The sequence below is a fragment of the Singulisphaera chitinilytica genome (genome assembly GCF_049331405.1).
Lineage (GTDB): Bacteria > Planctomycetota > Planctomycetia > Isosphaerales > Isosphaeraceae > PoT.
Genome location: NZ_CP186274.1, coordinates 2,529,768 through 2,587,438 on the forward strand (window position 1 = coordinate 2,529,768; position 57,671 = coordinate 2,587,438).

Genomic DNA, 57,671 nt, shown 5'->3' on the forward strand with positions numbered 1-57,671 from the left:
AATTTCGCCGCCCCTCGACCCGATCCCGACCGGGCCGAATGGTTCGAAATGCTCGACCTGGAGATCAGCCGACTCCCCGCTCGCTACAAGGATGTCGTGGTGCTCTGCGACCTCGGGGGCCTCACACACGAGGAGGCGGCTCATCGGCTCGGTTGCGCCGTGGGGACGATCGGCAGTCGGGTCTCCAGGGCCAGAGAGCGGCTCCGAGCCGGCCTGACGCGCCGCGGGTTCACGCTCTCGGCCGGGGCCCTCGCGGCAGGGCTCGAATCCGAGTCCATCGCGGCGATCCCGCCCGCACTCGCGGCCTTGACGGTTCGTACGGCCGTCCTGTCGTCGCAGACTCCCGCAGTCCTGGGCACGTCCGCCGTCGCGAACCTGATGCGAGGCGTCATGACATCCATGTTCATCGCCCGCTTGAAGCCGATCGCCCTGGGATTCCTGATGGTCGTCGTCGCGGCGGGCGTCGGCCAGATCGTCGTCTTCGGCCGGCAAAAACCCCGAGGACAAGCCATCGACCGGGCTATCGGTTCCCAGAGGGGCGTTAGAAAGCCCGAGGCGAGGCCCTCGCTCGCGCGGGCGGATGCCCCCACACAGACCAACGCCAAATCCGATCTCGACCCGAAGGTTCTGGCCGCGACCAACCTGGCCCGCTCGATCCACACCCAGGCCTCGGCCATCGACCGACTGCCTCGCTTCAGCTATCAGGTTCGTTACCGATATGGGCCGGTGGATTCGATGCGAACCGTGGATGGGACACTTGAACAATTCCGCCAGAGCCTCGAAGCCCCGGTGAAGGCCAAGGACTGGTTCGGCGCGTACCTGATGAGCTTCTCCTGGGACGAGGAACGGTTCATGTACGAAATGCTCCCGGGCGAGGCCGACCTCAATTTCGATCAGCGATTCTGGACGAGGAAGGACGGCTGGGAACGCCACGAAGCCCGCGACAAATCGTCGGTGAATTACGTGCGGACGGCCGGCCCATCGCCGCTCTGGAAACATCTGACCTACTTCGAATACAGCTACCTCCGGCTGACCCCGCACACATTCTGGTGGGGACGGAATGCCGAGTGGAATGGACAAACCATGCACCTGATCCCCCCCGAAAGGGTGACCTGGAGGAAACTCGAGGCCAATCATTTCGGGGGCGAGATGTGCGATGTCGTGGATTCGATCCGCAGGAAAGAACGGCTCTGGATCGGTCAAGGATCCAAGCGACTGCGCGCAGTCCTCTCCTATGGCGTCAATCAAGGACCAGCCAAATCCATCAAGTTCTACGAGACCGACGCCATTCGGCGGATCGCCGGCAAGTCATTCGGATCGCAGAGGGATTACAGTAACTGGAGCCTTGGCGAGGCGACCGAACAGCAGTCGATCGACATAGCCCTTGCCTGGGCAGAGTATGAGGGCGACCCGATCGACCCCAAGATCGAACCGAACGAACTGGCGATGTTTGACGATTATCGCGAGGTCGCGCCGGGGGTCTGGCTACCGTTCGAGGAGGTTCGCGTCTTCAGGCACGCCTCGGACGAGGTGCCGCACAAGCATAAGCTGCTACGATCCGAATTGCATGTGGAACAGGTCCGGACCGATCAGGTCCTCGCAGATCGGTTCTCGTCTCTCCTGCCGAAGGACGGGGATCAAATCCAGGACCAGCGGTTCCAGGTCCCGGTCGACTTCGAGTTCCGAGCCGACCGGAGCGACGACGAGATCCGCAAGCGTGCCGAGGCCGAGTACACCAAACGTCTCGAGGGGCAGGAGATCGTCAAGCGGCTGGTGCAGCCGATCCAGGATCTCGTCGGCAAGCCCGCTTCGCCTCTGCCCGCCGAAGGCTGGGTCGGCGAGCCGGCCGATGACCTGGCGGGAAAGCCTTACCTGCTGCACTTCTGGGCGACGTGGTGCGGCCCCTGCAAAAATGACCTGCCGATGCTCAGGTCCTTGCACGAGCGAGGCGTCAAGATCGTCGGCATGCACCCCTCCGGCACGACAGCCGCGGAGGTCGAGAAGGCCATGCGCGACAACCGGTTCATCCACCCGACATTTCTCGAATCGGCCAACGCGGGTGACTCCTTTCGACCCAGGATCGCCGCCTATCCGACGGGCATCTACCCCTATTACATCCTCGTCGATGCCAGGGGGATGGTCGCCGGGCATGGGCATCTGATGGAACTCATGAAGCGGTTCGGCATGGGGAGCCTGATCGGCGAAAAGAGCGAGAAGCCGGCGTCGCGATGAATCCCGACGACTCGGCTCGCGGCCAGGGACAGGAACGAGGTCGGATTGGCGAGAGTTCGCGAGGAATTCGGTTGCCCACTTACACGAGGCGACCGGGGCGGTATCTTCTAAAGGCATGCAAACCCGCCCGCCGGTCCGCCGGTGTTGTCCCTCCTATTAGCCTCGCCGACTCTCAGGAAGCTGCCGTATGCGACCCTACCCGATCCTGCTGACCTCGCTCCTCCTCGCAACTTGGCCTCAACAGGGCAAGGCCGAGGAGCCCGACCTCGCCAAGGAACTGCCGCGGATCAAGGCGACGGAGGTCAATCAGGCACGCGCGACCTTCAAGCTCCACCCCGGCTTCCAGCTCGACCTCATCGGCTCCGAGCCTCTCGTGCGGAGCCCCGTGGCGGCCTGCTACGACGCCGATGGCCGGCTCTACGTCGTCGAGATGCGCGGATACCCCTATCCCGAGGCGCGTCCGACCGGCGGCGTCAGCCGGCTCGAAGACACCGACGGCGACGGCCACTTCGACAAGCGGACCGAGTTCGTCACCGGCCTCTCCTGGCCGACGGGGATCACGGCGTATGACGGCGGCGTCTTCATCACCGAGGCCCCCAATATCTTCTATGCCAAGGACACCGACGGCGACGGCATCGCCGACGTCAACGAGAAGCGGTACACGGGCTTCGGCACCCAGAACGTCCAGGGGCTGCTCAACGGCCTGCTCTGGGGCACCGACGGATGGATCTACGGCTCGGCCGGGACGAACGGCGGGGACATCGAGGATCTCAAGCGGCCCGGCTCGAAGCCCGTCTCGGTCCGGGGCCGCGACTTCCGGTTCAAGCCGGACGGCTCGGCCTTCGAGGCGATCTCGGGGGGTGGTCAGTTCGGCCACACCGTCGACGACTGGGGCCACCGGTTCGTCTGCAGCAACAGCAATCACATCCGCCAGGTCGTCTTGCCCGCGCGTGAGGTCGACCGGAACCCGGCGCTGACCGTCCCGGCCGTGACCACCGACATCGCCGTGGAAGGGGGTGCAGGACCGGTCTTCCGGATCAGCCCCCCCGAACCCTGGCGGATCGTCCGCACGAGGCAGCGCGTGGCCGACCCGGCGTTCGTGAAGCGCTCGGCCCCGTCGGAGTTGCACGCCAGCGGCTTCTTCACGTCGGCCACCGGCGTGACGATCTACCGGGGCACCGCCTATGCCCCCGAATACCGCGGCAACGCCTTCGTCGGCGACGTCGGCGGCAACCTCGTCCATCGCAAGACGGTCGCGGAGCAGGGCTCGATCTTCGTCTCGAAGCGCGCCGACGAGGGGATGGAGTTCCTGGCCTCGAGCGACAACTGGTTCCGCCCCGTCAACTTCGTCAACACGCCCGGCGGGACGCTGCTCATCCTCGACATGTACCGCGAGACCATCGAGCACCCGATCTCGATCCCCGAGCCGATCAAGAAGCACCTCGACCTCACCAGCGGCCGGGACCGGGGCCGACTCTACGAGATCCTGGCCGTCGGTTCCAAACGTCGCGTAGGCAAGCCCGCCCTGAGCAAGGCCACCACCGCCCAGCTCGTCGCGACGCTCGCCGACCCCGACGCCTGGTGGCGAGAGACAGCCCAGCGCCTGCTCATCGAGCGGCGCGACGCGAGTGCGATCCCGCTCCTCAAGGAGGTCGTGAAGACTCGCCCCTCGGCCCTGGGCAGGACGCACGCGCTCTGGACGTTGGATGTCCTCGGTGGGATGGACGAGGCCTCGAGCATCGCCTGCCTTAAGGACGAGGAGCCCCGCGTCCGCGAGCAAGGAGCCAGGCTTGCCGGAGCAATCGCGAAGTCGAGCCCGGCCGTCCTCGAAGCGCTGCTGGTCCTCGCCTCCGACGCCAACCCGATGGTGCGATTCCAGACGGCGTTGACCCTGGGGGATGTCGCGGATTCCAGGGCCATCGATGCCCTCGCCACGATCGCCGCGAGCGACGCATCCGACCGCTGGACCCGGGCCGCCGTGCTCAGCTCCGTCGCCAAGCGAAGCCGATTGCTCATCGAAGCCCTGGGCTCAAAGCCAGGATTCTTCGACGGAGCCAACGGCCGCGAGTGGCTCGCGGAGCTTGCCACGATGGTCGGGGTCGAGAATCAGGCCAACGACATTCAAGCCCTCCTGGATCGGTTCGCGAAGCCAGGGACCGACACGAGCCTCGCCCTCAACATGATCCTGGGCCTGGGCGAAGGCCTGAAGCGTTCGGGAGGCTCCCTCAAGGCCGCCCTGCAAGGCCCGGCCGCCGCGAGGATCGCGCCGCTGTTCGAGAACGCCGCGAAGGTCGCCGAGTCGGCTGAGGCCACGCCGGCCGCCCGCATCGACGCGATCCGACTCCTGGCCCTGGGCTCGTCCGACTCCGCGTTGAAGATCCTGCCGAACTTCCTCGATGCGAGAGAAGAGGCCGCAATCCAGGTCACCTCGATCCAGGCCCTGGCCGATCTCGCCGATCGTGGCGTCGGCGAGGCGATCGTCGGCCGCTGGAAGGCGATGAGCCCGGCCGTCAGGCGCGAGGCGGCCGAGGCCCTCTTCGCCAGGCCCGACCGCGTCGCCGCCCTGCTCGACGCCGTCGAGGCCAGGACCATCGCCGCGACGGAGTTGGATCCGGCGCGTCAGAAGGTGCTCATGACGAGCGGCGACCCGAAGCTCCGCGAACGCGCGATCAAGCTGCTCGGGAACGATTCGAGGCCCAACCGCGCGGCGACGCTCGCGCAGGCTCGCAAGGCGCTCGAACTGGCCGGGAACCGCGAGCAGGGCAAGGCCGTCTTCACCAAGACCTGCGCCACCTGCCACAAGGCCGAGGGGCAGGGGGCCGCCGTCGGCCCCGACCTGGCGACGGTCGCCGGCCGCACGCCCGAGGATCTCATCGTCCACATCCTCGACCCGAACCGGGAAGTCGCGGCCAACTACGTCAATTACGTGGTCGTGACCAGGGATGGCCGGAGCCTGACGGGGATCATCGCCGAGGAGACCGCCGGGGCCGTGATCCTGAAACGCGCCGAGGGGGCCACCGACACCATCGCACGCGGTCAGATCGAGGAGATCAACTCGCTCGGCCTCTCCCTCATGCCCGAGGGGCTCGAGCAGAGCCTCGACCCGAAGGCGCTCGCGGACCTCATCGCCTTCATCCGCTCGCTCCAGCCCACGGCCAACCCGCCGGCCCGTTGATCGTCGCAACCTGATCCAGGTCAACGGTCCCGCCTCCTCGCGATCCGACGCGGAGAGGCGGGGCCTTTCGTTTCGAAGGCCCCCTCCGATCCGCCGGCCCCCTTCCTGACCGACCAGCACCTGCCTATGATTTGGCCATCCGATCGGCGTCGCCCCGGGCCTTCGATCTTCGAGGCCGCCCATGTCCTGGGGGCGATCGCCTGGTATCGAGGTCCGAGGTCTCGCCCATGCTCTCGATCTGCGCCGCGCTTGCCTGCCTCGTGGTCGGGGCCGAGCCGATCATCCCCGAGGACTTGAAGACCGTCGCCGAGAAGAGCCGGTACCGGGCCACGGCTCGTTATGACGATGTTGTCGCGCTGGGCCGAAATCTCGCCGCAAGCTCTCAACTGGTGACGCTCTCCGAGTTGGGGAAGACCTGGGAAAACCGCTCGATCCCCCTCTGGATCGTGGCCGATCCGCCGGTCTCCACGCCCGAGCAGGCGGCGGACTCGAACAGGCTCGTGGTCCTGCTGGTCGGGAACATCCACGCGGGCGAGGTCTGCGGCAAGGAGGCCCTGCCGATGCTCGTGCGCGAACTGACCGCCAGGCCGGGGCATCCTCTATTGAAGGATCTGATCCTGGCCGTCGTGCCGATCTACAACGCCGACGGCAACGAGCGAGTCTCGAAGGACAATCGGCCGGGCCAGCACGGGCCGGAGCAGGGGATGGGCATCCGGACCAATGCCAGGGGGCTCGACCTCAACCGCGACTTCATGAAACTCGAGGCCCCCGAGAGCCGCGCCCTCGTGCAGTTCCTCACGGAGTGGGATCCCGCCCTCGTCGTCGATACGCATACCACCAACGGCTCCTTCCACCGCTTCATCCTGACTTACGAAGGGGCCAAGAACCCGGCCGGCGACGAGAGGCTCATCCGCTTCACGCGCGACGCCATGTTCCCCGAACTGACGAAGGCCTATGAGGCGAAGTCGGGCCTCCGCACCTTCTTCTACGGCAACTTTGAGCACGACCATGCCGAGTGGACGAGCTATCCCGGCGTCCCCCGGTTCGGCACGACCTACGTCGGCCTGAGAAACCGCCTCTCGATCCTCACCGAGGCGTACGCCTATGCCTCTTACGCCGACCGCATCGCGGCGACGCTCGATTTCGTCCGCTGTACGCTCGAATACGCCACCAGGCATCGCGCCGAGATCCAGCCGATGCTCGCGCAGGCCCGTGCGAAGACCATCGCGTCGGGCGAAGATCCCAGGGGGGACGACCTCGTCGCCATCCGCTCCCAGCCTCATGCCTTCCCCGAGTCGGTCATCGTGCCGGGCTTCGTGGAAGAGCAACGGGACGGCAAGGCCTCTCCCACCGCCACGCCTCGCGACTACCGCGTCTCGCTCGTGCAGGACTTCCGGGCTTCCGCGACCGTGCGACGCCCCTACGCCTATCTCATCCCCTCGGCGCACCGGAACGTCATCGACACCCTAAGGGCGCATGGGATCCGACTCGAACGACTCGGCGATGAGGCGGACCTGGAAGTCGAACGCTATCGGGTCGACTCCAGCACCAAGTCGACTCGGCTGTTCGAAGGTCACAACACGATGGACGTCGCCGTTACGGCTCGCGCTCAGGTCGAGCACGTCCCATCAGGGACCATCGTCGTACGGACGGCGCAGCCGCTCGGGAGCCTGGCGGTTTACTTGCTCGAGCCGCACTCCGACGACGGCCTCACGACCTGGAATTTCTTCGACGTTGCTCTGGCCGTCGGGAAGGACTTCCCCGTCCTCCGCATCCCAGCCAAGCGGGAGTTGACGACCCGGCCTTTCGCCCCCGCGGGCTCCTGAGGCTCATCAAAATCGCGTGGTCAGGCCGGACGAACACGAGATCGAATCATGCCCGAATCTCTGCTGGATAATGTGATCTGGTCCGCGCTGACGACCCGGCAAAGCTACATGGCGATCGGCGGCGCGAGGGCGAGACGCTATCCCGCCGACATCGCCCCATTCATGGCCCTGGACGCGAACGCCCCGGACGCCTTCGTCGAGATGGCGAACCTGGCCCAACCTGGCGAGACGCTCTACCTCCTGAACGCGACGCCGCCCATTCCCGGCCCCTGGGAGATCGAGCATGAAACGAGCGTGGTCCAGATGCTCTACACGCACCCCAAGCCGACCGCGGCGACCGATGCGGAAGCTGTCATCCTGGGGGCCGATGACGTCGCGGATATGCTCGAACTGACGGCCATCGCCTTCCCGGAATTCTTCCGCCCCGGGACGATCGAGATGGGGACGTACGCGGGGATCCGCAAGGACGGCAGGCTCGTCGCCATGGCGGGCGAGCGTTTGTATCTGGACGGCTTCCGCGAAATCAGCGGGATCTGCACCCATCCCGACTACCGAGGTCGCGGCTATGCCCAGCAATTGACCTCGTTCATGATCGAAGGAATCCTGCGTCAGGGCCTGACGCCATTCCTCCACGTCGGTGCCGAGAACTATGGGGCGAGGCGTGTCTATGAAAAGCTCGGATTCGTCGAGCGTCAAGCCTCGCCGACGCTTCGCCTCAAGCGGACCTGAGAGGCGTCAGCTCGCCCAGAGAACCGGCCAATGCGTTCCCGCGTGCAGGTCTCATCTATTTATCATGGCATGTTTTACGTGAAACGCTGAGATCGATTCGATTCACCCACATTGGCTCAGGACGCCATCTTGTTGGCTTCGGACGTGGGCCGGGGAGTGGAAGCTGGCAGGCTCGCCTTCGCCTCATCGTCCGAGCGGCCTTCGGTGGCCATCCCGCTGGCCGTGGGCTCTCCAGGCCGCGGGAAGGGCAAGGTCTCGACCCGAGAGGTTCCAGGACGAGTGCAACGCAGCTGGGTTCCGCTTCGCGTAGAACGCCAGGGGATCCAGGAGAGAGACCGCAACGAAGACGTGGTCGTCCCGGAGAGATGAGACCGGGCTATCTCGTCCGATCCGCGATGCACCCTGATGCTGGTAGGGCCGAGGCCACGCACGAGCGCGGCGGGGATGGGGACGAGGACGATGAGGCCCCCCGCGGCATCGAGGATGGCGGGCGCAGACCAGGGGCCGTCGAGGCCTCGGGCGGCGGGCATCCGGGCGACGACCTCGCCCCGCGTCGGGTCGTAGGTGACGGCCACGGCGAGCATCGGGTGGTCGGGAGCCACCTTGCGAGCCTCGGCGCGAGTTCGGAAGAGGCGAGAGCGGGTCATTCTCGGGATCAATGGGGATCCGGGGGACCAGTCCGCGCACGCAACGGCATAGAGCATTCCAGATCGCTCCGAGATGTCGTGGGGGGTGGGGGTCCGAATCGCGAGCCGATTTGACGTCGGGCTGACGCTTCCCACCCTTTCGCAGCATGTATGCCAATCCAACACCAAGGCCGCCGACGAATATAAGGCTCGACGCAGACCCGCTTATTGTGGCCATATTTCCAATAGGCCCGATCAATGGGGATCTACCAATAAAGCAGACAGTCTCTCGCTTGAGTGTGTATTTTCAACGCGTTTCATCTTGCCTAGCTGAAACAAGCCGAGGCCCATCGTGGATTGATTCAGAGAGCAAGCTCGAACGTCCATCCGGGAGAAATTTCAAGGAGTCGCTGGTCCTCTTGGACCTTTCTCCCCGGGATCGGGCCATGGCTTGTAATTCTTACCGACCCCCTTCTTAAAAAAACTGCATATGCCTTTCCTCGGAAGACCTGGGCAAGAGATTTCCCTTGGCTCGACGGCCAGCAAATGTTAAACTTTTCGAGATGAATGGTTGTCAGTCGGCCCGGTTTTGATCCGACCTGGGTCACCGAACCTGGAGACGAGCGATGAACCAACGGGGACGAGACAGGGGAACGGAAGGTCTGCTCAAGCGCCGGTCGTTCCTCCAGGTGGGGTACTCGGGGCTGCTCGGTATGAGCCTGCCGGGGGTACTGGCCGGCAAGGCGGCGGTCGCGGCCTCGCCGACGACGGGTCGGGCCAAGTCGGTCATCGTAATCCTGCTGAGCGGCGGACTCGGGCAGCATGACTCGTTCGACATGAAGCCGGAGGCCCCCGACGGGATCCGGGGCGAGTTCAAGCCCATCGACACGGCCGTCCCCGGGATCCGGTTCTGCGAGCATCTGCCCGGCCTGGCCGCCCGCTCCGATAAGCTGGCGGTCGTGCGGTCGATGTCGCATCCCGAGGGGAACCACCTCGTCGCGGTTCACCATGTCCTGACGGGGCATCCCAGCACCCCTCGAGGCGCCAGCGACCTCGACCGCGTGGCTTCGCGCGATGACTTCCCGTGCTACTCGGCGGTCGTTGACCTCCTGAACCGCCGGCGAGACGGCATCCCCAACGGCGTGGCCCTGCCGACGCGATTGGTGGAAGGGCCGCTCACCTGGCCAGGCCAGGATGCGGGGTTCCTCGGGCCGAGGCACGACCCCTGGCAGCTCCGGCTCGACCCGAATCGCCCCGAGGCCCGCGACGACAGCCTCTCGCTCCCCGAAGGGCTCGACTCGGAACGGCTCCATCGCCGACGCCACCTGATGAGCCAGGCCGCCGTCCCGGTCCCCGGCGACGCGTTCGTGGATCAGCAGGATTCGGCCCTCGCGCTTTTGACAAGCGGGAAGGTCGGCAAGGCCCTCGACCTCGATAAAGAGGATCCGAGGATGCTCGACCGCTATGGTCGTCACCTCTTCGGCCGATCCCTGCTCATGGCCAGGCGGCTGGTCGAGGTCGGCGTCCCGATCGTGCAGGCGGCGATGGGGATCGTGCAGACCTGGGACACGCACGTCGCCAATTTCCCCCGGCTGAAGGACGAGCTGCTCCCGCCTCTCGACCGCGCCGTCTCGGCCTTGCTGGACGACCTGAGCGTCCGCGGGCTCCTCGACGAGACCCTGGTCGTGATGCTGGGCGAGTTCGGCCGCACCCCGAGGATCGCCCCCTTGACCCCGGATGCCGTCCCCGGCCGAGACCACTGGCCGGCCGTCTTCCCCGCCGTGTTTGCGGGGGCGGGGGTCGTGGGAGGCCAGCTCATCGGCAAGTCGGACCGGCTCGGGGCCTACCCGATCTCGAGGACCTTCGGCCCGCCCGACCTCGCCGCGACGATCTACCATGCCCTCGGCATCGACCCCGGCACCGAGATCCGCGACCGCCTGGGCCGACCCCTCACGCTCTGCAAGGGGGAGCTGATGTCCCCGCTCTACACGACCGCCGCGATTTGAGCCTCGAAGACAAGTCGAGCGTCCGACGCAACGCCTCCTGCAACCGCCGGGGGCGTTGTTCGTTTCGCGTCCGGCGATTCTGTGCGCCCCCATGATGAGCGGCTTCTACAATGCGATCCTTGCGTTGCGGAGGAGATGCGTGGTCTGATCCTGGCTCCGTGCGTGCGTATCGTGCCCCCCGTCGCAAAGCCGAATGTCCCGAGGTCGGCGAGGCGCTCGCTCGGGTCCCTTTCGACCCGCCCAGGGATGGGGAAAGGGGGCTTTGGATTTTTTTCTAAGAAGCCGGCGGGTCGAGCGTTGACTGGATGTACTCGACATCGTTCCTCTCCGAGCAAGCCGCATGGCAAGGCTTACGAACTCCGCTGACAACGGTCCGTGGGTCTTGGCGGCCGTTTCCCGGTTCGAGGGGCCGCTGACGCTCTACGCCGCGAAGCTGCTGGGCGATGCCGAGGCTGCGCGTGACGTCGTTCAGGAGACGTTCTTGCGTCTCTGTTCCCAAGATCAGGCGACCATCGAATCCCGGCTGGCCGAATGGCTGTTCACGGTCTGCCGGAACCGGGCGTTCGATGTCTTGAGGAAGGAAAGTCGCATGACCCGGCTGAGCGACGATCAGGTCCTCCACCACACCAGCCCCGATCCTTCCCCGACCGAAGTCGTCGAACGCCGCGACTCCGCCGAGCGGGTCCTCGACCTCCTGGAAACCCTCCCCCCCAACCAGCGTGAAGTGATCCGCCTGAAGTTCCAGAACGGCTTCTCCTACCAGGAGATCAGCCGGATCAGCGGGCACAGCGTCACCAACGTCGGCTACCTGCTCCACGTCGGGCTCAAATCCCTCCGCCAACAACTGCTCGACGGCCGGCCGGCCGAAGCGACCTCGTGAATCGAAGGAGATGCGTGATGACTTTCGACGCCAGTGATCCCCGGCTGACCGCCTACGTGCTGGGCGAGCTCGCCGGAGCCGAGCAGGCGGAAGTCGAAGCGTTGCTCGCCGAAGACGGGGACGCCCGGCAGTTCGTCGACGAGATCCGGGAGACGGTCTCCCTGCTCACCGATCAGCTCAAGCGCGAGCCGAGCCCGGGCCTCTCCCCCTCGCATCGCGAGAGCATCGCCTCGGTCTTCATGCTGCCGACGGTCGAGGCCCCGAGGCCCTCGAGCCGTCGGCCGGGCCGGATCTGGAGGCCGCTCGCCATCGCCGCCAGCCTGCTCGTCGCCGGCACCGCCGCCTGGCTCGCCAGCCCCTTCGGGCGCCTCGGACGGGATGGACAGGAAGCGTCCGGCCGCGTGATGGCCAAGGCGCCCGCTCCGATTCTCGCCAATCGCGATGCAGAGCGGAAGCCCCTCGGATCCATCGAGGAGATGGCGCCCGGCATGCCCGGGCTCGCGGCCAGGGATCGCGTGACCCGCGCCGAGCCGACGCTCCTGGCCCAGGCCCCGGCCCCTTCATCGGCACCGGCGGATGCCGTCAACGAGCCGAGGGTCCTCTACGATCGGAAGCCCGAAGCCGACGCGCAGGAGCCTGTCGTCTTCGCCGAGGCCGAGAAGGGCCCCGATCGCGATGAGCTCTCGGCGCGGCTGCGGTCGAAGAGCTTGGCCGAGACCAAGCTGGTACCGCAGGAAGAGCGGCAGGCCCGCAAGACGCTGGCGATGGACACTCGCAACCTGCCGGTGGGGGGCGACAAGGTCATCCCAACTTACGACGCCAAGGAACCAGCTCCCGGGGATGGTGTTCCGAGGTCACGACAAGCTTACGACCCCGGCTATCCGTATGCGGCGGGCCCCATGCGGGGCATGAGCGCGGGCCAGAAGTCCGAGGAACCGCAGCTCTCGGCCTCGCGTGGAGCCGGACGCGTGTCCAACATGGGAGGCATGAGCGCGGCGGCCGCGCCGGCCGTCAGGATGCGGGGAGGTGACCCCATACCTCCCCCTCCCGCGGAGGCCCCAGCACCGGCTCCGGTGGCGGCTCCCCTCTCCTCGCCCGCGATGGACAGGAGCCATTCCCCCAGCCAGTTCACCGAGATGCGCAAGGCTCCACCCGCGAAATCGGCCCTCGCGCGATCGCAAAAGCCGGGGTCTCAGGACAAGAAGTCGTCGGAGGTTCAAGACAGGGAGGGCGAGAAGAGTTCTGGCGCCATGGCCGACCTCCAGGACGCCGCGAACAGCTCGCAACCCGGCGACAAAGCCCCCGTGCCGACCCAGAAGCAGAAGGGTGATTCAGGGATGTCGGTCCAGAACGCCCGGGCGTTCGCCGGGGGCGAGCAACAACGAGATGGGAAGGCCGAACCCGCGCCAAACGCTCCCAGCTCGGGCTCGAAGAATCAGGCCCAGGACTATCGGCAGCTCGCCCGATTTCAGAGCGGGGAGTCGGCTGGCCAGGATGCGTCCAAGAGCCCGAAGATGTCCATGCCCAGCAACGCCCCCCAGGGGCCGCAGGGCAATACTTCGAATTTTTACAGGAAGGCGAACCCAAAAGCCGGAGAGCAGCCCATCTCCCAGAAGGAGGAGGGAGCCAGGCGTGAACTGGCGGACGAGGCCAAGCAGCAGATTCAGAACATGGGAGCGGAGGCCCTGTCCCAGCTCAACGGGGAGGCCGTCCGCAACAATCAGCAGGAGGTCTTCGCCCCGATCGTCGACAACCCGTTCGTCCCGACGGCGGCCGAGCCCCTCTCCACCTTCTCGATCGACGTCGACACGGCGAGCTACTCGAACATGCGGCGTTACTTGAGCCAGGGGCAGTTGCCCCCGCCCAACGCCGTCAGGATCGAAGAGTTGCTCAATTACTTCCCCTACAACGACCCGCCGCCGACCGGCAACGACCCATTCTCGGTCCGCGTCGAGATCGCCGGCTGCCCCTGGAATGGGGATCACCGGCTGGCCCGCATCGGCCTCCAGGGTCGGCCGATCGCCCAGGACAAGCGCCCCGCCAGCAACCTCGTGTTCCTTGTCGACGTCTCCGGTTCGATGGAGGCGGAGAACAAGCTGCCCTTGCTGAAGGCCTCCTTGCGGAAGCTTGTGGAGAACCTCGGCGAGAATGACCGCGTGGCGATCGTAAAGTACGCCGGGGAGTCGGGCCTGCACCTCCGCTCGACCTCCTGCCTGCACAAGGCCGAGATCCTCTCCTCCATCGACCAGCTCTTTGCGGGGGGCTCGACCAACGGCGGGGCGGGGATCCGACTTGCCTATCAGACGGCCAGGGCGAACTTCATCAAGGGGGGGACGAACCGGGTCATCCTCGCCACCGACGGCGACTTCAACGTCGGCGTCACCGACGACACCGAGCTCACGACCTTGATCCAGAACGAGGCAAAGACGCAGGTCTTCCTCAGCGTCCTCGGCTTCGGCAAGGGGAACCTCAAGGACGCCAAGCTCGAGACGCTGGCGGACAAGGGGAACGGCCACTACGCCTACATCGACGACCTCGCCGAGGCCCAGAAGCAGCTCGTCGAGGAGATGGGGGCGACCCTCGTCACCATCGCCAAGGACGTCAAGATCCAGGTCGAGTTCAACCCGCTCAAGGTCGGGGCCTATCGCCTGATCGGCTATGAGAACCGGATGCTCAACAAGGTCGACTTCAACGACGACGCCAAGGACGCCGGCGACATCGGCGCGGGGCACCACGTCACCGCCCTCTACGAGGTCGTGCCCGCCGGCAAGGAGAACGAGAAGGAGCCCGCCGCCGTCGACAGGCTCGAGCTCCAGAAGGCCCCCGTCCCCGACCCGCTGCGGCAGGAGTCGCTCCTGGTCAAGCTGCGGTACAAGGAGCCGGACGGCGATGTGAGCAAGCTGCTCCGCTTCCCGCTGGTCGACGGGGGCACCGACTACGCCAATGCCTCCGAGGACCTGAAGTTCGCCAGCTCCGTCGCCGGGTTCGGCATGCTGCTGAGGAACTCGCCGTACAAGGGGACCCTGACTTACGCCGGCGTCCTCGAGCTTGCCAACGCCTGCGTCGGCAAGGATCCGTCGGGCTATCGTCGCGAGTTCCTGAACCTGGTCCGTCGGGCGGAAGAACTCGGCCGTCAGTTGATGCGTTGAGAGACGCGGACTGACGGCCGTCGAAGGCTCACTCGCGGATCTGGCCGTCGCCGTAGACGACCCACTTAGTGCTCGTCAGCTCGCGGAGACCGCAAGGGCCTCGGGCGTGGAACTTATCGGTGCTGATGCCGATCTCGGCGCCGAGGCCCAGCTCGAACCCGTCGTTGAAGCGGGTGCTGGCGTTGACCATCACGGCCGAGCTGTCGACCTCCGCCACGAACCGGCGGGCCGACCCGAGGTCACGGGTCAGGATCGCCTCGGTGTGCCCCGACGTGTGCCGGGTGATGTGGGCGACCGCGGCGTCGAGCGAGTCGACGACCCCCACGGCCAGGATCTTGTCGAGGAACTCGGTATCCCAGTCGCTCGCCGTCGCGGGGACCATGCTCGGGACGAGCGCCCGGCTCGGCTCGTCGCCACGAAGCTCGACCCCCAGGCCGTTCAGGGTCTCGGCGGCCTTGGGCAGGAATTCGGCGGCGACCTTGCGATGGACGAGCAAGGTCTCGGCGGCGTTGCAGACGCCCGGGCGCTGGACCTTCGCGTTGACGATGATCTTGATGGCCGCATCCTGGTCGACGTCGGCATCGACGTAGATGTGGCAATTGCCCTGATAGTGCTTCAGGACGGGCATCTGGGCTTCCTGCGCGACCCGGCGGATCAGGCCTTCGCCCCCGCGGGGGATCGCCAGGTCGATGCGCTCGGGCATCCGGAGCAGGTGGCCGACGGCCTCGCGGTCGGTCGTCTGGACGAGCTGCACGGCGTCGGCGGGGAGCCCCGCGCGCTCGAGCTCATCGGCCAGGATCCGATGCAGGATGCGGTTGGAGTGGATCGCCTCCTTGCCGCCTCGGAGGATGGCCGCGTTGCCGCTCTTGACGCAGAGCGCGGCGGCGTCGAGCGTGACGTTGGGGCGGCTCTCGTAGATCATGAAGACCACGCCGAGCGGGACCCGGATCTGAGTCACCTCGAGGCCGTTGGGGCGGCGGCTCGACTGGAGCACCTCGCCCAGGGGATCCGGCAGGGCCGCGACTTCCAGCAACCCGGCGCCCATCTGGGCGATCCGCTTGGGATTCAGAGTGAGCCGGTCGATGGCGGCGGCGTTCAGGCCGAGGCCCGGGGCGGCCTCGACGTCGAGGGCGTTGGCCTCGAGGATCTCGGCGGCCCGCTCCTCGAGCGCCCGGGCCGAACGCGTCAGCCAGGCGTTCTTGGCCTTGCCCGGGGCGACGGCCATCGCCCTCGAGGCGACCTTGGCGCGGTCCGCGAGGTCTCGGCATTCGGTCAGTAGATCGTTGGCCTCAAGCACCTGGCTCATGACGTTTTGTCCCAGCCCTGGGTCGCGTTCCAGACTTTGATGGCATCGACCATGGCCGCGACGTCGTGGACCCTCACGACGTTCGCCCCTTGCACGGCCGCCGCCAGCGATGACACCACCGAGGCGGTCGCACGTTCGCGGACCTCCCGGCCCGTCAGTAGGCCGAGGAAATTCTTGCGCGAGGTCCCCACCAGGATGCTGCATCCCAAGGTGGCAAACTGATCGAGGTTACGCAAGATCAAGAGGTTGTGCTCGGCCGTCTTGCCGAACCCGATCCCCGGATCGATCGCGACCCGATTCCTGGCGATCCCGAGCGCCTCGATCGCGTCGACGCGCCTGGCCAGGTAGTCGCGGACCTCGCGGACGACGTTCTCGTAGTGAGGGTTGACCTGCATCGTGCGGGGAGTCCCCGCCATGTGCATGACCACGACCCCCGCGCCCGTCTCGGCTACGACACGAGCCAGGGCCGGGTCGCCGGTCAGCCCGGTGATGTCGTTGATGATCGTCGCGCCGGCCTCGACGGCCTTGCGGGCGACCTCCGCTTTAGTCGTATCGACCGAGATCGGCACCGAGACCAGTTTGCTCAGGCGCTCGACGACGGGGATCACCCGTCTTAACTCCTCCTCGACCCCGACCGCCTCGGCCCCGGGTCGGCTCGACTCACCCCCGACGTCGAGGATATCCGCCCCCTGGGAGACGAGTTCCTGCGCATTCGTCAGGGCGTCGTCGAGGGCCAGGCTCCTGCCGCCGTCGGAGAAGCTGTCCGGGGTGACGTTGACGATCCCCATGACTTTGGGGACGCGATCCCCCACGACAATCCGACCGCAAGCCTCCCAGACCCTCATCGTTTCTCGACCTCGACGATGCGATTGTGATCCGCTCCAACCTTGCCTTATCTTATACCCCAGCCCAAGAGGATGCCCACGGAGTCTCAACGCCGCCATGTCTCACGACCTCATCGTTTCCACCGACTGGCTAGAGGAACACCTCCACGACCCCGACCTCCGCGTCGTCGACATGCGCGGCTACGTGACCACGCGCCCGGTCTCGCCGGGCGTCGACGAGGCCACGTACCGGGGGGCGCTCGAGGAGTATCGGGCCGGCCACATCCCTGGGGCGGTCTACATCGACTGGACCAGGGACATCGTCGACCTCAACGACCCGGTCCCCGCGCAGATCTCCGACCCCGAGGCCTTCGCCGAGGCGATGGCCATCCGCGGGATCGGCGACAAGACGCGGGTCATCGCCGTCGACCACGCCGGCGGCCAGTTCGCCACGAGGCTCTGGTGGGCCTTGACCTACTACGGGCACGACAACGTCAGCGTCCTCGACGGCGGTTGGAACCGCTGGCTCGAGGAAGACCGCGAGGTCGAGGAAGGGGACGTCCAGGTGCCGAGGGCTGAGTTCCATCCCAAGCCTCGGCCCGAGTGGCGCTCGACGGCCTCCGAGGTCCTCGCCAGGCTCGGCGAACCCGAGCTCCAGTTGCTCGACGCCCGCGACCGGGGCCAGTACACGGGCGAACGGCGCCGAGGCCTGCGAGGGGGTCACATCCCAGGGGCCTTGCACCTACCTCGGGAGCTCTTCTTCGCCGAAGGAGGCGGGTTCCTCCCAGCGGAGGAGGCCAAGCGTCGGCTGGACGAGAAGCAGATCCAGGCCAACCGCCCCATCATCGCCTACTGCAACGGCGGTGTGGCGGCGACCGTGCTCCTCTTCAACCTCCACAGGCTCGGGTACGCCAACCTCTCCAACTACGACGGCTCCTGGAACGAATGGGGAGAGCGGGCCGACCTTCCCATCGAGCCCTGACGGCTCCGCAAACGTTGCCCTGAAAATCGCCTCCGACCCCAGTCCCAGGTCGTCCAGGACCCAATTCGCAAACTCTTGCCATTAGCTAAGCTTCGACGAATTCGGCGACCGGTTGGACCTTGTCAATCGGCGCCCCTCCGGGGATAGTGCAACGTGACCGATCCGATCGGGAGGGAACCTCCGGGACCGATCGGATCCGGGACGAGACGTTGCCACGATCCTGGGAGAAGCGCCCGATGTCAGAACACGAACCGAAACCCAAGGGGTCACCGGGCGGGCCGAGCCGCCGCGACTTTCTGCGGGGCTCGGGCCTGGCGGCGGCCTCGGCCGTCCTGACCGCCCCGGCGACAGCCGCCCTCGACGAGGCGAAGGCCGCCGAGTCGGCCCCGAAGGTCCTCGCCGGCGAGGTCGAGATCAAGCTCCAGGTCAACGGCGAGGCCAAGACCTGCACGGTCGAGCCCCGGAGCACGCTCCTCGACACGCTCCGTCACCGCCTGGACGTCACCGGGCCGAAGCGGGTCTGCGACCGCGCGAGCTGCGGCGCCTGCACGACGATCGTCGACGGCGCCCCGATCTACGCCTGCACAACCCTCGCCGTCTCCTGCCAGGGCAAGACGATCGAGACGCTCGAGAGCTTCGACACCGGAGAGAACGGCGTCCCCCACGCCTTCCACCAGAACGACGGCCTGATGTGCGGCTACTGCACGCCGGGCTTCGTCACGGCCTGCAAGGCCTACCTCGACCAGAACAAGGGCAAGGAGCCGACCCTGGAAGAGATCAAGCGCGGACTCGACGGGAATATTTGCCGCTGCGGCACGTACGTCGGCGTCTTCCAGTCGGCACTCGCCGCCGCCAAAGCCATGAAGGGAGCCTGATCCATGGCATCGTGGCCCGAAAATCCCCGCCTGATCGGCTCGCGCATCACCCGCCTCGACGGCCTGGCCAAGGCCTCGGGACGTGCCAAGTATCCGTCGGATATCAAGCCCGAGGGGCTCCTCTTCGGGATCATCCTCTATAGCCCCCACGCCCACGCCAAGATCAAGTCGATCGACGTCTCGGCGGCCGAGAAAGTGCCGGGGGTCAAGGCGATCCACCTGATCGCCAAGGAAGGGGCGACCCTCCGCTATCACGGCGACGACATCGCCGCCATCGCGGCCGAGACCGAGGAGCAGGCCCGAGACGGCGCCCGCGCCATCAAGGTCGAGTATGAGATCCTGCCCCACGTCGTGACCGAGCCCCAGGCCATGGCCAAGGGCGCCCCCCTGATCGTGAAGCCCAGCAACATCCGCGCGGGGCGGGCCATCATCAAGGGGAAGCCGGATGAGGCGATGGCGACGGCCGCGGCCAATGTCGAGGCCACGTATTCGTTGCCGGTGATCACGCACGTCTGCCTCGAGTCCCACGGCCTGACGGCGAAGTGGGATGGGGAGGATAAGATCGTCGCCTGGGCGAGCACGCAGGCCGTCGGCGCCACCGCGAACGAGCTGGCGCAGTCGTTCGAGCTCCCCGCCGGCAACGTGACGGTCTTGACCGAGGTCATGGGGGGCGGCTTCGGCTCGAAGTTCGGCCCGGACGTCTGGGGCATCGCCGCGGCCCATCTCTCGAAGAAGGCCGGGGGCCGGCCCGTGAAGATGTTCCTCGACCGCGCCCAGGAGCACCTGGCCGGCGGCAATCGCCCGAGCGCGACGGCCAAGCTCAAGCTCGGCGCGTCGAAGGACGGCAAGCTCGTCTCGATGATCGCCGAGACCCACGGGACCGGCGGCAGCCGGGGCGGCTCGCAGTTCCCCTTGCCGTATGTGTACGATGTCCCGGCGTCGTCCAGGAGCCATGCCGAGGTCTTCGTCAACGGCGGCGGCGCCCGCGCCATGCGTGCCCCGGGCCACCCGCAAGGGTGCGCGATCATGGAAGCGGCCATGGACGACCTGGCCGACAAGCTGGGGATCGACCCGCTCGAGATCCGGCTCAAGAACCTGCCGCCGGGCGACCCGCGAACCCCGGTCTACGAGGCCGAGGTCAAGCTCGGCGCCGACCTGATCGGCTGGGCCGAGAAATGGAAGCCGCGAGGGCAGGGGGGCAAGGGGCCGATCAAGCGCGGCCTCGGCGTCGCGTTGCACCAGTGGGGCGGCGGCGGCCAGGACGACAAAGAGGTTGATTGCATCATCAACCCCGATGGCTCGGTCGAGCTGCGGACCGCCACGCAGGACATCGGCACCGGCGCAAGGACCATCCTGGCGATCATCGCGGCCGAGATCCTCGGGTTGAAGGTGACGGACATCAGGTCGAATATCGGGAACTCGACGTTCCCGGTCGGCCAGCCCTCGGGCGGCTCGACGACGACCCCGTCGATGAGCCCGCCGGCCTACAGCGCAGTCACCCAGGCCCGCGACGCCTTCTTCAAGAAGATCGCCCCCGCGCTCAAGGTCGAGGCGGATGACCTCTCGCTCGCCGACGGCCAGGTCCTCGTGAAAGGTGAGCCGAAGCTCTCCTGGAAGGACGCCTGCCGCAAGCTGGGGATGATGCCGATCTCAGAGCGGGGCAAGCACCAGCCCGGCCTCGCCTCGACGGGCGTCGGCGGCTGCCAGTTCGCCGAGGTGACGGTCGACACCGAGACCGGCGTCGTCCGCGTCAAGAAGATCGTCGCGATCCAGGACTCGGGCCTGATCCTCGACAAGCTGACCTGGGAGAGCCAGGTCTACGGCGGCGTGATCGGCGGCCTGAACTACGGCCTGTTCGAGGAGCGGATCATGGACCCGATCACGGGCGTGATGCTGAACCCGGACATGGAGCTGTACAAGCTCGCCGGGGCGTCCGATATCCCCGAGATCGTCGTCCAGGCCTACGAGCCCCCCGAGCAGAAGAAGCGCGGGGTGATCGGCGTGGGCGAGCCCCCGACGATCTCGACCGCCGCCGCCATCGGCAACGCCGTGGCCAACGCGATCGGCGTCCGCGTCCCCGAGTGGCCCATGTCCCCGCGCAACGTGCTCAACGCCCTGGCCAGCCAGGCCAACAAGAATGGGGAGGCGTGACCGATGAAAGCCTTTGAATACGCCGGCCCATCGAGCGTCGACGACGCCCTGAAGCTCCTCGACGTCCCGCACAGCGCGGCGCTGTCGGGGGGGACCGACCTGCTCAGCCGGATCAAGGACGACGTGGCCCATCCCGCCCGCGTCGTCTACCTGAAGGAGATCAAGGCCCTGGCCGGGATCTCGGGCGATCCCGCGAGCGGCCTGACGATCGGTGCATCGACCCTGCTCGCCGACATCGTCGGCAACAAGGCCGTCCGCGACGCCTATCCTGCCCTCTGGCAGGCGGCGCTCGAGGTCGGCACGCCGCAGCTCCGCAACATGGCGACCATCGGCGGCAACCTGCTCCAGCGCCCCCGCTGCTGGTACTACCGCGCGGGCAATGGCCTGCTGTCCGTCAAGGACGGCAAGAGCATCGTCCGCGAGGGGGACAACCGCTACCACGCCATCTTCCTCACCGACGGCGACGCCCTCTTCGTCAACCCGTCGAGCCTGGCCGTCCCCCTGATCGCGCTCGGTGCCAAGGCCACGATCGTCGGGCCCAAGGGGGAGCGCACGGTCAAGGTCGAGGAGTTGTATCAGGTCCCCAAGGCCAGCGGCGATCGCGAGCTGACCCTCGCCCACGGCGAGCTCGTCACCAAGATCAGCGTGCCGGCCGCGAAGGGGAAGAACGGCTCGTATGAGGCGAGGCAGAAGCAGGCGCACGACTGGCCCCTGGTGATCGCCTCGGTCAACCTCGTCCTGGATGGGGACAAGGTGAGCCAGGCCAGCGTGATTCTAGGGAGCGTCGCGCCGATCCCCTGGAAGAGCGAGGCGGCCGAGAAGGCGATCGTCGGCAAGGCCGTCACGCTCGAGACGGCCGCCGCCGCGGGAGAGGCCGCCGCGAGCGACGCCAAGCCGCTCTCGATGAACGGGTACAAGGTGGCCCTGACCAAGACCGTCGTCAAGCGGGCCCTGCTCGCCGCGGTGGGGAACCGATACTGGGAGGAGGCCTGATCACCATGTCGGACGATTTCGCGGACGACCTCCCGGTCGTCGAACTCTCCGAGCCTTGCCGCCACCTGCGGAGCAAGGGCATGTACGTCTACACCGACGGGAGCGGCTCCGGCTCCGACTCCCACCCCGACTACGACAACACCATCTACTGGTGCCTGAAGACCATGAAGAGCTTCGGCCCCGACGATGAGTTCGTGGCCGGGGAGGATTGCCGGCATTCCGACCGGACCTGCTACGAGCCGATCTGACGGGTCGGCTCCGAGTTTGATAAAAGACGGCCGCGACGAGGGTACCCGCCCTCGTCGCGGCCTCTGTCGTTTCCCCGCGGAGGTGTTGCGAGGTCATAGCCCGCGCCGTAGCCTTCTCCGATCGACGTGGATCAGGACGAAGCCACACAACCAGGGGTTTTCTTGATGACGGCATCCGCGAAGGTTCGCAACACCTGGCTTTTCCTCGCGCTCATCGGCTCCTTTGCGACGGGCCTGACCTGGGGCGAGTCGGCGAACGCCGGCCCGATCGACCTGACGAAGGCCAGTGTCGTCGTGCCCAAGGATTTGACCGGCCCGGAGAAGAAGGCCATCGACCTTCTGGTGGAAGAGGTCCAGAAGCGGACCCAGATACGCTGGGAGGTGACGGTCTCCAGGCCCACCGATCGCGTGAGCATCATCGTCGGCCGAGTGTCGGAGTTGGAGAAGCTCGGGATCTCCCCGCAAGGCGAGCCGGGCCTCCCAGGCGTGGCCGAGAGCTATTGGATCCGCACCATCGACGGGGGAAAGGCCGTCGTCGTGGCCGGTCGCGACGAGCGGGGCGTCCTCTTCGGTGTCGGCCGGCTCCTGCGCTCGCTCCGCATGTCGCGAAGTCATGTGGAACTGCCGAACGAGCTGCAATTGGCCTCGTCGCCGGAGTCGCGGCTCCGGGGGCATCAACTTGGCTACCGGCCCAAGACCAACTCCTACGACGCCTGGGATCTGCCCCAGTGGGAGCAGTACATCCGCGACCTCGCCGTCTTCGGCACGAACGCGATCGAACTGCTGCCGCCGAGGACCGACGACGACCTCGACAGCCCCCACTTCCCGCGCCCGCCGCTCGAGATGATGGTCGGCATGGATAAGATCATCGACGCCTACGGGCTCGACGTCTGGATCTGGAACCCCGCCCTCGACGCCGACTACTCCGACCCCGCCGTCGTGCAGAAGACCCTGGAAGAGTGGCGCGTCATCTTCGAGGCCTTGCCCCGGATCGACGCCATCTTCGTGCCCGGGGGCGATCCCGGCCGGACGCCTCCCAAGGTGCTGATGGCCCTGCTGGAGAAGAAGGCGGAGCTGCTCCACCGCTCGCACCCCAAAGCGGAGATGTGGGTCTCGGCGCAGGGTTTCGACAAGGTCTGGCTCGACGAGTTCTACGCCCTCGTCCGCGAGGAGCCGGCCTGGCTCACGGGCTTCGTCTACGGCCCGCACACGAGGGACAGCCTCCACGCGGCCCGCCTGGCCATCCCCAAACGCTACCCGATCCGCCACTACCCGGACATCACGCACACGCGAGAGTGCCAGTTTCCCGTCCCCGACTGGGACCTCGCCTACGCCTCCACCGAGGCCCGCGAGCCGATCAACCCCAGGCCCACGCAGTTCGCCGCGATCTACCGCGCCATGCAGCCCGAGACGATCGGCTTCCTGACCTACTCGGAGGGCTGTAATGATGACGTGAACAAGTTCGTCTGGACCGGACTCGGCTGGGATTCGAGTGCGGACGTCACCGACATCCTGCGCGACTACGCCCGCTACTTCATCGGCGACCGCCACGCCGAGGCCTTCGCCCAGGGCCTGCTGGGACTGGAGCGGAACTGGGATGGCTCACTCCTCACCAACGCCTCCGTCGAACCGACCCTGCACCTGTTCCAGGATCTGGAGCGTGAGGCGCCCCCCGCGGAGTTGCTCAACTGGCGGTTCCAGCAGGCCCTCTATCGCGCCTATTACGACGCGTTCGTCAAGGAGCGGCTCGAGTACGAGACGGGCCTCGAATCGAAGGCTCGCGAGGAGTTGCGTAGGGCCAAATCCTTGGGCTCATTGACCGCCATCGCAGAGGCCGAAGCCACCCTCGGCCGATCCGTTAAGGAAGGCGTCGGCGCCGACCTCCGCGCCCGGGTCTTCGAGCTTGGAGAGGCCCTCTATCAGAGCATCCGGATGCAGTTGAGCGTGTCGCGTTACCGCGCCATCGGCGTCGACCGCGGCGCCAATCTCGACACCATCGACGCCCCCCTCAACGATCGGATTTATCTCACGCAGCAACTCGAGGCCATCCGCCGTCTCGAGAAGGAACCGGAGCGACTCCAGGCGATCGAGGCCCTCTTGCGACGGACCGACCCCGGCCCGGGCGGCTTCTACGATGACCTCGGCGACCCGGACCGGCAGCCGCACCTCGTCAAGAACGCCGGGCTCACAGCCGACCCGATGCAGTGGGAAAACCGCGTCGGTTTCGGCTCGAGGCCCGGCTGGCCCCTCGCCTGGTGCCAGAATGCCGAGAGCCTCTATGACCAGCCGCTAAAGATGCGGTACGAGCACCTCGACCCGAACGCCCGCTACAAGTTGCGCGTGGTCTATTCGGGGAGCGCGTTCGTCTCGCGGATCGGGCTCGATGCCGACGGCCTCGAGGTCCACCCATTGTTGAAGAAGCCGGACCCGCCAGGACCGCTCGAATTCGGCATCCCGATTGAGGCGACGAAAGATGGGACGCTCGTGCTGACCTGGCGGTCGGATCCGGGGCGAGGACGGAACGGACGAGGCTGTCAGGTGGGAGAGGTCTGGCTGATCAAGACGTCCCGCTGAGAAGAATCCTTCCGTCCGCCCGGATCCGACCCATGGCCGAGAAAAAATCTCGCGTCTACTCTTGAAGTCCGCCGCCGAAATCGCCAACCTTGAAAGGGAGTCGACCGCCTCACTTCTCGACCCGGCTCGACTCCCTTCACTTCCGGCTCCTTCCCATCTCGTCGAAAAAGGAGAGCTGTCAATGGGCGACAAGGCACCCAAGGACAAGGCGAAGCAGAAGAAGATCGGCGACAAGAAGAAGGTCGCCTCGGCGAAGCCCGCCGACGACAAGTCGACGAAGAAATGAAATGAGCATGGGTTATGCCCATGCTCATGGCTGATTGGCATTTCTCTCGGATCGGGGAAGGGCCGATTCTGCCGTCAACCTCGCGAATTGCGCGGCCGCCTGGGGTCGAGTCCCCCTCGGAGATTGGCCTGGGCGGCCCGCAGGCTTCGCGTCGTCAACGCCACCGCGAACGGGTGGGCGGGCACCGCATGCTGCGGCTCCGACAATTGCACGGCCAAGGCCAGCGCGGCATGGCCGAGGTCGTCGGCCTCCGACGCCTGCCAGAACAAGGCCATCCAGAAGAGCATGCGCCGATACGTTTCGAACTCGCCGATGAGCCGGTGTTCGAACAGGTAGCGGTACGCCCCCACGTCGCGCCTGGGGTCGGGGATCGAGTTCCCCTCGCGGAGGTCGATCTCCTCGGCGATCTCGTAGGTGAGCGGCGACGTGTCGAGCCAGCTCGGGCAGGCGTTCAGCACGGCCTCGACGGCCTTGCCGATCTCTTCCATCGAGAGCCCGGTCGGATCCCAGCCGATGTAGGGCGTGGGGAAGGGCATCGCCTGGAAGCCGGGGTGGATCGCCTCTTCGAGCCAGTAGCGGAGCGCGGGGGAGGTCTCGGCGCCGCAGAGCAGGACGCTGCCGCTCAGGAGCCGGAGCGCCAGCTCGTGCGAGTCCTCGATGATCTCGAGTTCGTTCGCGGCGGCGAAGTCCTCGAAGGTCGCATCGGCCAGGGCCTGGTCCGGGTCGATCTGCCCGAAGACGTCGCGCACCCCCCGCTTGAGGTCGCAGAGGAAGGCCGCGGTGACCCGCCCTTCGCTGTGTCGCGACGAGATCACGATGGTCGCTTGCCCCTGGCCGTTTACCGACGTCACAAGCGAACGGGCGGTCTGGGTGCTGAGCTCGGTCCCGGGCCTGGATCCGGCCGAGGCCGGGACGATCTCGCGGGAATGGGACGCTTCCGGCTCCGATTCCGCGGAAACCTCGCTCAGCCAGGCCTGGGCGGCGGCGACGACCTCGTCATGCGGGTTGTCCGCCACGATCGACTCCCAGGCCGCGATCAGCTCGGCGTTGTCATACTCCGGGCGGGTCATCGCGCTCAGGGCCGCCTCGCGCGTCGCCGGGTCGTGGGCGAAGCTGAGGAGCCGGAGGAACTCGATGAGCCCTTTTTTGAGGGGGACGCGAGCAAGCCCCAGGATGATCTGGGTCCGGACCTCGGGCTCGACGACTCCCAGCCCCTGGAGTGCGAGCCAGGTCCCTTCCGGGCTCCCTTCGAGCTGATCCGCCAGCTCGTCCAGCGAGGCTTCCTCGTCGAGGCTGTCCTCGATCTCCGCACGGAATTCGAGCAAGTCGGGGTAGTCCGCGAGGATGCCGGCCTCTTCGAGCAGCATCGTCGCATCCATGAAGCGCTCGGGGGGCAGATCCGGCTGGTCGAGGAGCGACCCGGCGAGGCTGCGAAGTAACTCGGGGGTCGCATAGGCCTCGAGCAATCGGAGCGCGGCCTCGCCGTCCTCGCCGCTCAGGTCCGAGAGCCGCCCGGCGAGCACTCCCTGGAGCCGCTCGCCCGAGAACGAGACGATCAGGCGTTCGAGTTGTCGGGCCCTTTCTTCCGCCGTCCATTCCGGGTGCAGGCGGAAGGCGTCGAGCATCCGCTCCGGGGACTCGTCGTGGGGGTTGGGCAGCGGGTCGGACCCTGTCGAATTCATTTCAACTCTCATGGCGCTCCGTCGAGGTTCTCAGGATCAATAGGCTGCCAGACGCTGCCGTCCACGGCAAGATGAATTGGCCCGGACCACTGTCACGGGCAACATCGACGAAGGGGTACACGAGGCCCTCGGCTAACGCCATGATTGGATGGGTCTTACGAAGCGAGGTCGTTCCCCGAAGTGTCGGACGTGGGGGCGCGGAGGAGGGCGTCGAAGTCGGACTCGGCCTCGAGGACGGCGGGCTCGTAGAGGGAGGAGTCGACCTCGGTCAGGAACCGGCTCGGGGTGGTCAGGACGCTCGGGCCGCGGCCTCCTCGGGAGACGAGCAGCGGATACGTCAGGAAGAGCTCGTCCATGGCGCGGGTGATGGCGACGTAGAAGATCCGCCGCTCCTCGTCCTCGCCACCAACCTCGTCGAGTGAGCGCCGGTTCGGGAAGCCGTCCTCGATCAACCGGGGGACGAAGACCCGCGACCATTCGAGCCCCTTGGCCTGATGGATCGTACTGAGGACGAGCAGGTCGGGGGATGCGCCCCCGTCCTCGACGGTGTCCAGGCCGTAGACGTCGCCGGCGAGCAGGAGGTCGGCGATGAGCCGCTCCAGGCTCTCGTACTTGGCGGCGAGGACGGCGAGCTGGTCGATGTCGGCGAGCCGATTCTCGGGGCGGTCGTACTTCATCCGGAGCGTGGCCGGGTATCCCCCATGGACGATGGCCGAGATCGCCGAGGCCGGCTGAGTCTGGGGCTCGGCGTCGCGGATCTTGTGGACGTCGGCGACGAACCCCGCGAAGAACCCCTTGCTCTTGGCCGGGATCAACTTCATCGTCTCGGCCGTCATGATCGCGTCGAGCGGGCTCGATGTGCTCGCCAGGTGTTGCCAGACTGCCGCGCCCTTTGCAGGACCGATCCCCGGCAGCAGCAAGAGGAGCCGACGCCAGGCAGGCTCATCCCTCGGGTTGACGATGATCCGGAGGTACGCCAGCACGTCCTTGATGTGTGCCTGCTCGAAGAACCGCTGGCCGCTCCGCACGCTGTACGGGATGCCCCTCGCCACGAGGTCGGCCTGGAGCAGGATGCTATCGTGGTGGTTGCGATAGAGCACGGCCATCCGGCTCAGCGGGATCCCCTGCTCGTGGAACTCGAGGATCTGCTGGCAGATGAACTCCGACTCCTCGTAAGCATCCGCGGCGGGAACCACGACCGGACGATAGCCCGAGGCCCTCGCGGAGGTGAGCTCTTTGGCGAAGCCCCCGTGGTTGTGCGCGATCGAGGCGTTGGTGAACGCGACGATCTCGGGGGTCGAGCGGTAGTTGGTCTCGAGCTTGAAGATCTTCGTGTGCGGGTGCCGCTCGGGGAACTTCAGGATGTTGTCGTAGTTGGCGCCCCGGAATCGGTAGATCGACTGGGCGTCGTCCCCGACGGCGGTCAGGTTTCCGGGGCCGGCGTTGGCGATCGACTCGACCAGGTTGACCTGCACGAGGTTCGTGTCCTGCATCTCGTCGATGAGGATGTGGCGGAAGAGGCGCCCCTGGGCCTCGCGCTGATCGGGGAAGTCGTTGACGAGCCTGGCCCACTGGCCGAGCAGGTCGTCGTAATCCATGCTGTTCGCCTCGCGCTTCTTGCGGGCGTAGGCCTCGGCGACTCTCCCCAGTTCATCGGTCCAGGCGACGAGGTCGGGGTGCCGGTCGGCGACGACCTCATCAATCGGCCGGCTCACGTTGAAGGCGAAGCTGATGAGGTGTTGGACGGTCGCCGGCTTGGGGCTCATCTTCCCCGTGCCGAACATCCCGGCCTCTTCCATCGCGAGCCGGACGAGGTCGAGCTGATCCTCGCTATCCAGGATCGTGAAGTTCGGCCCGTAGCCGAGCGTCTGGGCATTACGTCGCAGGATGCGATTGCCGATATGATGGAACGTCCCCGCCCAGACCAAGGACGCCTGCGAGCCGATCAGCTCCTCGAGCCGCCCGATCATCTCGCGTGCGGCCCTGCGGGTGAACGTGACCAGCAGGATCGACTCGGGGGCCACCCCCTTGGCTATCAGGTACGCCACGCGATAGGTGATGACCCGCGTCTTGCCCGACCCCGGCCCCGCGAGGATTAGGTTGTACCCGTCGGGCGCCGAGGCCGCCGCCAGTTGAGACGCATTGAGATCGCGGCCGAACTGCTGCGAGAGCTGCTCGTGGACGGACTTCTTGAGCGGGATTCTTCGCATGCCGGCCCGTGCGTCGGAGATGGGGAACGAGAGGCCCTCGGCCTCTGCTCTACTCCCCACTATATCCCGCAGCGCGGGGGCGATTCAAAGCGCGGCGACGCGGCAATCCGGTCGGTGTGTGGCTGGGCAACGGTTGGCGTTCGTAAAGAAGGAATCTCAAAGAATGCGGATTATTCTCATCAGCCGCCCATGACTCGTCCTCGGAGAGCTTCCACTCGGGTGCGATGAAGACCTCAAGCGGAAAATGGACGTCTCCCTGAAACTCACCATCGACCAGCGTCAAATGGACGCGCTGGGCGAGGGGCAAAGCCAGAAGAAATACCTCGGCTCCGCCAATGACAAATGCTTCATTCGACGCCCCCTCTTGAGGAGCGTGTTCGGCGACCTCGAACGCCTCCTCGAGAGATGCCACCGCGACAATGCCCTCAGGCTGAAAATCAGCATTTCGGCTGAGAACGATATTTGTGCGGCCGGGAAGGGGGCGGCCCAAGGAGTCAAATGTGCGTCGCCCCATGATGATGGGCTTGCCCCAAGTCAAACTCCGGAACCGCTTCAGGTCACGCGGCAAACGCCAAGGTAATCCGCCTCGATCGCCGATCAAGCCATGGCGATCGGCAGCCATGATGAGCGAGATAAGCATGACATGGCTCTCAGAAGCTCCGCGTGCGAAACTTCGGCAAGTTGTATGACCGCAACGCACTTCAGTTCTTATGCGTTCTTGCGATCTTTAATCACGAGCATAACTCAGACCGCGACTTCACCTCGAATACTCGGGTGATATCGATAATCCAGGAGCTCTATGTGGGCGCGCTCGACGTTTCGAAGGTCGGTCAGAGCGTCGGAGATCTTGAGCTGCGGCAACGGATAGGGCTCGCGCGTCAGTTGCTCGTCGACCTGCTCGAGGTGGTTCGTATAAATGTGGACGTCGCCAAACGTGTGGATGAAATCCCCGACACCCAGCCCCGTGACGTGCGCCACGAGATGGGTCAGAAGCGCATAGCTGGCGATGTTGAAGGGGACGCCGAGCAGGAGGTCGGCGGATCGCTGGTAGAGCTGGCAGGAGAGGCGATCCTGCGTGACCGAGAACTGGAAGAGCAGATGGCAGGGGGGCAACGCCATCTTAGGCAGGTCGACCGGGTTCCAGGCCGAGACGATCAGGCGGCGGCCGACCGAGGCGGTCGGGTCGCGCTTGACGGCCTCGATCCCCTCCACAAGGCGGGCGATCTGGTCGATGGTCTCGCCGTTGGGGGCCTCCCACGATCGCCACTGCTTGCCATAGACGGGGCCGAGTTCTCCCGCCTCGTCGGCCCATTCATCCCAGATCGTCACCTTGTTCTCGCGGAGGTAGGCGATGTTCGTCTCCCCTCGCAGGAACCAGATGAGTTCGTGGATCAGCGGATTGATCGCCAGGCGCTTGGTGGTGACGGCCGGGAACCCTTCGGAGAGGTCGAAGCGCATCTGGTAGCCGAAGAGGCTGAGCGCATCGACCTTTTCGCCCGTGGAGCGCAAGACGGCGCGGGTCGGTTTCCTCAGGCCCGTTGTGCGGACGTGTCGCAGGAGGTCGAGGTACTGCCGCATGCCACCACCCTCGGGAAATCTGAGGCGACCCGGAATCGGATGTCCGGGCCCGACCGCGGATTCCGGATCCTCTTAATGACGGTCGTCTGATGCAAGGTCATCTGCTGGTCGCCGGATCACCGACCGCAATGATCCTTGGACGAAGTAGTTCGGTCGCCGGGGTTGGGCGGCTGAATCGGATTCGAGGCCATCCTCAACGACCTGGCCGGGTCGAGCACTTTACGACGACTATTCCATGATGAGCCCTTGAGATTTTACTCGAATTAACAAGGGTCGCAGTAGCAACGTCAGGTCGTGTGGGGGCGGAACCCTCGCCCGGGATTCTTCATAGATCGAAGGGACGTCCGATCATAAATCGTTTGAATGTTCCAAGACCTAGAAATTTGGGCTTCGGCATGGACGGCAGCGAGGCGCCTGGTTAAGTTGAAAGAAGTTGGGGTCCTCTCCAGTGCTCGCCCTGACCAGCTCTTCCGTGCCGCGGGGTTTCGCCGATGGCGAAACGATGCACCGCCGGTTTCTCTCCCTGCTGAGCTTTTGGCGATCGACGGGACGGCTGGTCCAAGTGGTATCCCCTTGCCTCGATGATCGCGGGCCCTCGGGCTTGGCGAACGGCTATTCGTGAGCCCCTACCGAGACGCGACTCGTGCTCTGGCACGTTTCCTGCCGTCGTCGTGAGCCCTTTCCCTCTCGCCGAGCAACTTCCCATGAGTACGGCCGACCTGAGCTGTTCGGGTGTTCTGGAGATCCATCCCAGAGGGCATGGTTATCTCCGCAGCCTCGCGCGGAATTTTAAGGCAATGACCGGGGACGCCCAGGTGCGGGCCGACCTCCTGTCCAAGTTCCGCCTGCGCCCCGGCGTCCACCTCGAAGGCCTGGCCCAGCCGGCCGGGAGGGGAGAAGGCCCTCGGCTCGTCGAGATCGTCTCCATCGAGGGGAGGCCCCCGGAGGAGTACCTGGGGCTCGGCAGCTTCGACGACCTCACCGCCATCGACCCGCACGACCGGATCCGGCTCGAGGTCGGCCCCGAGCCCATCAGCATGCGCGTCATGGACCTCCTCACCCCCATCGGCAAAGGTCAGCGCGGGCTGATCGTCGCGCCCCCTCGCAGCGGCAAGACGATCATCCTCCAGCAGCTCGCCGCCTCGATCGCCCAGAACCACCCCGAGATCACGCTCTTCGTCCTCCTCGTGGATGAACGCCCCGAGGAGGTCACCGACATGCGCCGGAGCGTGAAGGGGGAGGTCATCGCCTCGTCCTCCGACCACGCCCCGGAAGAGCACATCCGCCTGGCCCAGCTCACGGTCGATCGCGCCAAGCGGATCGCCGAGACGGGCGGCCAGGTCCTGATCCTCATGGATAGCTTGACCCGACTTGCGCGTGCCTACAACAAGGGCTCCAACTCGGGCCGGACGATGTCGGGCGGCATGGACATCAAGGCCATGGACGTCCCCAAGCGACTCTTCGGCGCGGCCCGCACGTTCGACGAGGGGGGGTCGCTCACCGTCATTGCCACCGCGCTGGTGGAGACGGGGAGCCGGATGGACGAGCTGATCTTCCAGGAGTTCAAGGGGACGGGCAACATGGAGGTCGTGCTCGACCGACGCCTCGCCGAGCGCCGGACCTGGCCGGCCATCGACATCCAGCAGTCGGGGACCCGCAAGGAAGAACGCCTGCTCGACCCCGAGACATTTTCACGCGTCACCCTCCTGCGACGCACCCTCTCAAGCATGAAGCCGCAGGAGGCGATGGAGTCATTGATCAAGCAGCTCGGCAAATGCTCAAGCAATCGAGAGTTCCTGGAGAAGATCGGCCAGTTCCAGAAGGACCACTGAGCCACGATCTCAACCCGGGCTCAATCGAACGTCCGAATCTTGAGGTTGCGGAACCGGATCGGGCTCCCCTCGGATTGCCAGCCGAGGTGGCCGCGGTCGGGGACGGCTCCTTCCCCGCGGCTGACCTCGGTCCCATTGATCGAGCAGGTGATCTTGCCGTCGCGGCAGGCGACGACCTGCCGGTTCCATTCCCCCACGGGCTTCGCGGCCTTCCTGCGGGCCGCCGGATCGTCCTGGACCTCGAGCCTGGCCCCGTGGATCGCGAAGAGGTGCCCCGCGTCCGGGTGGAAGAGTTGGGCTTCGATCGACTTCGGCCAGATCTTGTGCGGGGCCTCGGCGTGGATCAAGAGGCCGCTGTTGCCGTGGAAGGCCGCATCGCTCGCCAGGCCCTCGGGCCGGTCATAACGCCATTCAAACTCCAGCATATAGTTGTGATAGGATTTTTTGGTGGCGAAGTATCCGTGGGGCCGGCCGGCGAGGGAGACCTCGCCGTTTCGGATCTTAACGTCCTCGGGGGCAAGGCCCACCAGTTCGAACTGGCGAGGGTCGTCCCCGTCGAGGATCGACCGGGGCCCGTCGCCGGACGCCAACGCGAGGAGGCCCAGGGAAAATCCAAGCGTCACGCAGAGTCGGCGTCGAGCGTACATTCGGAAGGCCCTCGTTAAATATCTTGAAGAAAGAATGTCGCCTTCCCGGGTCCTTTGGCGATCGAAAATTGAGAGAGTCGTCGGGGATTCGCCTCACTCTAGCGGACACTAACCCTCAGAACGAGACGTCGGTTCCTGACTCGTGTGCGCCCTCGAGGCCGCAAGAGCTCTGGCCGCCCACGCCGGGCCCGGCGAGTTGGCGGGGGGATGACGGGTCCGGTAAGATAGAGTGAGGCCGGAACGATCGATGTAGGTTTCGCCAGCCATAGGGAACGGCCGTCGCTCGGGAGAGTTTGCATGTCTGAGCCCCTCGATCCTCGACGACCCATGAAGACCGGCAACGTCGGCGATGAGGACATTTACGACCTCGCCGATTCCGAAACCGATTCCGATTTCGACGAGGTCTCTTCGGGTTCCGAGCCCTCCCCTCTCGACGTGGAAACCGCGCTCGATCGGACCTCCCAGCCGAAGCCCGCATCCGGCCCCGCCGCCCCCTTGCCTCGCCTCTGGAAAGCCGAATCCGAGGAACCCGAGGAGCCTGCCTCGCGATCGCAGAAGGGGGCCGCATCGGGGACGGGCACGCCGAGCAAGACGAGCGGCGGCGAGTCCCGGCCTCGCGAGAAGGCGAAGTCGACGACCCCGGCGGGGGGCATCGAGCGTTCGGGGACGGTCAAGCGGCAGGGCGAGAAGGCCTCGGCCCCTAAGGCCGAGAAGTCGCGCCGACGCTCGAGCGACGAGAAGGCGGGGAAGGAAGGGAGCTCGGGAGTCCTGCTGGAAGAGACGCCCAACCTCGACACCTACGCCGCCCGGAAAACCGCCCGCGTCATCTTCGGCGTTGTGGGCCTCGGCGTGATCGCCCTCGTCGGGTTCGTGGTCGTCCGCAGCTTCATCCCGAGCGGCACCCCCGCGGACAACCCGCCGACGACGGAAACGGCCGCCGCCCCGCCGCCCAACGCCGCGGCCGGCCAGGAGCGCGAGGCCGAGGCCCGCGTGATGTACGGCAGGGCCGAGTCGCTCGCCAAGAACGAGAAGATCGAGCTGGCGATGGAGACCTTGACGAAGGTCACGAAGAACTATTCGGGGACCAAGGCCGCTCGCGACGCGCAGGAGGCCCTCGACAGGCCCAAGAAAAACCTCCCGCTCTTCCTCGAAGGCCCCGCGGTCCTCGCCAGCAAGGCCGAGGCTAAGGCGAAAGCCACGTCCGAAACCCCGGCCCCCGCGCCGGCCCCAGCACCTGTTGCCACCGCAACCCCGACGACCGTAGCGACCACCGCAACGCCGACGAATCCGGTCGCGCCCCGGGTCGACCCGGCGATGCCCGCACAATCGGCGGTTCCTTCGGCCACGGTCGTCTCGCCGGGCGCAGCGACTCCCGAACCTTCCGTCGGGCTCCCCTTGCCCAAGGGGTTCCGGTCGAAGCCAGGCACCCAGGTCGATCCCTCCGGCTGGCCGATCGAGATCGTTGGCGATCGCGACGACTCCACGATGCTGCTCATCCCCGGCACCAGCTTCGTCATGGGGCGGGACGAAGGGGAGACGAACGAGCGCCCCGCGCATCCGGTCAAGGTCTCGACCTTCTACATCGACCAGCACGAGGTGACGGTCCGCCAGTTCGAGCACTTCCAGAAGCTCGCCGGCCGTCGAGCCGAACGCGACAGCGCACTCGCTCGCGAGTCCGGCCTGCCCGCCGCTGCGGACGACGCCCCCGTGGTCATGGTGAGCGCCAAGGACGCCCGGGATTACGCCGGCTGGGCGCACAAGAAGTTGCCCACCGAAGCCCAATGGGAATTAGCCGCCCGAGGCCCGGAGAGCCGGATCTATCCCTGGGGTCTCGCGCCCCCGGACTGGGGTAAGAATCGGGAGGCGCGCAAGATCACCCCGGTGATGTCGTACAACTCCGACGTCTCCCCTTACGGCGTCTACGACATGGCGGGCAACGCCGCGGAGTGGACCAAGGACTGGTACGACCCCCGGTTCTACCAGCTCGTGAAGGGGCGGCCTCAGGACGATCCCGCGGGACCGTCGAAGATGCCCGCCTCGCAGGAGTTGGTCGTCAAGGGGGGTTCCAAGAACTGGTTCAGCTCGAGCCGGGAAGGCCTGCGTCACGACAAGCGGATGAAGTTCATGGGCTTCCGCTGCGTCCTGGCCGTCGAGGGCCCCGATAGCGCCTTCGAGGCCGAGAAGCCCAAGGTACCTGCCGCGGCTCCCTTCGAGGGTGGCGGCAACGGCTTGCCCGCGGGCGCCCCGCCGTTCTGATCCCTGCGGCTGGCTCATCAACAAGGAGCACTTCGGCGCATTTGCCGGAGTGCCCCTTTCTCCGACGCGACATCCGTGGCAATCTCCATCTAATGGAGTCGGGATCAATCACTCCCGACCGGCCGGACGGATGCCCACGCACGTCGAGACGGAGTGAGACGCATGAAGGCCCGGCGGATCGCCTTGCTCATACTGGTCGCCTCGTCCTGCCAAGTCGCTCGCGCCGAGGATGCGACGTTCTCCCGGGGTTTGCCGCGAGGGGCGGGGGACTTCCCGATCGCCGTCTGGCTTCAAGACACGAAGAACGCCGGGAAGTACAGCGGCCTCGGGATCAACACCTACGTCGGACTCTGGAAAGGCCCCACCGAGGCGCAACTCGACGACCTTGACCAAGACGGCATCAAGCTCATCTGCCACCAAAGCGAGCGATCCTTGCGATTCAAGGATCGAGCCACGATCGTCGCCTGGATGCACGGAGATGAGCCCGACAACGCCCAGACGCTCGGCGAAGGGAAGGGGTACGGCCCTCCGATCCTGCCGGCGAAGATCGTCGAGGGCTACGAGCGGATCCGCAACGTCGACCCCGACCGCCCGGTGCTGCTCAACCTGGGGCAGGGGGTCGCCTGGGACGGCTGGTACGGGCGGGGCGAAAGGACGAATCATCCCGAGGACTATCGCGAGTACCTCAAGGGCTGCGACATCGCCTCGTTCGACATCTATCCCGCGAGCCACGAGAAAGAAGAGATCGCCGGGAACCTCTGGTACGTGCCGCTCGGGGTCGACCGCCTCAAGCAGTGGTCGGACGGTCGCAAGCCCGTCTGGTGCTGCATCGAGACGACCCGCATCGACAATCTGAAACGCAAGCCGACGCCCCAGCAGGTCCGCTCCGAAGTCTGGATGGCCCTGATCCACGGCGCGAAGGGCATCATCTACTTCTCGCACCAGTTCAAGCCGAGGTTCATCGAGGCCGGCCTCCTCGCCGACGAGGAGATGGCCCGCGAGGTCAAGGCTGTGAACCGGCAGATCCGCGAACTCGCCCCGATCCTCAACAGCCCGGACGTCGTGCGCGGGGCCGTCGTGAACTCGACGGCCGAAGGTGTCCCCGTCGACTTCGTGGTCAAGGAGCAAGGGGGCATGCGATACCTCTTCGCCGTCTCCATGAGGGGCGGCAAGACCTCGGCGACCTTCCAATGGCCCGAGAAAATCGACGGCAAGGTCGAGGTCCTCAGCGACGGCCGGACGATCCCCGTGGTCGGAGGGACGTGGGAGGATCGGTTCGACGGCTATGAGGTCCACCTCTACAAATTCACGCCGAGCCCGAAGCCCTGATTTGAGGAACCCCCGGCCGGAGGCCGACGATAGTGCGGTTGGAGATCACTTTCGTCGGGGTTGAGTCATGGACGAGATGATTTTTGCACCAGGCCCGAGCCCGAATACGGTGAGGGCCTCGGATGGCTCGGTGCGGACCGTACCCGAAGGCTGGATCCTGCTCCCGCCCGGCGACGCGGGGCTGACCCGCCGGGTCAAGGCGGCGGGAGAGTTCTGGGTCGTCCAGGAGAAGAAGGGGCGCAGGGCCTTCTCCAGGGGGCTCTGGGCTCCCGAGGCGACGATCGAACGGATCCGCGCCGACCTCGACTCCGAGCGCTCGACCGAGTCCTACGCGAAGAAGAAGGCCGCCGACGCCCGCCGACGCGACGAGGCCCAGGGACAATACGTCGAAGACTTCCTCGGCGCCGTCGTGCAGTTCCTCGCCTTCCACCCGCTCCACGCCGAGGTCGCCGACAGGCTAGCAAAAGCGGTCACCGAGCATGCGACGCCCGTCGGCAGCGGCACCGTCGCCCGCACGAAGCGGATCCCGATCGAGCAGCGGGCTGAGGCCGCCGTCATCGCCTGGATGCGACACCAGACGACCGGCTATGACAACATGGTGATCCCTCGGGTCAAAGGCAAGCGCCGCGAGGTCCGCCGGATGCTGGCGAAGCGGTCCCAGGAACTGCTCCAGCGCTATCGACGCGGCGAGCAACCCTCGGAGGCCTGCCCCCTGATGGCGGCCCTGCAGGAACAGGTTTCGCAAAAACGCTTGCTGGCATGAGCGTGTCTTCGCTTTTCACACAAATTCACATCTTCGACGCAATGAGTTGGGCCTCGGGCGATGTCCCCCGCGATGCAGGAGGATTCGTCCGAGGCCCCTGGATTTTCACGAACCGATCAACCGAACCTTACGGCTCGTTGGACTCGATGCCGGCGTCGAGGACCTTGGCGATCCGGTGCTTGCTCTCCTCGAGGTGGGCCCGGGTCGTGTCGTCGATCGTCAGCTCCTTGCGGGCGAGCGTGGCGTCGATCCGGTTGCCGATGTCCTTGAGGTGCAATCGGGCCAGGCTCTTGGCGTCGGCCGGGTAGGAGGCGCCGCCGCTCGAGAACAGGATGTACGCATAAGCGTCTCCGGCGCTCGCCCGGCGGTTGCCGAGGACGATCGTGCAGAGCTTGCGGAGATGCTCGCGCTGGAGGTTGCGGCGGATGGTCGAGAGGGTCAAGTTTGCCCCCTTCTCATCCGGCTTGCCGGCCGCGACCTCGGACCAGACGCCGTCGGTCAGGGTGCGGAAGACCTCGGCGATCTTGAGCGCCTCGCCCGAGCCTTCGGTCTGGAGCTCCTGGTTCAGGAGCCTCGAGAGGACCTCGGGGGCGAGGCACTCGCTGATGACGATGGACTGGATCCGCAGGACGCGCTCGTGGAGCGGGAACTCGGTGCCGACGGCCCCGGCGCTCAGGGAGTCGTCACCCCAGTGCGACCAGCGCTCGGTGGTCACGCGACGCATCAAGGCCGGCGAGAACTTGAAGGCCCGATCGCTGAGGATCTGCTCGACGAGGAAGGCGAGCGCCTCGCGCTGCTTGGCCCCCTTGACGGGGATCATCGGGTCGCGTTCCCCCTTGGTCCCCTTATGATCGCGGGAGACCGACTGCCCGCCGATGTGCGAGGCGGCCATGAAGGCGGCATTGCCCCACTGCTGGAGCAGGATCGAGAACGCCTCGCGGGCGCGGGACCAGGACTCGCCGTCCTTCACGACCTTGTCATCCAGCCCCTTGAGGAGCTCGGCGGCGAGGAGGATCCGGTCCTTCGAGAACCGGAGCGTGTCGGAAGAGAGGTCGTATGTATTCACATACGGGTCGTTGTTGAGGTACATGTCCTCGTCGGTGCCGAAGACGAGGTCGGCCTCGGGGGACCGCGCGGCGATCTTCTTCAACTCGGAGGCCTCGTCGCCATCGATGGGCTTGTAGGCGTACTCGATGGCCCAGTAGTCATAGGGGCCGAGGGTCGTGGTGACGTAGTCCCCCTGCTTCTGGCCCTTGGGGACGATGTTGATGGGGTTGTAATCCATCACGCTGCCGCTCTGCCCCTTGACCCGGGTGATCGCCGTGTCGTTGATCTGGTCGGGGTTGAGCATCGTGCTCGCCTTGAAGTTGTGGCGCAGGCCGAGGGAGTGCCCGACCTCGTGCATCACGACTTCCTTGATCATCTGGCCGAGGAACTCCTCGGGCAGCTTGGGTTCTTCATCCTTCTCCTTGTCCTTGTCCTTCGCGTCCCCTTCCTTCTCGGCCAGGGCGATCGCGGCGAGGCCCATCTCGGGCCTCATCCCGACGCTGTACTGGCAGGAGGAGAAGAGGCCGGAGGCCTGACGCTTGCGGAGCTGGACCTGGAGCCCGTTCCACTCGGCGGGGATGGCCTCGGGGGCCTGGCCGGTCGTCGGGTTGATGTCGGCCGCTGCCCGGCGATTCGGGAGTTGGAAGGGGAGGCCGAAACCTTGCTTGGCCGCCATCATCGGGCTGATGACCTGGCCGATGGCGAGGGGGACGGTCTTCGAGTCCTGCGCCGCGACGGGCAGGGAGCCGGTCAGGAACGCATACTGTTCCTTCCAGTACTTGATCCAGCTCGCATCGAAGATCACGTCGCCGTCGATCATCTCGCCCGTGAGCGGGTTGGCCCGGAGGGCGGACATGGCGAACGTGTTGCCGGTCGTGATCCAGCGGAAGGTGCAGTAGTTGATGTCTTCGGGGTCGAAGTCATCGCGCCCTTCTTCCTGCCAGCGGACGGCCAGGGCGTTGCGGATCCCGATCTTCTCGAAGGCCTTGTTCCACTCGAGGATCCCCGCCTCGACGAACGGGCGATATTCGAGCGGGACGTTGGACTCGACGTACCAGATCAACTGCTTCTTGGGCGGGGACAGCTTGGCCTTGGAGTCGGACTTCTCAATCCTCCAGCGGTTGATCTGGCGGACGAACGAGGTGTCAGGGTTGGTCAGGCCGAAGTCCTTCACCGCGCTCAGGAAGTGGCCGACGCGGTCGTCGGCATAGCGAGCGTGGTAGCCGGATTCGGGGAGCTTGGCCAGGCTGTAGTGGATCACGATGGTCCGGCCGCGGCTGTCGATCACGCCGTCGTCGCCGAAGTAGGACATGTAACGGCCGTTACCGCCGCCGAAGGTGGTCTCGACCTCGAGCTCCAGGTTGTTGGCGAAGCCCTTGATCTTGTGCCAGTTCGTCCGGCTCCGATCGACGAAGCCGAAGCCGAGGTCGGCGAAGTCGGTGAAGAAGATATCGGACAGGTTGATCAGGACAGAGCCCGACCTCGGGTGGACGCTCTGCACGGGCAGGCCCATCAGGACCGAGTCGGTGTAGTTCTGCTTGACCGCACGCTCCAGGGGAGAGCCGGAGGGGGCCTTGTAGTGGATGTTGCGGCGGATGAGCTGGACCCGGTCGCCGACCCGCTTGAAGAGCAGGACCCACTCGTCGCCGAAGTTCAGCGGCTGGCCGGCCATCGCCATGCCCCTCGCGATGGCGATGGGGGCGAGCATCGGCTGCTCGAACTGGTGGGTTTTGATCTCGGCGTAGAGGTTGTCGTCCTTGTGATAGAGGGTGAAGAGCCCGTCGATGTGCTCGGCGCCCTTGATCACGTCGTCGAAGTCGCGGTATTTCTTCTCGCCGTCGCCGCCACCGGGGCCGGACGGCCGACCCTTGGCCGCATGCGTCTCATGGTCGCCCTCGACCGTCTTGTCATCGGCGATGGCCCGGAGGAGGCCTACTGGACCGATCGCGAGTGCCAAGGCCGCGATCGAAGTCATCGTCAGGATTCGTCTCATGCGGTCCCTCATCTCTAGGTGTCGAGGCAGGATTTGCGGTGCCGCTTCGGGAAAGATGTGTTCCCGCCCGTCTGGCAAGGGCAGGGTGCGTTCTCGGGCCTTCCGGCAGGTCGACGCGCGGGAGGCCGCCGCCGCCGATTACCTAACCCATTAATTTTATCATGCCCAAAGACGGCACGACCGACAAGACCCAGGACACGCATTCGGAGATGATAGTGAGTTCGACGTGTCCGGTTGTAGCGATGTTGCTGCGTGAAGCCGGCCTGTCAGGGCTCAGGAAGAGACCGAGGCGATCGGGATTCCTGCCCGGCTCGTCTCGCGGTCGAGGAACCATCGCACGGCTCGGTCGATGCTCTCGCCGTAGGAATAAGCGGGCTTCCAGCCGAGCATCCTCGCGGCCTTCTCGGTGCTGTACTCGAGCTGTCGCCCCATGAGCCAGGTGGCATATCGGCTGATGAGGGGCGGCTCCTTCTTGCGCCTGAGGCGTCCCTGGGCCTCGAGCAGGAACGAGGCACCGAAGACGAGGCGATAGGGGAGGCTGCGTCGCATCGGGGGCACGCCGCAGGCGGCCGCGAAGAGATTCAGGAACTCTTCCTGGGTGATCGGCCCTTGATTGGTGATGTTATACGCCTCGCCCACCGACCCGGGATGCTCGGCGGCGAGGATCGCGGCGTCGGCGACGGTCCCCGCATAGACGGCGCTGAGGGGATTGCCGCCGGGGCCGATCAGGCGGACCTGGCCGCGGCGCAACCGGTTGATCAGGCGTTGCGTGGTCGTGCGATCGCGCTCGCCGTAGAGCCAGCTCGGGCGGATCACCGTGAGCGGCAGGTGGTCGCGCCCGGCGACCCTCCACAGCATCCGCTCGCACTCGACCTTGCTCCAGGTGTAGTAGTCCCAGGGCCACCAGACGTTCTGGCCGAGGCTGGCGTCCTCGGCGATGGGCGGGCCCCCTTCGGTGGGATGGCCGTAGGCGCTGGTGGAGCTGATGTGGAGGAATCGCAGGACTCCGGCCGAGGCGGCGGCGCCGGCGAGGTTCTCGGTCGCGTCGATGCAGCCGGCCTGGAACTCGGCCCAGGTCCCCCAGTCGCCGACCTTGGCCGCGGAGTGATAGAGGATGGCGCAGCCATCCAGGGCGCGGCTCAACTTGTCGCTGTCGTCGGCGAGGTCGCCCCGGACGAGTTCGACGCCGAGCGACTCGAGGAAACGCGTATCACTCCCCGGGCGCACCAGGGCGCGTACATTTCGCCCTCGCGCAACCAGGCGCTCGGCGAGATGACTGCCGAGCAGTCCCGTTCCACCGGTCACAAAGTCGCACTCGGCCACCGCCGTTCCATTCCTTTCGCAAAACGCTCATTTTATCACTGTCACTCTTTTCTCGACAAGAACGGGTTGGTTTCGGTAGCAGACATTGTGGATAAGCGGGGACTTTGGGGGGTGTCGGCCCCTATTCTCGGTCTGCTCGGGGCGAAGAAAAAAATCCGTAAGGAAGATCGCCCGACCACTTGTCCGGTTGCAGGTGTGCCGTATACCCCGCGCCAGGACTCCCTGGCGATCGATTCGAGGACGCGGGTGTTGGCTGGTCAGTCGACTCAGACCTTGGCGCCCAATGGCGGGAACCACCATGCCGGAAGAAACCATTGATCCAGGTCTGCTCGAGCAGACAAAGAACCAGATCCGCAAGCTGGTGGCGGAGATCGCCGATCTCGCCGAGTCGGACATCCAGCCGACCGAGTTCTACGTGGAGTTCCTGAATCGCGCCGTGGCGGCCGTCGCCGCATCCGGCGGCGCCTTCTGGCTCCTCGACGGCCGCGGCAGCATCAAGCTGCAACACCAGCTCGAATTCAGGCTGACTGGCCTCCTCGACGGTCGGGTCAAGACGCAGCCCCACGATGCCTTGTTGGGCTGCATGATCCAGGCCTCCCAGCCGCAAATCATCCCCCCGGGCGCGACGATCGAGGGGGTGCCCAACGCCGGCAACCCGACCGCGTTCTCCCTGATCCTCGCCCCGCTCATGGTCGACAAGCAGGTCGTCGGCCTGATCGAGATCCTCATGGATCCGACCCGACGGGCCGCCACGCAGAAGAGCACGCTCCGCTTCGTGAGCGACCTCTGCGACCTCGCCGGCAACTACCTCAAGAACCGCCAGATGCGACAGATGATGTCGCAGCAGCGGCTCTGGAACCAGCTCGAAGGCTTCACGCACCAGATCCACGGGTCGCTCGACCTGCGAGAGACCTCCTATGCCGTGGCCAACGACGGCAAGCGCCTCGTCGGCTGCGACCGACTGAGCGTCGCGCTGAAGCTCGGCGGCCGCGTGATGGTCGAGGCCGTCAGCGGGCAGGAAGTCGTCGAGCAGCGGGCCAACCTGATCCGCGAGCTGACCAGGCTCTGCAAGGCCGTGATCCGCTCGGGCGAAGACCTCGTCTACACGGGCAACACCGAAGGGTTCTCGCCCGACATCCGCGACGCCCTGGAAATGTACGTCGACGAGTCGGGCTCGAAGGCCGTCATCGTCACGATCCTGCACAAGCCCGAGACCGAGCCGAACAAGGAGCGGGTCGCCTTCGGCTGCCTCGTGGCCGAGCAGATCGGAGACGAGCTCGCCCCGACCGACGCCCACGCCCGCACCGAGGTCGTCTCGAGGCACTCCTCGACCGCCCTCTGGAACGCCCGCGAGCACGACCGCATCTTCCTCCTCCCGGCGCTCAAGGCGATCGGCTCCCCCTGGCGGTTCTTCCGCGGCCGGATGCTCGCGAAGATCGTCGCCGTGCTCTTGCTCATCGTCGGCATCGTCGCCGCCCTGGCACTCGTGCCCTGGAAGCTGACGATCGAAGGCCGCGGCTCGCTGCTGCCCGAGCAGCGTCGGATCACATATGCCCCGTATCAGGGGATCGTCGTCGACGTGCCGGTCGTCCACGGCGCCCGCGTCAAGGCCGGCGACCTCCTCGCTCGCCTCGAGAGCAAGGAGCTCGAGAAGGAGCTGAAGCAGCGGATGGCCGAGCATGAGAAGGCCATGTCGCAGGAGAATCACCTCCGCGCCCAGGTGAATGTCGCCTTGAAGGGCCGCCCCGAAGAGGTGATCCAGCTCCGCGGCCAGGAGCAAGAGGCCAGGATCACGGCCAGGAGCACCAAGGAGCAGATCGAGATCATCAACCAGCAGCTCGAGACGCTGAAGATCCTCGCGCCTCAGGACGGCATCGTCACGACCTGGGAAGTGAAGAAGAACCTGCTCGGCCGGCCCGTCGAGATCGGCCAGGAGCTCGTCACCGTCGCGGCCACCGACGGAGACTGGGTGCTCGAGGTCGAGGTCCCCGACGACGACATGGGCCCGATCCTGGCCGCCCAGAGCCAGCTCCAGAAGGACATCAAGGCGGGCAAGAAGCCGGTCGGCACCCGCCTCTCCGCCTACTTCGTGACCGCGACCGACCCCGAGCACCGCTACCCGGGGTACGTGACCCGGATCGCGTCGAAGGCCGAGCTCGTCGAGACCAAGCACGTCGTCAAGGTGACCGTGGGCTTCAGCAAGGAGGTCCAGCAGGACTTCCTCTCCCACAAGGTCGAGTTGCGGAACGGGGCCGAGGTCCGGGCCCGCGTGAACTGCGGCGAGGCCCGACTCGCCTACGTGTTGCTCCGAGACGTCGTCCACGTCTTCTACGAGACGGTCCTCTTCCGCTGGCCATTCCTGCAGTGAGTCTTGGTGATCGACGTGTCGATGGGGGCGGGGCGCCCGCGAGACTCGCCGGGGGCGAGTCTCCCGCCCCGGCGACCGGCCCGCTCCGTCTTCGCAACTGCTGTCAGGCTCCAATTTACACGCATGAGTCCCGGAGGCTCGCCATGTTCTTCCCGAAGAGATCCGCAGCCCTGGCTGTGGGCTTCGTGACTACTCTGTCCCTCGCGACACTCGGCCAGAACCCGGCCCCGGCGGCTCGTGGCGGGGAAACCCTGGTCGTCGACGACGCCCAGATCGAGTGGGTCGAGAAGTCCGACGTCGCCGCCCTCCGCGAGGGCGTCATCGAACGCATCGAGCTCGACCACGGCATGGTCGTAGCCAAGGGGAAGCCGATCGGCTACCTCCACCACGAGACCGCCGACCTGACGGTCGAGAAGGCGGTCCAGATCTACAAGAGCACCGCCGCCGAGGAGAAGGCCCTGGCCCAGCGTGAGCTCGCCCTGTCCGTCCTGGCGACGAGCGTCCGGCTCAACCAGCGCAACAAGGACATGGTCTCCAAGGAGGAGATGCAGAAGGCCGAGGCCGAGGTCAAGGTGGCCGAGGCCATGCGGCACGAGGCCATCGAGAAGCGGAAGATCGACGCCGCCGACCTCGCCCTCGCCAAGCAGGCGGTCGAGGAGCACACCATCCGAGCCCCGTTCGACGGGATCGTCCTCGAGCGGCTCAAGTCCCCGGGCGAGAGCATCCGGGCCAATGAGGCCGTCGTCCGCCTCGGCAACATGGACAAGCTCCGCTGCTTCGCCTACGTCCCGCTCGAATACGCCTACCGCGTCAAGGAAGGGCAGATCATCGAGGTCCAGCCCCGCCTCGTCGACGTCCGCGGCGGCGCCCCGAACCCCATCGAGCAGAAGAAGTTCCGGGGCAAGATCACGTTCGTCGACCCCCAGATCCAGGCCGTCGCCGAATCCGCCGTGCGCGTCTTCGCCGAGGTCGAGAACAAGGATCACGAGCTCCGCCCTGGCCTCAAGGCCGTGATGACCATCTATCTCTCCGACGAGGTGCCGACGAGGACCGCCGGCGCCCGGACGAACCCTTGATCGGCCCGCTGGGCCGGTCGACCCGACCGTCGGCCGAGGCCTCTCCCATCACGGGGGCGGCCTCGGCGAGCCGGAGCGGTCTCGGGGGCGCGATCCGCAAGCATCCGCCCGACCTCGTCCCGACCAATTGTCCGGCCCAAGCCTTGACCCGTGATGATCTGACGTTCGCCTTCCGAACTGAGCCGAGGGCTGCCGACCGATGAGTTCCGCCCCAACCATGTCGCCCGGGGCCCCGATGGGGCAAGCCGCCGAGCACCTCAAGGTGAAGCTCCGGCCCGATCTCATTGTGCAGCCGCAGTTCTACGAAGGGATGACGCACTACGTCATCAAGGACCCCATCGCGCTCAAATACTTTCGATTCAAGATCGAAGAGTATTTCCTGCTCCAGCAGCTCGACGGCAAGAACACCCTCCAGGACGTCAAGCGGGCGTTCGAGCGCAAGTACCGCCCGCAGACCATCTCCATCGACGACCTCACTCGCTTCACCGCTCAGTTGCACGAGGCCGGGCTCGCCCTCATCGACAGCCCCGAGCAGGCCAAGGTCCTCATCCGCCGCCGTCGCAAGAACCGGTGGAAGAAGGTCTGGCAGTTCCTCGCCAACATCCTCTACATCAAGATCCCCGTCATCGACCCCGAGAAGATGCTGACGGGGATGTATCCCTACTTCCGCTGGCTCTTCACGCCGTTCTTCGTCACGTTCAGCGTCGGCATGATGCTCGCCGCATTGACGCTGGTGGTCAGCCAGTGGACGACCTTCAGCGCCAAGCTGCCGGAATTCCAGAGCTTCTTCAACTGGCGCACGATCTTCTACTTCTGGATCAGTCTGGCGATCATCAAGATCATCCACGAGTTCGGGCACGGGCTCACCGCCAAGCACTTCGGCGGCGAGGTGCACGAGATGGGGATGCTCTTCCTGGTCCTCACGCCGGCCCTCTATTGCGACGTGACCGATAGCTGGCTGCTGCCCAACAAGTGGAAGCGCATCTGGATCTCGGCGGCCGGCATCTATGTCGAATGCTTCCTCGCCAGCCTCGCCACGTTCGTCTGGTGGAATACCGAGCAGGGGCTCTTGAACAGCCTCTGCCTGGCGACCATGTTCATCTGCTCGGTCAACACCATCCTCTTCAACGCCAACCCGCTGCTGCGTTATGACGGCTACTACGTCATGGCCGACTGGCTCGAGATCCCGAACCTGCGGATCAAGAGCGCCCAGTTCTTCACCTACCTCTTCCAGGAGAAGGTGCTCGGGCTCGAGGTGCCGGTCCAGAGCTACATGCCGAGGGCCCGGCGGGCCCTGTTCGTCTTCTACGCGATCGCCAGCTACATCTACCGCTGGGTCGTGACCTTCAGCATCCTGTTCTTCCTCTACAAGTTCCTCCAGCCCTACAAGCTGGGCTCCATCAGCGCCATCATGGCGGTCGGCTCGCTGGTCCCGCTCATCGGGATGCCGCTTTACCAGTCCATCAAGTTCATCCGCACCCCAGGGAGGATGCGTAAGGTGAAAAAGGCAAGGGCCGCGGCCTTCGCGGCGATCGCCGTGGCCTCATTGGCCGGAATCCTCCTGATCCCGACGCCGCTCCGGGTCCAGGGGACGTTGGTGCTGACCGCGGCCAAACCCGATGAAGTGTACGCCGAGTCCCCGGGACGTCTCGTCGAGTTGAACGTCCGGGACGGCGAATGGGTCAAGAAGGATACCGTCATCGCGAAGCTCTCCAACCCGGAGAAGATCCGCGAACGTATCCAGCTCCAGGAGCAGCAGATGGCCAGCTCGGCGAAGGCCCGCTGGTTCCTCACCAGCTCCAACAACGACCACCGCGCCATCGGCAAGCAGCACGAGGTGATGGCCGATGACCTCGAGCCGGCAATCGAGAAGGTCATCGAGCAGATCAGCAAGCTCACCCTGGTCGCCCAGCGCGACGGCATGGTCATGGGCGTGCCCCATCCCGAGACCATCGGCCAGTGGGTCAAGCCGGGCAAGCCCTTCTGCGAGGTGGCCGACCCCCACAAGCTCGAAGCCCATCTCCTCCTCGACCAGTCGGACGTCGACCTCATCCGCCTCGACCGCAAGGCCTGGCTGAAGATCTACGGCGACTCCGAGATGACCTTGAGGAGCAAGGTCGGCGAGATCGCACAGAAGACCCAGGACGAGATCCCGCCCGAACTCTCGAACCTCGCCGGCGGCGAAATCGCCACGAAGCAGGATCCCAAGACGAACGCCGCCAAGCCGCTGAACGCCGTCTTCGAGATCATCATCCCGGTCGAGAACGAGGACCTCGCCCTCCAGCCCGGCCTCCGCGGCTTCGCCAAGATCGACGGGGGGACCTCGACCCTCGGCTGGTGGCTCTGGCGACTCGTCGCCAAGACCTTCCACTTCACCCTCTAAGGCCGGCCGGGGCGTCTCCTATGAATTAGGACGCCCTCAGGCTAAAGACAGCCGCACATTCCGGCCCGCCCGGCGACTCGCAAGTGTCGCCGGGCGGGCCTTCCCATTTCCCTCCAGGTCGGCGAATCCTGAATTCCTCACGGAGAATTCCCTGCTGGCCCCTTGAAAGTGCCTCCCGGGCGTTGGCATACTGACCAACCACTGAGACTGACACTCAATGTCATTTGACGACATGCAACCTTGAGATCTGAGTGGTTCTCACATCCTGCCAAAGGCAAGGTCCCGCCTGAGACGCCCGGGTCGATTGCAGACCGGGGGCGTCATTCCCCCCGAAAGTCGAAAGAGTTTTCAACCATGATTCTCCAACGAGTGGCCCTGCTAGGTCGGCGAGCGGCGTTCACGCTCATCGAGTTGCTGGTGGTGATCGCCATCATTGCCGTGCTCATCAGCCTCCTGCTCCCGGCGGTCCAAGCCGCGCGCGAGGCAGCTCGACGAGCCCAGTGCTCGAACAACCTCAAGCAGTTGGCCCTCGCCACGCACAATTATGTCGACGTGAATAGCACGTTCTGCCTCGGCCAGTTCGTGGTAACGTTCCCGAGGGGGCAGGTCAACATCTCGAGCTGGACGCTGGGGCTCGCACCGTTCATGGAGCAGCAACCCCTCTTCAATAGCTGGAACTTCGGCTTCAATTTCACCGAGCCGCAGAACACGACGGTCTCTCAGACGTCCGTGAAGGCGTTCCGCTGCCCGTCGTCGCTCGCGGGGGACGTCGAGGACTTCACCGCCAGCTATGCGATGGCGAACATCGCGGCCGGCGGGACCTTCCGCTCGGCCACCGTCGACTATGCCGTGAGCGCCAACTCGTTTGTCAACACGGACCTCTCCGGGAACGCTGCGCAGGGGGTCATCGCCTACTCCGGCTCGATGCCGGTCCGGCCCGCGTCGGTCACGGACGGGCTGTCGAACACGCTCCTGTTCATGGATATGACGGGTGGCGCCAAGCTCTACGGCCCCAAGGGGACGCCGATCACCGTCGCGGGGCTCCCCTGGACGGCGATGGGGCACATGGGCGGCCTGAACCGGCTCTCGCTCCGGGGCTGGAGCTATGACGGCCTGATCCAATTCGGCGGCAACTGCGTGGTGAATTGCAACAACGGAGGCGGCAACGTCTACAGCTTCCACGCCGGGGGCTCGAACATCGCGATGGCCGACGGCAGCGTCCGCTTCCTCAAGAAGACGATCGCCGCCGTCGTACTCCATCAGCTCGTCTCGCGCGACCAGGGTGAGGTGCTCAGTGCCGACCAGTACTGAGGCCCTGGCGCGGCGTGTTGCCGTCGCCCTCATCGCGCTCTTATCAGTCGCCGGCTGCGGCGAGGAGTCGGACGGGCTCGAGAAGTACCCGGTCCGGGGCTCGGTACTGGTCAACGGCAAGCCGGCCGAGATGATGGCCGTGACCTTCCACAACTCCGACGCGAACGCCCCCGGTAATGCCTCCAGGCCCGTCGCCGTGACCGATGCCGAGGGGCGTTTCACGCTCTCGACCAACGCCGACAAGGACGGGGCCATCCCCGGCGAGTACCTGGTCACCTTCTTCTGGTCGTCGGAGAACGGCCCCTCGGCCTACGACCGCCTCGGGGGTCGTTTCCAGAACCCGAAGGCGTCGACGTTCAAGGTCCAGGTCGGGCGCAAGGAGAACGACCTCGAGCCGTTCAAGCTCGACGTCGATTCCAAGGCGCCCAAGCCGGCTCGCAAGATCCAGGCTTTGCCCCAGTAGGCCTTCTCTCCCCCCGGGCGAACTCCGAAGGAGGCGGCGATCGTGATGAAACGATTCCTCAAATGGAGGCGTCTGACCAACCGGATCCACCTGGTCCTGGGCCTGATCGCGGCGCTCCCGGTGATCCTCCTGGGGCTCACCGGCGCCGTGCTCGTCTTCGAGCCCGAGCTGGACCGTTGGCTCGACCCTCACCTCTGGATCGTCAAGCCCGGCGAGGCACGCAAGCCCTATCAGGATCTGCTCGAATCCACCAGGGCGGCCTTCCCCGGTCATCAGATGATCAGCATGTTCTTGCCTTTCCTCCCGGATCAGGCCGGCCTCCTCTACGCCCGCGATACCGCGTCGAAGTCGGCGCGGCCGCTCGAGATCTTCGTCGATCCGTATACGGGAAAGGTCCTCGGCTCCCGTCCGTCCGCCTCGTCGTTGATCGGAACCCTCCGATATCTCCATACGAACTTCCTGCTGACGTGGGGGGGCTACATCGGCGGCACGGCGTCGGCGATCCTGCTGACCTTGCTCGCGAGCGGGCTCGTGCTCTGGTGGCCGACGGGCAAGGACAAGGGGGCCGGCTTCAAGGTCCGCCTCAAGCGTCACTGGCGCACGATCAACTACGACGCCCACCGCGCGGTCGGCTTCTACGCGACGCCGATCCTCTGCGTGATCGCCCTGACGGGGTGCGTGTTCACCTTCCACACAGTGCTACACCCGTTGATCTACAAGCTGACCTTCACCAAGCCCTTGCCGAGGCTGGTGAAGGCCAGGCCGATCGCCGGGGTGCCCCCCATGAATCTCGACAGGATCATCGCCCGATCCAACGAGGCCATGCCGGAGACGTTCCCGACCTTCGTCGTCTTCCCGGCCAAGCCCGGTGAGCCGATCCGGCTCACGAAGCGTCGGCCGACGGGAGAGCCCCGCGACATCGGGCGGTCTTTCGTCTCGCTCCACCCGCAGACGGGGGACCTGCTGCTCGAGCACAGCTACAGGACCCGCTCCTTCGGCGACGACGTGGTCTCCTGGAATCGACATATGCACATCGGTGCCTGGGGCGTCTATTTCAACCGGACGTTCGGGCTCATCATCAAGTCGGTCTGGCTCCTCGTCAGCCTCGTCCCCGCGGGCCTCGCCGTCACGGGGATCGTCATCTGGTGGAAGCCCAGGGCGAAGCGAACTCCCAAGGCGGCCGGCGATGAGGCGAAGGGCGCAACAACCCCGAGGAAACGAGCCCTCGCGCTCGCGACGAACTCAGGGGCCGTCGAACCTGAGCCTGAGCCTGAAGGGTTCGCGGACATCTCGACACATTGAGGCGTGCCAGAAAGGCGCGGGCCCCGGCGCCGTCAGCGAACTGACGACGCCGGGGCCTCAGGAGGACTGCTCCGCGGCGGATGTGCGCCGGCATCCGCTTGATCTCGGATCCGCAAGGTGGCCTGGTGATCAGGCTTCCTCGACGGACCAGGCGACTTCCATCATGTCGACGATCTGGGTCGCCAGGTTCTGGCACGTGTTGTAGAAGGCGGTCATCGAGGTCTCGCCGACTTCGGGTGCGAAGTTCACCGTCTCGGCGACGACCGTCGGGGCCCGGTTCTTCTCGTAGTCAAGCGGCGGGTTGTGGACCCAGTTGACCGAGGCATTCACCATCGCGGTGAGCTGACGAGGCATGTTGTCCGGGTTCTCGACGACCGTGTTCTTGTCGGCGTAGTTGATGGTCCCCTCGAGGATCGTATCTCCCTGCTCCAGCGTGCCGACCACCTTGTAAGGGGTCCGTTTTTCGATCTCCTTGATCGTGAGTTCCGTGAGCTGGAGCTGGATCTCGCGACGGAACGTGAGCGACCGGAAGACCGGGACGTACACCGTGCGGATGCTGGTGTCGTAGGGGGGCCGGATCGAGTAGCCGCAGCCGGCCTCGGCGACGAGGAAGAGGCCGGCAAGCCGAAGCAGGTCTCGTCGCGTGGGTTGTTCGATCTGACGTCGTCGGGAACTCATCCGGACCCTCCTTGGAGATCGGAATTGTCGCTGGCGGACGGACAACTCGCGATCAATTCATGCCACCAGGCCCCATCCCCATACCACCCATACCGCCGCCACCCATGCCACCCATGCCGCCGCTACCCATGCCACCCATGCCGCCGCTGAACGGATCCGAGCTCGCGGGCTGGCTCATGATCTTGCTCGGGGCGAATTCCTTACGGGGCAGTTTGGCCAGCGAGGCGAGTTCCGTCTTGGACTTCTCGGCCCAAGAGCTCTTGGGCCAACGTTGCCGGACCTTGCCGAAGTAGAATTCGGCCGAGGTGATCTTGTTGGTGCGCTTGTAATACTCGGCGACCTTGAATGTACGTTCTGCCTCGGCGTCGTTGATGATGTCGAGGGTGTGGTAGAGCTTCTCGTTCTGCCCGGGTCGGTCCGGGAAGGACGCCATCGTCTGCTTGATCAGCTCCCGCGACTTCTCAAGGCCGCTGCCGTCGTACTCGGGTCCGAGGTAGGACTTGATCCGAGAGTCGATGCTCGCGAGCTGGGCCTCCTGGACGTACTCGCTCTTGGGATGGTCGGTGGTGAGCTGGTCGTAGTGCATGGCGGCCATCTCGTAGTCGCCATCCTTGATGTATTGATGGGCGATCCGCATCACGGCGTCGTCGGCCAGGGGGCCGGTCGGGTCATGGTGCCGGACGTGCTCGAGCGCCTGAAGGCCATCGCCATGCGGGTCGAGCATCGGCTGCTGGCCGTTGAAGCGGGAGTACCAGGGGAGCTTCTTCTGGGCGGGCGTCTTGGGATCGCTCTGGGCGAGCCAGGTCTCGCCGATCGCGTACTCGCGACTGACGAGCTTGTCGATGTATTCGGTACCCGGATAGTCGGCGAAGAGCTGTTCGAAGCTCGTGTGCGCGGCGACGAGGTTCCCGCGCTGATACTGGCTCTCGGCGACGTAGAACTGGGCCTGCTCGCCCCAGGGGGAGCCCTTGCGGTTCTTGGCGATCAACTTGAAGGCGGTCTCGGCCTCGGCGAGTTTCCCTTGCTGGAAGAGCTTCTCGGCCGCCTGGAACTCGGCATCGGCCTCGGGGTTCGACTGGGTCTTGATCGGGCTCCAGCCGTCGGAGCCGAGGACGAGGGTCGACCTCTGCTCGGCCTTGCCGTAGGGGCTCGCCTTGGGGCTGAGCCAGCGGGCCATCAGGTTGCGGTCGTCGCCGACCTCCTCCTTGGTCGGGGCCTTGGACAGCGACGAGTCGCGCCCCATGCGCCAGGCAGTCAGGGTGCTCCCGCTGCTAAGGCAACCGGTAGACGAGGCCGTCCCCAGGAGGACGAGGGCAGCGCCCAGCCATTGCCGCGTTCGTCGGCCTTGGCCAGGTTCGGGATGCCGGTTCGCCAGGTCCATCGATCAGACTCCCAGAAAAGGCAAGAGACGTGGCCGGTGACCCATGAGGTGGCTGACGATGCTCCCCAGGGTCGTCCGCACCGGTTGCAAGGCCGAAGGGCTCGGATCCAGGTCGCGCCAATCGTTGCCGGGGCTGGCCAGGATCCGGATCGCGTCCAGGGTCCGCCCCGTGAGCGTCGCGACGTGAGGCTGGCCCGGTCGACACTCGGGGCAGAGGACTCCGCCCGTCGCCAGGCCGAACGCGAAGGTATCCCCTCGCGCCTCGACGTACTGGCCGCAGTGTGCGCAGGCATCCAGCATCGGCATCGAGCCCAACTCCCTCAGGCAAGCCAACTCGAACCGGAGCACTCGCCTCGACCGCAAGAGCGGGTCGCCCAGTTGCCGCAAGGTGATCGCGGCCGCGTCGAACAGTCTGGGGTGCGGATCGTTGAAGTCGGTCAGGTCCGACAGCAGCTCGGCGATGTAGTAGCCGGCATAAAGGGCCGCCAGATCGCGGCGAAGTGAGCCAAAGCGTTCGAGGGCCACGGCCTCGGTTACCAGGTCGAGCGCCTCGGTCGCCTTGTGGAGCAACACGATATCGGAAACATCCAGGAGGTCAAGGCCACCCTGGAGCGGCGACTTGAGCCGCCGCGCCCCCTTGGCCAGCGCGGAGACCTTGCCGATCTCGCGCGTGAAGATCGTGACGACGGAACTCGTCTCGAACACGTCGGTCGACCGCACCACGATCCCGAGCGTACGAACGCTGGCCACGAAGCCACTCCCACCCGCCGAGCGAAGAGTTGATGAAGGTCGGCCGAGCCCGGAATATCGACGATGTGGCCGAATCGTAGAAGACCAAACGGCCGAGACGACGGTAGTCCAACGTACGCCTTGGCTTGGGCACGTCGAACTGCCGTCGTTTCGGGAATTGTTTGGGAAGCGGCCAGGCGCCGCGGCGCGGGCTGGGCCTCAGTTGCTCGAGCTGCTCACCGTGGAAGGTTGGAGGTCGACGAGCACGCGCCGGATCGTGTGGTCGGCGACTTCGAGGATCGTGAACTCGACGCCGTATTGCCGGAACGAGGCCCCGCGCTCGGGCAGGCGGCCGAGCGCGTGGAAGGCCAGGCCCCCGAGCGTGAGGAAGTCCTCATCCGTCGGCAGGTGGAGGCGCAGCCGCTCGTTGAGGTGTTCGAGCGAGAGGGTCGCGTCGACCTCGTAGCGCCCGGGGCCTACCGGGATGATCACGTCGGCCGGCGTGGGCGGGTCGTGCTCGTCGTCGATCACGCCGACGAGCTGTTCCAGGAGATCCTCGAGGGTGATCAGCCCGGAGACGCCGCCGTACTCGTCGAGCACGATGGCGATCTGGGTCCGCTTCGAGCGGAACTCGTTCAGGAGCTCGAAGGCGTTCTTCGTCTCGGGGATGCAATACGCGGGGCGGACCAGCTTGCGCGGGACGACCGTGTCGGGATCCGACGCCTCGGTCATCCTGGGGAAGAGGTCTTTGGCGTAGAGGATCCCGACGATGTCGTCGCGGTTCTCGCCGAAGATCGGGATCCGGCTCAGCCCCGTCTCGCTGAAAGTCGCCGCGGCCCCCCGGGAGGAGATCGACGAGGGCAACGAGACGATCGAGGACCTCGGCGTGATGATCTCGGAGATATCCTGGCGTGTCAGTTCGATCGCGTGCTGGAGCATCTGGCGAGCGGACTCGGGCAGGTCGGCCTCGAGGTCTTCGGCCTCGCCCCCTTCAGCTGGCACCTCGACCTCGACGCTGGCGGGCCTGGGCGAGACGTCGTAGGAGCGGGAAAGCTGTCGAGCCAGCCGTTCCACGAGCGTCCAGCCGAGCGTCAACGGCGTGGTCGCGGTTCGGAGCATCGGGCTGGCCGGCCAGAGCGTATAGATCACGTTCTCGGCGTAGATGCGCCCGCCGACGCCGGCCAGGACGTAACCAAGGGCCCCGATCATCAACGCGATGGCGATGATTGCCTCATTCGCGAGGTGTGGCGCCGTGCGATCGACCGTGACGCCCAGGAGCGCCGCCAGGGTGAGCCCGGTGACCACGGCAAGGGTCTCGGCGCTAAGCTCCGTGCGTACGTCCTGATGGGCGATTTCGTCCGCTCGGGCCTCATTCCCTCGGGCGAGGCAGAGGGCCTCCAGGCGGCTCCTCGAATAGGTTCGTAGCGCCTTGGCCAACATGACCGAAACGAGGTGCGCTGCCAGGACGAGGAGTCCCAGGATCAACGTCGCTCCCCAATTTAGAGCGGCCACCGCGTGCTCTCCCGTCCTGGAGTATCGGTCTCGGCGAGCCCGATGAGAGGAAACGTGTTGGTCAGACCTTCGCCCGCCAGGATCGCGTCTTCGCGACTGCGCATCGCTTCCCGGTCTTCGGCGGAATGGTCATCATAGCCACAAAGGTGGAGCAAACCATGGACCACATAAAGCGCAAGCTCGGCCCAGGGGTCAACCCCGGCTCGCTTTGCGGTCGTCGCCGCCATCTCGGTCGAGACGACGAGTTCCCCCGCGAGCACCGGCTCATCCGGGTCTGAAAGCGGGAATGTGATCACGTCCGTGGGCCAATCATGCTCGAGGTGGCGACGATTGACCTCATGAATGGTCGCGTCATCGACCAGGGCCAGCGAAATCGAGGCCTGTTCGATCTTCTCGTGCCCGAGCGTGCGTCGGACGAGGCCGATGAGCGCCTCGCGATCGACGTCGAGGAAACGTTGATTGTCGCTGATCTCGACCTCGATGGCGCTCTCGGTAGTCGCCTTGTTGTCCATCACGCGGTCCGCTGCTCGGGATATTTGACTCGACCGTGGTAGATGCCGATCAACGACTTGATCAGGCTTTCTCGGATTTCGCCGATCTCGCGGAGCGTCAGCCCGCATTCGTCGAACTGGCCATCGCGTAAACGCTTCTCGATCAGGTCGCGGACGAGGCCCTCGATGCGGGCGGGGGTCGGCTCCGAGAGTGTCCGGCTGGCGCTCTCCACGGCGTCGGCCACCATCAGGATGCCCGCCTCCTTCGACTGGGGCTTGGGCCCCGGGTAGCGGAAGGCCCGCTCCTGGATCGCGGCCGCGTCGGGGTTGCCGTCATTCCGACGGTTCGCCTCGTGATAGAAATATTCGACTAGGGTCGTCCCGTGGTGCTGCTCGATCAGGTCGATGATCTGCTCGGGCAGGTGGTGCTGTCGGCCCAGGTCGACCCCGTCCTTCACGTGTCCGATGATGATGAGCGTGCTCATTGCTGGGGCGAGATTAGCGTGGCGGTTCGCGGCACCCGCGAGATTTTCCACGAAATAATGGGGCTTGAGCATCTTGCCGATGTCGTGGAAATAGGCCCCGATGCGAACCAAGACGGCATTGGCACCGATCCTCTCGGCCGCGCTTTCGGAGATCGCACCGACCGTGATCGAATGGTTGTGAGTGCCCGGGGCGCGTCGGACGAGCTCCTGGAGCAATGGGTGCGTGATGTCGCCGAGCTCGAGCAAACTAATGCCTGTCACGATGCCGAAGGCGTTTTCCACGAACGGCAAGCTGCCGCCCAGGAAGAATCCGGCCATCAGTCCCCAGCCGGCACGCCAGAGGCTGTCGCTCAGGATCAAGCTGAGCGGCTGATCCTGCCAGAGCCCCGTGGCCCAGGTGAGGAGGAAGTAGGCAACCGCAGCGGTCGCCCCGACCTTGATCAGCTTGGTTCGAGTGCGCACCTCGGTGAGCGTCAAGGCCCCGGCAGCCGTCCCTCCCATGAGGACGAGGAAATGGGCAATCCCCGTCCCAAGTGCAAACGTCGTGAGCAGGGACAGCGCGAAGGTGACCATCAGCGCGAAGTGCGGGTTGTAGGCGATGGCCAGGATCATCGTCGCGCTGGCGACCGGGATGAGCTCGGCATCCCACGGCTGGAGCGAGACGAGGCGGACGAGCGCGATCGAGACCACGACGAGGCCGCAAAGGGCGGCGATCCGCTTGAGGTCGAAGGCGATCTGGGGTTCGTGGCGGACCACGTAGAAACCCGTGAGCGTAAAGAGGGCGGAGACGATCAAGATGATCGAGCCGGCCCGGCGCACCCGGTCGCCGACCGTGAGCAGGCGCTTGGCGGCATCGTTCTCGAGGCGGAGGAGGATGAGCTGCTCTTCCTCGATCTTCTGCCCCTGCTCGACGAGGACATCCCCCTGATGATAGGTGTCGTAGACCTTGTTCACCTTCTCCCAGGCGATCTCACGCTGACGGCTTGTGTAATGCTCGTCGTAGGTGAGGGTCGGCGTCCCGGCGAGCTTTTCAGCGATCAACCGGAAGAGGGTGGTGCCGAGCTTCTCGGAGGTGAAGGCCTTGACGAACTCGCGGCTGACCGTCCCCTCGGGCTTGGCGACCCGTTCCGGCACGACGCGCTCGCGGGTGACGTCATGGGCTTCCTCGGGGCTCTGGCCCAGGGTGCGGACCGAGAGGGTCCGGCTCGACTCCTCGTGGCGAGGTAGCGTGTCATAGCCGAGGACGCCGTCGCGGAGCAGGGGGGCGAACGCCTCCATGAGTTGGCGATGGACAGCCTCGCGCTCCTCCTGGGTCTCGGTTTCGGCCCGGATCGTGTCGAAGGCTTCGGCGTTGAGCTTCCAGGTCGCTCGCAGGTTCCCGGGCAGGGAGTCGAGGGCGGGGGCCTTGGTAATCGCGACGATGAGGTCGTCGAGGCGCTCGGAGAGGTCGCGGAGGGGCGTGGGGTCGTTGATCATGGCCAGGGGGACCTGGTCGACCTCGGCCTGACGCTCGGAGTTGGTCTTCTTCTGATTCTGGCGCTTGAATTCCGGCACGTTGACGCGGATCTCTCGATCCGGGCGCTGGCCGAGCCGGTAGGTGAAGGGGGGGCCGGACCCATGCACGATGGCGGCCGTGACCAGCACCGTGACACCGACGATAGCCAAGCGTGCCAGCCGGCTTCGCTGCCGGGCCTGACGACCTTGTTGGAGGGCGATCGGATTGGTGGGCCTCAGTTGGGCCCGGGTAAGTTTGGAACGACGTTTACCAAAGCTCATGGATGCATCTCAGGCATGCGTGGTCAACAGGGTCGATCCCCGTCCCACGCCGGGATGCACCGGGCCGACTCCGGCTCGGCTCCGGCGAGGTGATTCCCCCCTCGCCCCGCCTCATCCCGAGGCGGAAGGTCCGGCCTTGGGAGACGGATCGGGCGCGACGACGCTCGTCATGCCAAGGTCCGGATCCTTGACCG

40 protein-coding genes (2 of these 40 cut by a window edge) are annotated in these 57,671 nt (G+C 65.9%); 23 read left to right on the plus strand and 17 right to left on the minus strand.

What is annotated here, in order from left to right; translation table 11 throughout:
* The 4 genes from ACOYYX_RS10145 to ACOYYX_RS10160 all read left to right on the plus strand — a co-directional run.
* Positions 1-2,232: the 3' portion of a sigma-70 family RNA polymerase sigma factor gene (locus ACOYYX_RS10145; protein ID WP_422929809.1), read on the plus strand. Its footprint begins 378 nt before the window's first position; 2,232 of the gene's 2,610 nt are visible here — the last part of the coding sequence; its start codon lies beyond the left edge, outside the window; the stop codon is at positions 2,230-2,232.
* Positions 2,233-2,419: 187 nt separating this feature from the next.
* The gene (locus tag ACOYYX_RS10150) at positions 2,420-5,407 is read left to right on the plus strand and encodes a PVC-type heme-binding CxxCH protein (RefSeq protein ID WP_422929810.1); all 2,988 of its coding nucleotides are present in this window, start codon (positions 2,420-2,422) and stop codon (positions 5,405-5,407) included.
* A 227-nt stretch (positions 5,408-5,634) separates the two neighbouring features.
* Positions 5,635-7,233, plus strand: coding sequence for a M14 family metallopeptidase (locus tag ACOYYX_RS10155; protein ID WP_422929811.1), 1,599 nt, complete (start codon positions 5,635-5,637; stop codon positions 7,231-7,233).
* Positions 7,234-7,281: 48 nt separating this feature from the next.
* Positions 7,282-7,962 carry a GNAT family N-acetyltransferase gene (locus ACOYYX_RS10160; protein ID WP_422929812.1) on the plus strand — a complete coding sequence of 227 codons (681 nt, stop codon included), beginning with the start codon at positions 7,282-7,284 and terminating at the stop codon, positions 7,960-7,962.
* A 116-nt stretch (positions 7,963-8,078) separates the two neighbouring features.
* Here ACOYYX_RS10160 and ACOYYX_RS10165 read toward each other — a convergent pair whose 3' ends face one another.
* Complete coding sequence (locus tag ACOYYX_RS10165) at positions 8,079-8,609, minus strand: hypothetical protein (protein WP_422929813.1); 531 nt, start codon at positions 8,607-8,609, stop codon at positions 8,079-8,081.
* Positions 8,610-9,214: 605 nt separating this feature from the next.
* Between ACOYYX_RS10165 and ACOYYX_RS10170 the strand changes: the two genes are divergently transcribed.
* From ACOYYX_RS10170 to ACOYYX_RS10180, 3 genes are all read left to right on the plus strand, one after another.
* The gene (locus ACOYYX_RS10170; RefSeq protein ID WP_422929814.1) at positions 9,215-10,594 is read left to right on the plus strand and encodes a DUF1501 domain-containing protein; all 1,380 of its coding nucleotides are present in this window, start codon (positions 9,215-9,217) and stop codon (positions 10,592-10,594) included.
* Positions 10,595-10,976: 382 nt separating this feature from the next.
* Positions 10,977-11,474, plus strand: a complete 498-nt coding sequence (locus ACOYYX_RS10175; RefSeq protein ID WP_422929815.1) for an RNA polymerase sigma factor — start codon at positions 10,977-10,979, stop codon at positions 11,472-11,474.
* A 17-nt stretch (positions 11,475-11,491) separates the two neighbouring features.
* Positions 11,492-14,623, plus strand: coding sequence for a YfbK domain-containing protein (locus ACOYYX_RS10180; protein WP_422929816.1), 3,132 nt, complete (start codon positions 11,492-11,494; stop codon positions 14,621-14,623).
* A 28-nt stretch (positions 14,624-14,651) separates the two neighbouring features.
* Here the strand turns inward: ACOYYX_RS10180 and ACOYYX_RS10185 are convergent, their stop codons facing one another.
* Both ACOYYX_RS10185 and folP read right to left on the minus strand, forming a co-directional pair.
* Positions 14,652-15,929 (minus strand): glutamate-5-semialdehyde dehydrogenase, encoded by a 1,278-nt coding sequence (locus tag ACOYYX_RS10185; RefSeq protein ID WP_422929817.1) that lies wholly within the window; start codon positions 15,927-15,929, stop codon positions 14,652-14,654.
* Positions 15,926-16,774 carry a dihydropteroate synthase gene (folP, locus tag ACOYYX_RS10190; RefSeq protein ID WP_422929818.1) on the minus strand — a complete coding sequence of 283 codons (849 nt, stop codon included), beginning with the start codon at positions 16,772-16,774 and terminating at the stop codon, positions 15,926-15,928. The genes ACOYYX_RS10185 and folP overlap by 4 nt, the downstream gene beginning before the upstream one ends.
* Positions 16,775-16,871: 97 nt before the next feature.
* Here folP and ACOYYX_RS10195 point away from each other — a divergent pair, with 97 nt between their 5' ends.
* The 6 genes from ACOYYX_RS10195 (at position 16,872) to ACOYYX_RS10220 (ending at position 24,576) form a co-directional block, all read left to right on the plus strand.
* On the plus strand, positions 16,872-17,735 hold the full coding sequence (locus ACOYYX_RS10195) for a sulfurtransferase (protein ID WP_422929819.1): 864 nt from the start codon (positions 16,872-16,874) through the stop codon (positions 17,733-17,735).
* Between the two features lie 236 nt (positions 17,736-17,971).
* Positions 17,972-18,610, plus strand: a complete 639-nt coding sequence (locus tag ACOYYX_RS10200; protein ID WP_422929820.1) for a 2Fe-2S iron-sulfur cluster-binding protein — start codon at positions 17,972-17,974, stop codon at positions 18,608-18,610.
* Positions 18,611-18,613: 3 nt separating this feature from the next.
* The gene (locus tag ACOYYX_RS10205) at positions 18,614-20,761 is read left to right on the plus strand and encodes a xanthine dehydrogenase family protein molybdopterin-binding subunit (RefSeq protein ID WP_422929821.1); all 2,148 of its coding nucleotides are present in this window, start codon (positions 18,614-18,616) and stop codon (positions 20,759-20,761) included.
* A 3-nt stretch (positions 20,762-20,764) separates the two neighbouring features.
* Positions 20,765-21,754, plus strand: coding sequence for an FAD binding domain-containing protein (locus ACOYYX_RS10210; protein ID WP_422929822.1), 990 nt, complete (start codon positions 20,765-20,767; stop codon positions 21,752-21,754).
* A gap of 5 nt (positions 21,755-21,759) precedes the next feature.
* A complete protein-coding gene (locus tag ACOYYX_RS10215) occupies positions 21,760-22,002 on the plus strand; it encodes a hypothetical protein (RefSeq protein ID WP_422929823.1) in 243 nt (80 codons plus the stop codon).
* Between the two features lie 165 nt (positions 22,003-22,167).
* Positions 22,168-24,576, plus strand: a complete 2,409-nt coding sequence (locus ACOYYX_RS10220) for an alpha-glucuronidase family glycosyl hydrolase (RefSeq protein ID WP_422929824.1) — start codon at positions 22,168-22,170, stop codon at positions 24,574-24,576.
* A 360-nt stretch (positions 24,577-24,936) separates the two neighbouring features.
* Here ACOYYX_RS10220 and ACOYYX_RS10225 read toward each other — a convergent pair whose 3' ends face one another.
* The 4 genes from ACOYYX_RS10225 to ACOYYX_RS10240 form a co-directional block, all read right to left on the minus strand.
* A complete protein-coding gene (locus ACOYYX_RS10225) occupies positions 24,937-26,544 on the minus strand; it encodes a hypothetical protein (RefSeq protein WP_422929825.1) in 1,608 nt (535 codons plus the stop codon).
* A 155-nt stretch (positions 26,545-26,699) separates the two neighbouring features.
* Positions 26,700-28,754, minus strand: coding sequence for an ATP-dependent helicase (locus ACOYYX_RS10230; protein WP_422929826.1), 2,055 nt, complete (start codon positions 28,752-28,754; stop codon positions 26,700-26,702).
* A gap of 49 nt (positions 28,755-28,803) precedes the next feature.
* Positions 28,804-29,394 (minus strand): dihydrofolate reductase, encoded by a 591-nt coding sequence (locus tag ACOYYX_RS10235; RefSeq protein WP_422929827.1) that lies wholly within the window; start codon positions 29,392-29,394, stop codon positions 28,804-28,806.
* Positions 29,395-29,498: 104 nt separating this feature from the next.
* Entirely contained in the window at positions 29,499-30,332 is an 834-nt protein-coding gene (locus ACOYYX_RS10240) for a thymidylate synthase (protein WP_422929828.1), read from the minus strand.
* A 704-nt stretch (positions 30,333-31,036) separates the two neighbouring features.
* On the opposite strand from ACOYYX_RS10240, the gene rho reads away from it, so the two are divergent.
* Positions 31,037-32,164, plus strand: a complete 1,128-nt coding sequence (gene rho, locus ACOYYX_RS10245; protein WP_422929829.1) for a transcription termination factor Rho — start codon at positions 31,037-31,039, stop codon at positions 32,162-32,164.
* 20 nt (positions 32,165-32,184) lie between these two features.
* Here rho and ACOYYX_RS10250 read toward each other — a convergent pair whose 3' ends face one another.
* A complete protein-coding gene (locus ACOYYX_RS10250) occupies positions 32,185-32,811 on the minus strand; it encodes a 3-keto-disaccharide hydrolase (protein ID WP_422929830.1) in 627 nt (208 codons plus the stop codon).
* A gap of 297 nt (positions 32,812-33,108) precedes the next feature.
* On the opposite strand from ACOYYX_RS10250, the gene ACOYYX_RS10255 reads away from it, so the two are divergent.
* From ACOYYX_RS10255 to ACOYYX_RS10265, 3 genes are all read left to right on the plus strand, one after another.
* The gene (locus tag ACOYYX_RS10255) at positions 33,109-35,067 is read left to right on the plus strand and encodes an SUMF1/EgtB/PvdO family nonheme iron enzyme (RefSeq protein WP_422929831.1); all 1,959 of its coding nucleotides are present in this window, start codon (positions 33,109-33,111) and stop codon (positions 35,065-35,067) included.
* A 162-nt stretch (positions 35,068-35,229) separates the two neighbouring features.
* Positions 35,230-36,396, plus strand: a complete 1,167-nt coding sequence (locus ACOYYX_RS10260; RefSeq protein ID WP_422929832.1) for a beta-galactosidase — start codon at positions 35,230-35,232, stop codon at positions 36,394-36,396.
* Between the two features lie 67 nt (positions 36,397-36,463).
* A complete protein-coding gene (locus tag ACOYYX_RS10265) occupies positions 36,464-37,159 on the plus strand; it encodes a DUF2293 domain-containing protein (RefSeq protein WP_422929833.1) in 696 nt (231 codons plus the stop codon).
* A 127-nt stretch (positions 37,160-37,286) separates the two neighbouring features.
* On the opposite strand, the gene ACOYYX_RS10270 is transcribed toward ACOYYX_RS10265, so the two are convergent.
* On the minus strand, positions 37,287-40,199 hold the full coding sequence (locus ACOYYX_RS10270; RefSeq protein ID WP_422929834.1) for a zinc-dependent metalloprotease: 2,913 nt from the start codon (positions 40,197-40,199) through the stop codon (positions 37,287-37,289).
* Positions 40,200-40,472: 273 nt separating this feature from the next.
* Entirely contained in the window at positions 40,473-41,504 is a 1,032-nt protein-coding gene (locus ACOYYX_RS10275; protein WP_422929835.1) for an NAD-dependent epimerase/dehydratase family protein, read from the minus strand.
* Between the two features lie 316 nt (positions 41,505-41,820).
* On the opposite strand from ACOYYX_RS10275, the gene ACOYYX_RS10280 reads away from it, so the two are divergent.
* From ACOYYX_RS10280 to ACOYYX_RS10305, 6 genes are all read left to right on the plus strand, one after another.
* A complete protein-coding gene (locus ACOYYX_RS10280) occupies positions 41,821-43,890 on the plus strand; it encodes an efflux RND transporter periplasmic adaptor subunit (protein ID WP_422929836.1) in 2,070 nt (689 codons plus the stop codon).
* A 143-nt stretch (positions 43,891-44,033) separates the two neighbouring features.
* On the plus strand, positions 44,034-44,966 hold the full coding sequence (locus tag ACOYYX_RS10285) for an efflux RND transporter periplasmic adaptor subunit (protein ID WP_422929837.1): 933 nt from the start codon (positions 44,034-44,036) through the stop codon (positions 44,964-44,966).
* Positions 44,967-45,165: 199 nt separating this feature from the next.
* Positions 45,166-47,349, plus strand: coding sequence for an HlyD family efflux transporter periplasmic adaptor subunit (locus ACOYYX_RS10290; RefSeq protein ID WP_422929838.1), 2,184 nt, complete (start codon positions 45,166-45,168; stop codon positions 47,347-47,349).
* A 354-nt stretch (positions 47,350-47,703) separates the two neighbouring features.
* Entirely contained in the window at positions 47,704-48,660 is a 957-nt protein-coding gene (locus ACOYYX_RS10295; protein ID WP_422929839.1) for a DUF1559 domain-containing protein, read from the plus strand.
* The gene (locus ACOYYX_RS10300; protein ID WP_422929840.1) at positions 48,644-49,123 is read left to right on the plus strand and encodes a hypothetical protein; all 480 of its coding nucleotides are present in this window, start codon (positions 48,644-48,646) and stop codon (positions 49,121-49,123) included. The genes ACOYYX_RS10295 and ACOYYX_RS10300 overlap by 17 nt, the downstream gene beginning before the upstream one ends.
* 45 nt (positions 49,124-49,168) lie before the next feature.
* Entirely contained in the window at positions 49,169-50,425 is a 1,257-nt protein-coding gene (locus ACOYYX_RS10305; RefSeq protein WP_422931611.1) for a PepSY-associated TM helix domain-containing protein, read from the plus strand.
* Between the two features lie 129 nt (positions 50,426-50,554).
* On the opposite strand, the gene ACOYYX_RS10310 is transcribed toward ACOYYX_RS10305, so the two are convergent.
* The 7 genes from ACOYYX_RS10310 to ACOYYX_RS10340 all read right to left on the minus strand — a co-directional run.
* Entirely contained in the window at positions 50,555-51,103 is a 549-nt protein-coding gene (locus tag ACOYYX_RS10310) for a hypothetical protein (RefSeq protein WP_422929841.1), read from the minus strand.
* 52 nt (positions 51,104-51,155) lie between these two features.
* A complete protein-coding gene (gene bamD / locus ACOYYX_RS10315; RefSeq protein WP_422929842.1) occupies positions 51,156-52,484 on the minus strand; it encodes an outer membrane protein assembly factor BamD in 1,329 nt (442 codons plus the stop codon).
* Between the two features lie 3 nt (positions 52,485-52,487).
* The gene (gene recO, locus ACOYYX_RS10320) at positions 52,488-53,234 is read right to left on the minus strand and encodes a DNA repair protein RecO (RefSeq protein WP_422929843.1); all 747 of its coding nucleotides are present in this window, start codon (positions 53,232-53,234) and stop codon (positions 52,488-52,490) included.
* Positions 53,235-53,432: 198 nt separating this feature from the next.
* A complete protein-coding gene (locus tag ACOYYX_RS10325; RefSeq protein ID WP_422929844.1) occupies positions 53,433-54,725 on the minus strand; it encodes a hemolysin family protein in 1,293 nt (430 codons plus the stop codon).
* The gene (ybeY, locus tag ACOYYX_RS10330; protein ID WP_422929845.1) at positions 54,713-55,237 is read right to left on the minus strand and encodes an rRNA maturation RNase YbeY; all 525 of its coding nucleotides are present in this window, start codon (positions 55,235-55,237) and stop codon (positions 54,713-54,715) included. The genes ACOYYX_RS10325 and ybeY overlap by 13 nt, the downstream gene beginning before the upstream one ends.
* Positions 55,237-57,366 (minus strand): HD family phosphohydrolase, encoded by a 2,130-nt coding sequence (locus ACOYYX_RS10335; RefSeq protein ID WP_422929846.1) that lies wholly within the window; start codon positions 57,364-57,366, stop codon positions 55,237-55,239. The genes ybeY and ACOYYX_RS10335 overlap by 1 nt, the downstream gene beginning before the upstream one ends.
* 222 nt (positions 57,367-57,588) lie before the next feature.
* On the minus strand, positions 57,589-57,671 hold the final stretch of the coding sequence (locus ACOYYX_RS10340; RefSeq protein WP_422929847.1) for a PhoH family protein. The gene runs 934 nt beyond the window's last position; only the last 83 of its 1,017 coding nucleotides appear in the window; its start codon lies beyond the right edge, outside the window; the stop codon is at positions 57,589-57,591.

What these genes read in the sequence shown, in the direction of transcription:
- ACOYYX_RS10150 (WP_422929810.1), top strand. Translation starts at nt 2,420, where the DNA reads ATGCGACCCTACCCGATCCTGCTGACCTCGCTCCTCCTCGCAACTTGG.
- ACOYYX_RS10155 (WP_422929811.1), top strand. Translation starts at nt 5,635, where the DNA reads ATGCTCTCGATCTGCGCCGCGCTTGCCTGCCTCGTGGTCGGGGCCGAG.
- ACOYYX_RS10160 (WP_422929812.1), top strand. Translation starts at nt 7,282, where the DNA reads ATGCCCGAATCTCTGCTGGATAATGTGATCTGGTCCGCGCTGACGACC.
- ACOYYX_RS10165 (WP_422929813.1), bottom strand. Translation starts at nt 8,609, where the DNA reads ATGACCCGCTCTCGCCTCTTCCGAACTCGCGCCGAGGCTCGCAAGGTG.
- ACOYYX_RS10170 (WP_422929814.1), top strand. Translation starts at nt 9,215, where the DNA reads ATGAACCAACGGGGACGAGACAGGGGAACGGAAGGTCTGCTCAAGCGC.
- ACOYYX_RS10180 (WP_422929816.1), top strand. Translation starts at nt 11,492, where the DNA reads ATGACTTTCGACGCCAGTGATCCCCGGCTGACCGCCTACGTGCTGGGC.
- ACOYYX_RS10185 (WP_422929817.1), bottom strand. Translation starts at nt 15,929, where the DNA reads ATGAGCCAGGTGCTTGAGGCCAACGATCTACTGACCGAATGCCGAGAC.
- folP (WP_422929818.1), bottom strand. Translation starts at nt 16,774, where the DNA reads ATGAGGGTCTGGGAGGCTTGCGGTCGGATTGTCGTGGGGGATCGCGTC.
- ACOYYX_RS10195 (WP_422929819.1), top strand. Translation starts at nt 16,872, where the DNA reads ATGTCTCACGACCTCATCGTTTCCACCGACTGGCTAGAGGAACACCTC.
- ACOYYX_RS10200 (WP_422929820.1), top strand. Translation starts at nt 17,972, where the DNA reads ATGTCAGAACACGAACCGAAACCCAAGGGGTCACCGGGCGGGCCGAGC.
- ACOYYX_RS10205 (WP_422929821.1), top strand. Translation starts at nt 18,614, where the DNA reads ATGGCATCGTGGCCCGAAAATCCCCGCCTGATCGGCTCGCGCATCACC.
- ACOYYX_RS10210 (WP_422929822.1), top strand. Translation starts at nt 20,765, where the DNA reads ATGAAAGCCTTTGAATACGCCGGCCCATCGAGCGTCGACGACGCCCTG.
- ACOYYX_RS10215 (WP_422929823.1), top strand. Translation starts at nt 21,760, where the DNA reads ATGTCGGACGATTTCGCGGACGACCTCCCGGTCGTCGAACTCTCCGAG.
- ACOYYX_RS10220 (WP_422929824.1), top strand. Translation starts at nt 22,168, where the DNA reads ATGACGGCATCCGCGAAGGTTCGCAACACCTGGCTTTTCCTCGCGCTC.
- ACOYYX_RS10225 (WP_422929825.1), bottom strand. Translation starts at nt 26,544, where the DNA reads ATGAATTCGACAGGGTCCGACCCGCTGCCCAACCCCCACGACGAGTCC.
- ACOYYX_RS10230 (WP_422929826.1), bottom strand. Translation starts at nt 28,754, where the DNA reads ATGCGAAGAATCCCGCTCAAGAAGTCCGTCCACGAGCAGCTCTCGCAG.
- ACOYYX_RS10235 (WP_422929827.1), bottom strand. Translation starts at nt 29,394, where the DNA reads ATGCTTATCTCGCTCATCATGGCTGCCGATCGCCATGGCTTGATCGGC.
- ACOYYX_RS10240 (WP_422929828.1), bottom strand. Translation starts at nt 30,332, where the DNA reads ATGCGGCAGTACCTCGACCTCCTGCGACACGTCCGCACAACGGGCCTG.
- rho (WP_422929829.1), top strand. Translation starts at nt 31,037, where the DNA reads ATGAGTACGGCCGACCTGAGCTGTTCGGGTGTTCTGGAGATCCATCCC.
- ACOYYX_RS10250 (WP_422929830.1), bottom strand. Translation starts at nt 32,811, where the DNA reads ATGTACGCTCGACGCCGACTCTGCGTGACGCTTGGATTTTCCCTGGGC.
- ACOYYX_RS10255 (WP_422929831.1), top strand. Translation starts at nt 33,109, where the DNA reads ATGTCTGAGCCCCTCGATCCTCGACGACCCATGAAGACCGGCAACGTC.
- ACOYYX_RS10260 (WP_422929832.1), top strand. Translation starts at nt 35,230, where the DNA reads ATGAAGGCCCGGCGGATCGCCTTGCTCATACTGGTCGCCTCGTCCTGC.
- ACOYYX_RS10265 (WP_422929833.1), top strand. Translation starts at nt 36,464, where the DNA reads ATGGACGAGATGATTTTTGCACCAGGCCCGAGCCCGAATACGGTGAGG.
- ACOYYX_RS10270 (WP_422929834.1), bottom strand. Translation starts at nt 40,199, where the DNA reads ATGAGACGAATCCTGACGATGACTTCGATCGCGGCCTTGGCACTCGCG.
- ACOYYX_RS10280 (WP_422929836.1), top strand. Translation starts at nt 41,821, where the DNA reads ATGCCGGAAGAAACCATTGATCCAGGTCTGCTCGAGCAGACAAAGAAC.
- ACOYYX_RS10285 (WP_422929837.1), top strand. Translation starts at nt 44,034, where the DNA reads ATGTTCTTCCCGAAGAGATCCGCAGCCCTGGCTGTGGGCTTCGTGACT.
- ACOYYX_RS10290 (WP_422929838.1), top strand. Translation starts at nt 45,166, where the DNA reads ATGAGTTCCGCCCCAACCATGTCGCCCGGGGCCCCGATGGGGCAAGCC.
- ACOYYX_RS10295 (WP_422929839.1), top strand. Translation starts at nt 47,704, where the DNA reads ATGATTCTCCAACGAGTGGCCCTGCTAGGTCGGCGAGCGGCGTTCACG.
- ACOYYX_RS10305 (WP_422931611.1), top strand. Translation starts at nt 49,169, where the DNA reads ATGAAACGATTCCTCAAATGGAGGCGTCTGACCAACCGGATCCACCTG.
- ACOYYX_RS10310 (WP_422929841.1), bottom strand. Translation starts at nt 51,103, where the DNA reads ATGAGTTCCCGACGACGTCAGATCGAACAACCCACGCGACGAGACCTG.
- bamD (WP_422929842.1), bottom strand. Translation starts at nt 52,484, where the DNA reads ATGGACCTGGCGAACCGGCATCCCGAACCTGGCCAAGGCCGACGAACG.
- ybeY (WP_422929845.1), bottom strand. Translation starts at nt 55,237, where the DNA reads ATGGACAACAAGGCGACTACCGAGAGCGCCATCGAGGTCGAGATCAGC.